The sequence below is a fragment of the Tahibacter aquaticus genome (assembly GCF_004363655.1).
Classification (GTDB): Bacteria; Pseudomonadota; Gammaproteobacteria; order Xanthomonadales; family Rhodanobacteraceae; genus Tahibacter; species Tahibacter aquaticus.
On sequence record NZ_SNZH01000026.1, the window covers coordinates 1 to 57525 of the forward strand.

48 protein-coding genes are annotated in these 57525 nt (G+C 63.0%); 24 read left to right on the plus strand and 24 right to left on the minus strand.

The window, feature by feature from the left end:
* Positions 1 to 318 precede the first annotated feature (318 nt).
* A complete protein-coding gene (locus DFR29_RS27155; protein WP_133821786.1) occupies positions 319 to 3036 on the plus strand; it encodes a class I SAM-dependent DNA methyltransferase in 2718 nt (905 codons plus the stop codon).
* A gap of 39 nt (positions 3037 to 3075) precedes the next feature.
* On the opposite strand, the gene DFR29_RS27160 is transcribed toward DFR29_RS27155, so the two are convergent.
* Together DFR29_RS27160 and DFR29_RS27165 are read right to left on the minus strand one after the other, a co-directional pair.
* Complete coding sequence (locus DFR29_RS27160; RefSeq protein WP_133821787.1) at positions 3076 to 4164, minus strand: hypothetical protein; 1089 nt, start codon at positions 4162 to 4164, stop codon at positions 3076 to 3078.
* A gap of 280 nt (positions 4165 to 4444) precedes the next feature.
* A complete protein-coding gene (locus DFR29_RS27165) occupies positions 4445 to 4777 on the minus strand; it encodes a hypothetical protein (protein WP_133821788.1) in 333 nt (110 codons plus the stop codon).
* A 576-nt stretch (positions 4778 to 5353) separates the two neighbouring features.
* Between DFR29_RS27165 and DFR29_RS27170 the strand changes: the two genes are divergently transcribed.
* Positions 5354 to 5632 (plus strand): hypothetical protein, encoded by a 279-nt coding sequence (locus DFR29_RS27170; protein WP_133821789.1) that lies wholly within the window; start codon positions 5354 to 5356, stop codon positions 5630 to 5632.
* Positions 5633 to 6447: 815 nt separating this feature from the next.
* Here the strand turns inward: DFR29_RS27170 and DFR29_RS27175 are convergent.
* From DFR29_RS27175 to DFR29_RS27190, 4 genes are all read right to left on the minus strand, one after another.
* Complete coding sequence (locus tag DFR29_RS27175) at positions 6448 to 7320, minus strand: right-handed parallel beta-helix repeat-containing protein (RefSeq protein WP_166654378.1); 873 nt, start codon at positions 7318 to 7320, stop codon at positions 6448 to 6450.
* A gap of 518 nt (positions 7321 to 7838) precedes the next feature.
* Positions 7839 to 8276, minus strand: coding sequence for a DUF3060 domain-containing protein (locus tag DFR29_RS27180; protein WP_133821791.1), 438 nt, complete (start codon positions 8274 to 8276; stop codon positions 7839 to 7841).
* Between the two features lie 241 nt (positions 8277 to 8517).
* The gene (locus tag DFR29_RS27185; RefSeq protein ID WP_133821792.1) at positions 8518 to 9282 is read right to left on the minus strand and encodes a choice-of-anchor D domain-containing protein; all 765 of its coding nucleotides are present in this window, start codon (positions 9280 to 9282) and stop codon (positions 8518 to 8520) included.
* A gap of 437 nt (positions 9283 to 9719) precedes the next feature.
* The gene (locus DFR29_RS27190; RefSeq protein ID WP_133821830.1) at positions 9720 to 11324 is read right to left on the minus strand and encodes an NAD(P)/FAD-dependent oxidoreductase; all 1605 of its coding nucleotides are present in this window, start codon (positions 11322 to 11324) and stop codon (positions 9720 to 9722) included.
* Between the two features lie 124 nt (positions 11325 to 11448).
* On the opposite strand from DFR29_RS27190, the gene DFR29_RS27195 reads away from it, so the two are divergent.
* From DFR29_RS27195 to DFR29_RS27210, 4 genes are all read left to right on the plus strand, one after another.
* Complete coding sequence (locus DFR29_RS27195) at positions 11449 to 12648, plus strand: BaiN/RdsA family NAD(P)/FAD-dependent oxidoreductase (protein ID WP_133821793.1); 1200 nt, start codon at positions 11449 to 11451, stop codon at positions 12646 to 12648.
* A 244-nt stretch (positions 12649 to 12892) separates the two neighbouring features.
* Positions 12893 to 13750, plus strand: coding sequence for a PA4780 family RIO1-like protein kinase (locus tag DFR29_RS27200; RefSeq protein ID WP_133821794.1), 858 nt, complete (start codon positions 12893 to 12895; stop codon positions 13748 to 13750).
* Positions 13751 to 13810: 60 nt separating this feature from the next.
* Positions 13811 to 14281: a YehS family protein gene (locus DFR29_RS27205; protein ID WP_133821795.1), complete on the plus strand. Its 471-nt coding sequence runs from the start codon at positions 13811 to 13813 to the stop codon at positions 14279 to 14281.
* Positions 14282 to 14831: 550 nt separating this feature from the next.
* Positions 14832 to 16370 carry an NHL repeat-containing protein gene (locus DFR29_RS27210; protein WP_166654379.1) on the plus strand — a complete coding sequence of 513 codons (1539 nt, stop codon included), beginning with the start codon at positions 14832 to 14834 and terminating at the stop codon, positions 16368 to 16370.
* A gap of 288 nt (positions 16371 to 16658) precedes the next feature.
* On the opposite strand, the gene DFR29_RS27215 is transcribed toward DFR29_RS27210, so the two are convergent.
* Entirely contained in the window at positions 16659 to 17081 is a 423-nt protein-coding gene (locus tag DFR29_RS27215; RefSeq protein ID WP_133821797.1) for a hypothetical protein, read from the minus strand.
* 307 nt (positions 17082 to 17388) lie between these two features.
* Entirely contained in the window at positions 17389 to 19737 is a 2349-nt protein-coding gene (locus DFR29_RS27220; protein ID WP_133821798.1) for an autotransporter outer membrane beta-barrel domain-containing protein, read from the minus strand.
* Positions 19738 to 20126: 389 nt separating this feature from the next.
* On the opposite strand from DFR29_RS27220, the gene DFR29_RS27225 reads away from it, so the two are divergent.
* The 4 genes from DFR29_RS27225 to DFR29_RS27240 all read left to right on the plus strand — a co-directional run bounded on the left by DFR29_RS27225 (position 20127) and on the right by DFR29_RS27240 (position 23479).
* Entirely contained in the window at positions 20127 to 20852 is a 726-nt protein-coding gene (locus tag DFR29_RS27225; protein WP_133821799.1) for a hypothetical protein, read from the plus strand.
* Between the two features lie 304 nt (positions 20853 to 21156).
* Positions 21157 to 21549 carry a nuclear transport factor 2 family protein gene (locus DFR29_RS27230; protein WP_133821800.1) on the plus strand — a complete coding sequence of 131 codons (393 nt, stop codon included), beginning with the start codon at positions 21157 to 21159 and terminating at the stop codon, positions 21547 to 21549.
* 158 nt (positions 21550 to 21707) lie between these two features.
* On the plus strand, positions 21708 to 22907 hold the full coding sequence (locus DFR29_RS27235; RefSeq protein ID WP_133821801.1) for a hypothetical protein: 1200 nt from the start codon (positions 21708 to 21710) through the stop codon (positions 22905 to 22907).
* Between the two features lie 185 nt (positions 22908 to 23092).
* Entirely contained in the window at positions 23093 to 23479 is a 387-nt protein-coding gene (locus DFR29_RS27240) for a hypothetical protein (protein WP_133821802.1), read from the plus strand.
* 76 nt (positions 23480 to 23555) lie between these two features.
* On the opposite strand, the gene DFR29_RS27245 is transcribed toward DFR29_RS27240, so the two are convergent.
* Together DFR29_RS27245 and DFR29_RS27250 are read right to left on the minus strand one after the other, a co-directional pair.
* Entirely contained in the window at positions 23556 to 24239 is a 684-nt protein-coding gene (locus DFR29_RS27245; RefSeq protein WP_133821803.1) for a response regulator, read from the minus strand.
* Positions 24236 to 25765, minus strand: a complete 1530-nt coding sequence (locus tag DFR29_RS27250; RefSeq protein ID WP_133821804.1) for an ATP-binding protein — start codon at positions 25763 to 25765, stop codon at positions 24236 to 24238. Before DFR29_RS27250 ends, DFR29_RS27245 begins: the two co-directional genes overlap by 4 nt.
* Positions 25766 to 25928: 163 nt before the next feature.
* On the opposite strand from DFR29_RS27250, the gene DFR29_RS27255 reads away from it, so the two are divergent.
* Positions 25929 to 28640 (plus strand): YncE family protein, encoded by a 2712-nt coding sequence (locus tag DFR29_RS27255; RefSeq protein ID WP_133821805.1) that lies wholly within the window; start codon positions 25929 to 25931, stop codon positions 28638 to 28640.
* 6 nt (positions 28641 to 28646) lie between these two features.
* On the opposite strand, the gene DFR29_RS27260 is transcribed toward DFR29_RS27255, so the two are convergent.
* The 3 genes from DFR29_RS27260 to DFR29_RS27270 form a co-directional block, all read right to left on the minus strand.
* On the minus strand, positions 28647 to 29162 hold the full coding sequence (locus DFR29_RS27260; protein ID WP_208113753.1) for an HIT family protein: 516 nt from the start codon (positions 29160 to 29162) through the stop codon (positions 28647 to 28649).
* A gap of 267 nt (positions 29163 to 29429) precedes the next feature.
* Entirely contained in the window at positions 29430 to 29705 is a 276-nt protein-coding gene (locus DFR29_RS27265; protein WP_133821806.1) for a hypothetical protein, read from the minus strand.
* Entirely contained in the window at positions 29702 to 30340 is a 639-nt protein-coding gene (locus tag DFR29_RS27270; protein WP_133821807.1) for a hypothetical protein, read from the minus strand. The genes DFR29_RS27265 and DFR29_RS27270 overlap by 4 nt, the downstream gene beginning before the upstream one ends.
* A gap of 322 nt (positions 30341 to 30662) precedes the next feature.
* Between DFR29_RS27270 and DFR29_RS27275 the strand changes: the two genes are divergently transcribed.
* From DFR29_RS27275 to DFR29_RS27305, 7 genes are all read left to right on the plus strand, one after another.
* A complete protein-coding gene (locus tag DFR29_RS27275) occupies positions 30663 to 30995 on the plus strand; it encodes a hypothetical protein (RefSeq protein ID WP_133821808.1) in 333 nt (110 codons plus the stop codon).
* Between the two features lie 175 nt (positions 30996 to 31170).
* The gene (locus tag DFR29_RS27280; RefSeq protein WP_133821809.1) at positions 31171 to 31503 is read left to right on the plus strand and encodes a hypothetical protein; all 333 of its coding nucleotides are present in this window, start codon (positions 31171 to 31173) and stop codon (positions 31501 to 31503) included.
* Positions 31504 to 32047: 544 nt separating this feature from the next.
* The gene (locus tag DFR29_RS27285; RefSeq protein WP_279571540.1) at positions 32048 to 33730 is read left to right on the plus strand and encodes a serine/threonine-protein kinase; all 1683 of its coding nucleotides are present in this window, start codon (positions 32048 to 32050) and stop codon (positions 33728 to 33730) included.
* The gene (locus DFR29_RS27290; RefSeq protein ID WP_133821811.1) at positions 33727 to 34947 is read left to right on the plus strand and encodes an OmpA family protein; all 1221 of its coding nucleotides are present in this window, start codon (positions 33727 to 33729) and stop codon (positions 34945 to 34947) included. The genes DFR29_RS27285 and DFR29_RS27290 overlap by 4 nt, the downstream gene beginning before the upstream one ends.
* Before the next feature lie 413 nt (positions 34948 to 35360).
* A complete protein-coding gene (locus tag DFR29_RS27295) occupies positions 35361 to 36662 on the plus strand; it encodes a hypothetical protein (protein ID WP_133821812.1) in 1302 nt (433 codons plus the stop codon).
* Positions 36663 to 36906: 244 nt separating this feature from the next.
* Positions 36907 to 37884 (plus strand): methylamine utilization protein MauJ, encoded by a 978-nt coding sequence (mauJ, locus tag DFR29_RS27300; protein WP_133821813.1) that lies wholly within the window; start codon positions 36907 to 36909, stop codon positions 37882 to 37884.
* Positions 37885 to 38368: 484 nt separating this feature from the next.
* Entirely contained in the window at positions 38369 to 38647 is a 279-nt protein-coding gene (locus DFR29_RS27305) for a hypothetical protein (protein WP_133821814.1), read from the plus strand.
* A gap of 326 nt (positions 38648 to 38973) precedes the next feature.
* Here DFR29_RS27305 and DFR29_RS27310 read toward each other — a convergent pair whose 3' ends face one another.
* From DFR29_RS27310 to DFR29_RS27325, 4 genes are all read right to left on the minus strand, one after another.
* On the minus strand, positions 38974 to 40038 hold the full coding sequence (locus tag DFR29_RS27310; RefSeq protein ID WP_133821815.1) for a hypothetical protein: 1065 nt from the start codon (positions 40036 to 40038) through the stop codon (positions 38974 to 38976).
* A 247-nt stretch (positions 40039 to 40285) separates the two neighbouring features.
* A complete protein-coding gene (locus DFR29_RS27315; RefSeq protein WP_133821816.1) occupies positions 40286 to 41272 on the minus strand; it encodes a hypothetical protein in 987 nt (328 codons plus the stop codon).
* 972 nt (positions 41273 to 42244) lie between these two features.
* A complete protein-coding gene (locus DFR29_RS27320) occupies positions 42245 to 42736 on the minus strand; it encodes a hypothetical protein (protein WP_133821817.1) in 492 nt (163 codons plus the stop codon).
* Between the two features lie 632 nt (positions 42737 to 43368).
* The gene (locus DFR29_RS27325; protein ID WP_133821818.1) at positions 43369 to 43824 is read right to left on the minus strand and encodes a DUF3592 domain-containing protein; all 456 of its coding nucleotides are present in this window, start codon (positions 43822 to 43824) and stop codon (positions 43369 to 43371) included.
* A gap of 522 nt (positions 43825 to 44346) precedes the next feature.
* Here DFR29_RS27325 and DFR29_RS27330 point away from each other — a divergent pair.
* From DFR29_RS27330 to DFR29_RS27340, 3 genes are all read left to right on the plus strand, one after another.
* Positions 44347 to 44532, plus strand: a complete 186-nt coding sequence (locus DFR29_RS27330) for a hypothetical protein (RefSeq protein WP_133821819.1) — start codon at positions 44347 to 44349, stop codon at positions 44530 to 44532.
* 378 nt (positions 44533 to 44910) lie between these two features.
* Entirely contained in the window at positions 44911 to 48477 is a 3567-nt protein-coding gene (locus tag DFR29_RS27335; protein WP_166654381.1) for a calcium-binding protein, read from the plus strand.
* 70 nt (positions 48478 to 48547) lie between these two features.
* Positions 48548 to 48952, plus strand: coding sequence for a hypothetical protein (locus DFR29_RS27340; protein WP_133821821.1), 405 nt, complete (start codon positions 48548 to 48550; stop codon positions 48950 to 48952).
* A gap of 4 nt (positions 48953 to 48956) precedes the next feature.
* Here the strand turns inward: DFR29_RS27340 and DFR29_RS30380 are convergent, their stop codons facing one another.
* Both DFR29_RS30380 and DFR29_RS27350 read right to left on the minus strand, forming a co-directional pair.
* A complete protein-coding gene (locus tag DFR29_RS30380) occupies positions 48957 to 50687 on the minus strand; it encodes a collagen-like domain-containing protein (RefSeq protein ID WP_208113754.1) in 1731 nt (576 codons plus the stop codon).
* Positions 50688 to 50689: 2 nt separating this feature from the next.
* Positions 50690 to 51007 (minus strand): hypothetical protein, encoded by a 318-nt coding sequence (locus DFR29_RS27350; RefSeq protein WP_133821822.1) that lies wholly within the window; start codon positions 51005 to 51007, stop codon positions 50690 to 50692.
* A 36-nt stretch (positions 51008 to 51043) separates the two neighbouring features.
* Between DFR29_RS27350 and DFR29_RS27355 the strand changes: the two genes are divergently transcribed.
* Complete coding sequence (locus DFR29_RS27355) at positions 51044 to 51397, plus strand: hypothetical protein (RefSeq protein WP_133821823.1); 354 nt, start codon at positions 51044 to 51046, stop codon at positions 51395 to 51397.
* 8 nt (positions 51398 to 51405) lie between these two features.
* On the opposite strand, the gene DFR29_RS27360 is transcribed toward DFR29_RS27355, so the two are convergent.
* The 5 genes from DFR29_RS27360 to DFR29_RS27375 all read right to left on the minus strand — a co-directional run bounded on the left by DFR29_RS27360 (position 51406) and on the right by DFR29_RS27375 (position 55707).
* Positions 51406 to 51825, minus strand: a complete 420-nt coding sequence (locus DFR29_RS27360) for an SRPBCC family protein (RefSeq protein WP_208113755.1) — start codon at positions 51823 to 51825, stop codon at positions 51406 to 51408.
* A 384-nt stretch (positions 51826 to 52209) separates the two neighbouring features.
* Positions 52210 to 52374, minus strand: a complete 165-nt coding sequence (locus tag DFR29_RS29485) for a hypothetical protein (RefSeq protein ID WP_166654383.1) — start codon at positions 52372 to 52374, stop codon at positions 52210 to 52212.
* Positions 52375 to 52507: 133 nt separating this feature from the next.
* Complete coding sequence (locus DFR29_RS27365; protein ID WP_133821825.1) at positions 52508 to 52849, minus strand: carboxypeptidase-like regulatory domain-containing protein; 342 nt, start codon at positions 52847 to 52849, stop codon at positions 52508 to 52510.
* A 244-nt stretch (positions 52850 to 53093) separates the two neighbouring features.
* Complete coding sequence (locus DFR29_RS27370) at positions 53094 to 54659, minus strand: NHL repeat-containing protein (protein WP_133821826.1); 1566 nt, start codon at positions 54657 to 54659, stop codon at positions 53094 to 53096.
* A 154-nt stretch (positions 54660 to 54813) separates the two neighbouring features.
* Positions 54814 to 55707 carry a LysR substrate-binding domain-containing protein gene (locus DFR29_RS27375; protein WP_133821827.1) on the minus strand — a complete coding sequence of 298 codons (894 nt, stop codon included), beginning with the start codon at positions 55705 to 55707 and terminating at the stop codon, positions 54814 to 54816.
* A gap of 98 nt (positions 55708 to 55805) precedes the next feature.
* Here DFR29_RS27375 and DFR29_RS27380 point away from each other — a divergent pair, with 98 nt between their 5' ends.
* Both DFR29_RS27380 and DFR29_RS27385 read left to right on the plus strand, forming a co-directional pair.
* On the plus strand, positions 55806 to 56675 hold the full coding sequence (locus DFR29_RS27380) for an SDR family oxidoreductase (protein ID WP_133821828.1): 870 nt from the start codon (positions 55806 to 55808) through the stop codon (positions 56673 to 56675).
* Between the two features lie 35 nt (positions 56676 to 56710).
* A complete protein-coding gene (locus DFR29_RS27385; protein ID WP_133821829.1) occupies positions 56711 to 57181 on the plus strand; it encodes an AtaL-like protein in 471 nt (156 codons plus the stop codon).
* Positions 57182 to 57525: the final 344 nt, after the last annotated feature.

Genomic DNA, 57525 nt, shown 5'->3' on the forward strand with positions numbered 1-57525 from the left:
CAGAAGCTGAGGCGGCCTACTACCAGCAAATCCGTGAGCTCGCCATGGCGGCGTGACTCACACCAACGAGTCTCCGGGGTTCCCGGGGCGGTTCAGTTGTCGGCGTCAGATGCCAGGAGCTTGAAGGCTTGCTCTCAACGCTCTTGAGGGAGCGGCCGCACAAGTATGTTCCGCCGACCCTAACAGTAACGGGGTCAGGTTAACTTCGAGAGCGATCCCACTAAGTTAACCTGACCCCGTTATCCAGCTACGCATCAGGGCGTCGCTTCCAATACGTTGACATTTACGTATCCTGTACCCTGGGACTGAGGATCATCAATGCCGCTGAGCTGGAACGAAATTAAGAGTCGTGCCACTGCCTTTGTCAAGGAGTGGGAGGGCGAAGCTTCCGAGAGCGCGGAAGCGAAGTCATTCTGGGATAACTTTTTTGAGGTTTTTGGTGTACACCGGCGTCGAATCGCCAGTTTCGAGGTACCCATTAAACGTCCCGACGGCAGTGACGGATTTATAGACTTGCTCTGGAAGGGCATCTTGCTTGTCGAGCATAAATCGAGAGGCAAAGATCTAGATCGCGCGTACGGCCAAGCAAAAGACTACTTCCCTGGCATCAAAGACCGAGATCTACCTCGTTACGTGCTTGTTTCGGATTTCGCACGCTTCCGCCTTTACGATTTGGAAGACAACACTCAACATGAGTTTACGCTGACCGCGCTGCCGCGGAACCTTCGACTATTTGGATTCATCGCGGGCTATCAAAGCAAAGCATTCAAAGACCAAGATCCTGTCAATATTCGAGCCGCAGAGCGCATGGGCAGGCTACATGACGCACTCAAGGACAGCGGCTATACAGGTCACAAGCTCGAAGTACTACTTGTGCGACTCTTGTTCTGCTTGTTCGCGGAAGACACAGGAATATTCGAGCCTCGGCGCCGTTTTCAAGATTTTATAGAGCGCACGAACGAAGATGGCAGCGACCTCGGCGGTCATCTCGCTACGCTATTCGACGCACTCGATACGCCCGTCGTTGCCAGGCAATGCACGCTCGACGCGCAGATTGCTGGATTTCCTTATGTCAACGGCAGGCTCTTTGCTGAACGACTTCCGCCACCTGCATTCAATAACACAATGCGTGACCGTCTGCTGGACGCAGCCGGCCTTGATTGGAGCGAAATTAGCCCTGCGATATTCGGCGCTCTTTTCCAATCAATCATGGACGAAAAGGCACGTCGCAATCTTGGCGCGCACTACACTAGCGAGAAAAATATTCTGAAGCTAATCGGGCCTCTATTCCTTGACAGCCTGAAGGTCGAACTCGAAAAAGCGAAGGGTGGGCGACGTAAACTCCACGAGCTTCACGAGAAGCTCGCTTCCTTACGCTTTCTCGACCCCGCTTGCGGTTGCGGAAATTTTCTCGTCATAGCGTATAGAGAACTCCGTCTTGTAGAACTGGAGTTGATTGAGGTGCTGTATCAGAAGGATCAAGAGGTTGGACAATTTACAGATCCAAGACTCCTTGTAAAATGCAACGTCGATCAGTTCTATGGTATCGAAATCGAAGAATTTCCCGCTCAAATCGCTCAACTTGCGCTTTGGCTTGTCGACCACCAGATCAACATGCGAGTAAGCGAGCGATTTGGCAACCCATTTGACCGTCTTCCACTCGTCGCATCCGCCACCATTGTTAACGATGACGCCCTCTTGGTGGACTGGGAGGAGGTCGTTCCGAAAAGCGATCTAAATTACATACTTGGCAACCCTCCATTCTCCGGCGCAATGGTAATGAGCGATGCCGCGCGAAAGAGTTTTAGCAATGCCGTTCCAGACCTTCATGGCTCTGGCGTACTAGATTATGTCGCCGCCTGGTATTGGCTGGCTGCAAAGTACATCCAGGGAACGGACATTACAGTTGGCTTTGTCTCAACAAACTCAATTTGTCAAGGTGAGCAAGTAGGGCTACTGTGGCGCCCGCTGTTTGATCAGTTCGGAATTCGAATAAACTTCGCTCATCGTACATTCAAGTGGGAGAACGAGGCTCGCGGCAAGGCGGCCGTACACTGCGTGATTGTGGGCTACGCAGCAAAAGATTTAGGCAAGAAAGTTATCTTTGACTACGACGCGATTGGTGGTGAGTCGCATTCCGCTCCAGCAAAGAACATCAATGCCTATCTGCTAGATTCTGTTGACGTCTTCCTAGAGAATCGTTCGACGCCTATCTGCGACGTCCCGCGAATGCGCTTCGGCAGCATGCCGCGAGATGGTGGAAACCTGCTTCTTAGCGACGAAGAAAAGAAAAGCCTGTTGGCAGAGGAACCTCAGTCAGACACATTTATTCAGCCATTTGTAGGTGCGCACGGCTTCCTAAACGGGGAGGCTCGGTGGTGCATTTGGTTTCATAAGCGAGACCCAGCGGCACTACGCCACTTGCCCATTCTTCGAAAACGAGTTGAAAACGTTAAAGCATTTAGGCTAGCAAGCAAGGCCCTGAGTACGCAGAAATTTGCGGCGACCCCGTACTTGTTTTGCCAAATCTCACAACCTGACACTGACTACATCCTGGTACCACGGCACTCGTCCGAGAATCGTCAACTAATACCTATGGGCTTCCTCAGTGCGAGGGACATCGCCGCCGATAGCTGTAATAGCATTCCAGGAGCAGGGAAGTATCATTTTGGGGTACTGCAAAGTTCTATGCACATGGCATGGGTACGGTTCACTTGTGGCCGCCTGAAGAGCGATTTCAGGTACTCCAAAGACGTCGTTTACAATAATTTCCCTTGGCCAGATATCGATGAGAGTAGGCATCGTGAAGCCATTGAAGAGCTTGCCGGAAAAGTCTTGAATGTGCGAGGCGATTTTCCAAACAGCACGCTTGCTGATCTTTACGACCCTATTGCAATGCCAGCGGAACTCGTAAGGGCGCACAACGCGCTCGATCGTGCCGTGGATGCAGCATACGGCAAGCGCGCCTTCAACTCTGACGCTGACAGAGTCGCGTTTTTGTTTGAACGCTATAAGCGGCTCAGTTCATCGCTCTGATGCGAGCCGCCGTTTTGATACTGTGGGCCTTAAATCTGACTAAAACACGCCCCAGACCCGCCCTCCACGCATTTCCCACGCCGCATCAACTCTCTTGCTTTCCCTCAACCAATCGCGCTTTTGCACCTCATCACCAATCACCATTTTATACTTTCCCGCACTTATTCTTTTAAAAAGCAGTGTCTTCTCATCATAGGCAGGAGGCCCTCCTGCTCCCGGCAGCGGCAGAGTGAGCTTGTCCATTGTGTTGTCACTGAAAGTAAGAGAGCAGTCACTCTTGGTATGAGATTGAAAAGTTATTTCGATCACAGTGAGTGGACTGTTAGGTGTGACATCTAGTACCGGAACTCCGAAGAATACTCGCGACAGGCGCTTCATCATCAGCTGATTGCCCGGCACAGCCTTTCCCAGATTCCGCGATATTTTTCCGGCTTCAATCCAGAGGCTAGAACAGACTCGAAGCTTTCGGAGTTGCCCCGGGGTCAAACCTGAGGGCTGTCGGCTGTGCTCAATCACATCATCATCTGTCGGCACTGGATCACTTCGATTCGGAACGCTGTCGAATATGCCTGAGTAACGATCCATAAGTGACGGATCGAGCTTATCAGCCTGTTGCCAGATGCTTTCGTACCACTTCTGGACAGCCTTGACATGCGCGAGTATGGAAGGATGCGGCTCTTGCGCTGTGACGCCAATCAGCAATCCAACCTCGTTACCAGTATTCAAACCCGAACGAGAAAGATTTCCTGAGCCGGCGAACACCGAATGGCCTCCCCCTCCATGTAAAAGGAATGCTTTGGGGTGAAACGGCGTTTTTGGCACGCCCAGTTGTGAAACGACTCGACTTCCGTCGTGTATTCGAACATGAGAAGCAGGAGCACTTTTTAGCATTTTGATCGCAAGAGGTTCGGAACGGCAGTAGTCGAATGAGACCACCCATCGCTTTCTGGCGGTAAGCCAGCGTGACCTCAGACTGTGTTCAAGCATCTGCAACATGTCGCGCGCGCCACCTAACGTAACGTATGCGGCAGCCACGTCCACATGATCATAGTCCACTGCCTCTAGTGTTCTGGCGAGCACTTGCAGATTGGAATCTCCGTACGGTTGCGTAACTGATCCGATAATCATGAAGTGGGCTTCCTCAGGCTGCCTACGGACTGCTAGAAAAGATGCGCTTACATAAGTTTTACATTGAAAATTAATTTCATTCTTACCATGATAAGAACCGTGAAAAATATCCGCGTCTTCCTGCGCACCTACTAGAGTAGAAGCCGCATATTTGGCGTGGCTCCTGCCAATCCAACCGGCCAGCCCCGAAACGACCGATTCTAGAATGTCATTCGTTTTTCATGACATATACGATTCTCGTCACGCCGGATGAGCAGACGAAGGATGCAGAAAGCATGAATTAGCTGGCCGATATCTGAGCGAATCCGGCTCGCCCCTCTATCGCGGCACGCGAAGATTCAGCCGCCCGTTTGGCGTTGTCCAGTATCTGGCGCACTTCAACGCAGAGAACTGTGGTTGCCTCCGTGGCGTCCGTTCCTGACGTGTTAAAAGGACGAGGATTGGCCAGCTCTCCAGTTAACCCATCGATTTTCTGCTGGAACCTACGCTCGGAGTCAGCAGAACTTCTTTTCGCCTCTTCCGCCGCCTTGGCCGCACGCCTGACATCAGCAATCCTGCTGAGTTGCATAATCACTAATGCGACAACTGAAATTGCTAGCAAAATCCAGGCCATGGCGCCCCTGCCCCCCAAAGATTGTCTTGTTGCCGATTCCTATCTGCTCCTGGGATCGAAGCGGGCCTCTCTCCGGCGCTTGGACCGAGGGAAGCCGAGCCACATCCGTTTCAGAAGCTTTCCTAGCCTGTCACCGCGGGCCGAGACCTCTCAGCGGCTAGCAGGGAATGTGCTCGACCAGTACCAGCGGGCATATCCGTACTCTTGACGCTGCCCACCTCCGGATAAACAATGCCTCCCGTTGCCGCCAATTCGGCAACCGGGTTTTGCAGCCCGAAAGCACGACGCACACAGCGTCGCTCCGTGAGTCGGCGTTTTTTTACGTCCGATTTTCGTGCGATGTCGTCTGCCGCTTTTTGGCGGCGGTGTGCGGGGAGCCGCGAGGCTCGCCGGTCTTCGTGCCCGGTCTGCAAACCCGCACACCGTTCGCCACCCTTTTCGCATCCGTCTCGGGTGGCGACTCCCTATCAAGGAGTTGTCCATGGAAGACCGGTACGCTTGTTCCCCAATCGCTAGCCAACACTCGATGCCTTCCGCCGCGCCTGCCGCGGGTTTTCGCCAGCGGAGGGCTGCGCCATGACTGATCACGGCTCGTTTCATCCCATTGAACGCTTTGTCGAAGGTGCAGACCCTGTGCTGTTCGTCTTCGCGACGGATACGCCGGCGCAGCGCCAGGCGCTGCATGACGAGATGGTGGCGCGGCTTTCGGCCATCGCCCAGCTCAGCGAAACGATGACGTACTCGGGTATCGAGTCGCCGGATGCGCGTTCGCACCAGGGCATTCTCGAATGCGTGGCGATCCTCTCGCGGGATGTGCGCGGGCTGCTGGAAGCCAGTTTCCGTGCCGGCCCATGAGTGACTGTGGCCGGGGCGGCATCGCGCCGCTCCGGCGATTGGCGGCAGGCTATGGATCCGGCGGCCGCCATCAGGAAATTTCACCGTTTCTTCCAGAATTGCGGCGGTTCCACTAGCTGCGGGGTCAGTCTGTCCGCCACACGAATGGCTCCCCGCGCTACGGCGCATACGGCGCCGCACAGAGAGCCGGCGTTTTTATGCTGGCTCGCCGGTCCATGGCTGGACTCGCAGTCCAGCACCCTACGGTTGGCGCCCTACCCCGGTCGCCCCCGCGGCGAGCAGCGGCTACCCGGTGGAAAGTTGCTCCGGGGTAGTGGAAACCGCTTCCGGAAGGGAAAAAAGTCGCAACGACCCGGTCGAACGTCGCTCCGGACCCGTAGAAACCGCTTCGGTTGAACAAAAAAGTCGCAACGCCCCCGTCGAAAGTCCTTCCGGGGTAGTAGAAACCGCTTCGGTTGGACAAAAAAGTCGCAACGACCCGGTCGAAAGTCTTTCCGGGGTAGTAGAAACCGCTTCCGTTGGACAAAAAAGTCGCAACGACCCAGTCAGAAGTCCTTCCGACCCAGTCGGGACGGGAGTGTAAATAACCTGGGGCCTGTCAATTTAACGGTGTAACTGCCGCGATTTACCCGCCGACCAAACGGGGCCAGGTTAACTTTCCAGCAGTCTCTGACGTTCTTGCCGGAAAGTTTAACTTGACCCCGTTTTCGGGCTTGCCTGGACGGTGCCGCGTTAACGTCCCGAGCACCATCATCCCGCCTATCGACAGCGATCCTCTGCCAGCTGGCAGCACCCCACGGCCGGACTGCACCGCCTCAATGCGGATTGGGCACGGTCCCACACCAGTTCTGCAGCGTGTTGCCGGTCCAGGTATTTCCGCTCGACGCCGCGTCCTGGTTCGCGTTGCAGGCGCCGTTGTTGTCTACCTGGTTGTACCGAATCGTGCCGCTGTCGCAGTTCTGCAGCCGCAACCCGTTCTGGATGCTGCCCTGGATCAGGTTGGCGCTGATGTAGACCGCCGAACTGTTGTCGAGGCTGACGCCATGCTGGCCGTTGTTCAGCACTTCGCTGTTGAGCACCCCGGCACCCGGGCTGTCATCGAACTCAATGCCGTTGACGCCATTGGCGAACACGAACGCATATTGGATCCGGACGTTGGTGGAGTCGTTGGTGTCGAAACCGTCACCGGTCGAATACACCGCATCCGTTGACGTGAACAGGATGTCGCTGCTGTCGCGGATCTCGAAGCCGGCGCCATTGGAAACCGCGGCACTGTTGAAGAATTGCAGATCCGACGCACTGTCCACGCGAACGCCCACACCGGCGTCGGTCACTGAGCTGTCGCGCACGCTGGATGTCGTGCTCGTCCCCTGGATCCAGATGCCGTAGTCGTAGGCACCGACCACGTCGCAATTGCGGATCGTGATGCCGGTGCGGTTCAGCGAACGGATGCCACAGGTCATCGTGCCACTGGTCCCGCAGCTCCCTGACGCCTGGCGCGGCGAAAAGCGGACCTCATAGCCGTCGCAATCCAGCGTGATGTTGCTGGCACCGAAGCGGATCTGCCCGGTGTGGTTCGCCGTCAGCGTGGTCGTCTGGGTGATAGTCATGATGCCGGTGGTCGCGCGAGCCGCGCCGGGCGCGACCGCGCCCAGCACCAGCGAGACCAGGAACGCACGGACGTACAACGAGGACTGCCATAAGAAGCGTGTCATGCCGGATTCTCCTCGGCGGAAGGCGGGGATTCGCCTCCGCACTTGCACCGCCGTGCTCGCCAGCGACAGCCGTCGCGCACGGACCTGAAGTGCCTCGGATGCTCCCGCTGGTTGCCGGCTCGCGGACTGGCTTGCTCCGCGCGGCCGCCTTGCCGAGGAAGACGAAAAAGATAAAAAGGCAGGAAAAACCAAAGCGACTTTTGTCGCAGCTTACGTGGCCTGCTCGTGCCGTCAAGTGACCGGCGCAGCGAGCGTTTCGCGGGGGCACCGCAAAGGGGTCAGGTCAACTTTCCGTGATCCAGGGGTACGGGGTCAGGTTAACTTTCTCACCTGCAGGCGACCAACCGAAGCACGTCAACCTGACCCCGTTTTCACTGTTCCGTGGCCGGCCGCGCTGCGACCGGCATGCGTTGGACCGTGCAGCGCCTCCGCTTTGCTCAACCGCCGCAGGGCGAAGCGCGCCTCAACAGAAAACGCGCCGTGCGCTGTGCTCAGCCCGCTGATGCGCGACTGACGCTGTTGCCGTCACCGCTGTCGGTCACCGCGGGTGCGTTGCCCGACGCGGCGCGCTTCCACTGGATGCGATTTTCGTCGCCAGCAAGGCTGGCCTCGCCAAGCACCTCGACCACGAGTTCGTTGCGGTCGCCCGAGACTTCGACCGACAGGCAGGTTCCTGTGAGCTTGAGCTTGTTGTCCTCGCCGGATACGGAAACATGCCTGCCCTTGCAGTCGAGCGTACCGGTCTGTTCGCTGTCGTGGATACTCAGCCAGGAGGCGCCACCGCGCGTTTCAACAACCACCTTGATGGTGCCGTCGCTGCGCACCTCGGCTTCCACGCCATCGGCCTTGGCGGCGATGCGCTCCTCGGCGGAAACCGTCAGCGCCGAGGCGGCGAGCGACAGCATCAAAACAGTGCGGCATGCGTTCATTGTTTGTCCTCATGACATGTGGAAATCGTATCCGTGATGCGGCAATGGCTTGTGCGTGCGCCACCAGATCCAGCACGCGATTCTGCGGATGTATGCGTTACTTGGCTGCGACGAAGCGCACAGACGCGCGCTGGCGCGTTCGCGCATCGCCCGAAGACCGGGTCAGGTTAACTTTGGTCTGATTAGCGCCAGTAAGTGAACCTGACCCCGAGGCCTGTCCCGGGACGATGGTGGCCGCGCGTCAGCTCCCTTCAAACCCGCTGGCAAAGATGGGCTCTTCCGGCAGTCCTAGCCCACTGAACGTCACGGATTCGGGACTCCCTGCCGTGTTGTGGAAGTTCACACTCAGCTGCGCCTCTCCGACGGCAACAGGTGTAAAGGTGTATCCCACCGTGCAGCTGAAGAACGCGTTGATGGTGAACGGGGGCTCGGGACAACCGCCGCCGGTACGCACGAAGGCGACCACGGGCGGCACCACGGCCGGTGCGATGCTCAGCACTTGCAGGCGAACCCGCCCTCTGTTGTGCAGCGTGACAAAATGCTCCTCACTGACCGTGCCGACCGGAAGTGGGGGCATGAAGCGGACTTGTCCCGTCGGGGGGTCGAGCTCCAGATCTGCCAGATCGCCTTCGCCGGCCAGCGTGAAATCCTCGTAGGTGCCATCGGCTGTGGTGGCACGCAGGTACTGGTAGATCGTTCCGACGGCCTGCGGGCGGGACGTGTAGCCGAGGGTGCAGCTGGCCTGCGCGGCAAGGGTAAACGGCACTGTGCCGCAACTTCCGCCGGCGTTTGCAAACCTGCCGCTCGCAGGCGTCACTACGACGACCGTCAGGGTCGCGTTGCCGGTATTGGTCAACTCCACATACTTCGGCTCAGAGGTGGCACCCACGGGGTCCAGGAACACGAGCTGGTTCGGGTTTGCGTCAAGCGCTGCTCGCCCACTGGCGGCCAAAAGGATGGCGCTGGCGACACCGAGACGGCCCACGCGCTTGATAAGTAGATTCATATTCCGCCCTTCGATTTGTTGTTTTGATGACGCACAGCCCGCGTGCGCGGGTGAGTCTGCGCACGAACGACGCTATCGACAGGCCCGTGGGCCGCCCGATGGTTGGCGCAGAGCGCCTATCGCACTTAAACGACGAAAGCACGGGAGTACTGCCATGGGCTAACGGAGTCAGGTTCACTTCGGCGGCGCTGGCCGGAAGTTTCTGACCTGGGAATCAGCGATCGACACGCGGCTAACGGGGTCCGGCTAACGGGGTCAGGTTGACTTCCTCAGTAGCGCCAGCACGCTGACTCGACCCCGTCTCCCGCGGCGGCGGCTCGCAAGTCCTCGCCTACACGATGTCCGCGTCGGCATGGCCGGGGAATAACGGGGTCAGGTTCAGATGCCCGAAGGCCGGATGAAGCGCCGTCTCAAGCGACCCGTTTCGTCGAGGGCTCTCAGCCTTCGCCGGTCATCGCCAATGCCAGCGCCTGCGCCACTTCGATGCCGTCGATGGCGGCAGAGTAGATGCCGCCGGCATAACTGGCGCCTTCGCCGGCCGGGTACAGGCCGCGGGTGTTGAGACTCTGATAGTCCGCCCCGCGAGTGATGCGGATCGGCGATGAGGTGCGCGTCTCCACGCCGGTAAGCACCGCGTCGTGCATGGCGAATCCCTTGAGCTGGCGATCGAGCGCCGGGATGGCTTCGCGGATGGCGGCGATGGCGTACTCGGGCAGGGCGGTGGAGAGGTCGCCCAGGCGCACGCCGGGCGTGTACGAGGGCTGCACGTCGCCGAAGTGCTTCGATGGCCGGCTGCGCACGAAATCGCCGACCAACTGACCTGGCGCCCAATAATCGCCGCCGCCCAGCGCGAATGCCTGACGCTCCCACTGGCGCTGGAACGCGATGCCGGCGAGCGGGCCGCCGGGGTAGTCGGCGGGGCTGATGCCCACCACCAGGCCGGCGTTGGCGTTGCGCTCGTTTCGCGAATACTGGCTCATGCCGTTGGTGACGACATTGCCGGGTTCGGAGGTGGCCGCGACCACCGTGCCGCCAGGGCACATGCAAAAGCTGTAGACGCCGCGCCCGTTCTTCGCATGATGGACGAGGCGATAGTCGGCGGCACCCAGCAACGGATGCCCGGCGGAGGCGCCAAAACGCGCGTTGTCGACCAGCGATTGCGGGTGCTCAATGCGGAAGCCGACCGAGAACGGCTTGGCTTCGACATACACGCCGCGTTTGTGGAGCATCTCGAAGGTGTCGCGTGCGCTGTGGCCGATCGCCAGCACCACATGCTCGCACGGCAGCTCTTCGCCATCTTTCAGCACCAGACCGCGCAGGTGTCCGTCGACGATGCGCATATCGTCCACCCGTGCACCGAAGCGAATCTCGCCGCCCAGCGACTCGATGGTGGCACGCATTTTCTCGATCATGCTCACCAGCCGGAACGTGCCGATGTGCGGCTTGCTCACGTACAGGATTTCTTCCGGCGCTCCGGCCCGCACGAACTCTTCCAGCACCTTGCGGCCGTAAAAGCGCGGGTCCTTGATCTGGCTCCAGAGCTTGCCGTCGGAGAACGTGCCGGCACCGCCTTCGCCGAACTGGACATTCGATTCGGGATCGAGCACCGCCTGGCGCCACAGGCCAAAGGTGTCGCGAGTGCGCTCGCGCACCGCCTTGCCGCGCTCCAGCACGATCGGCCGGAAGCCCATCTGCGCGAGGATCAACGCCGCAAAAAGGCCGCAGGGCCCGAAACCGATCACCACCGGCCGTGATTTCAGTGTGGACGGTGCGTGGGTCACGAAGCGATAGCGCATGTCTGGGCTGGGGGCCACGTGGGCGATGCCGCGCGAGGCAATATCCGCGTTGACCGGGTCGCGCAGTTCGACATCGACCGTGTAGATCAGCGTAATGGCGCTGCGTTTGCGCGCGTCGTAGCTGCGCTTGTGGACCGTGAATCCGATGAGGTCGCCATCGGCAATGCCCAGCCGCTGCACAATGGCCGCCCGCAGGTCGGTCTCGGGGTGGTCCAGCGGCAGTTTCAGTTCGGTCAGACGCAGCATGAGGCGGGTTCGAAGTGTATCGGGGCGGCGATGTTGCCATGCTCGAGCCCGCACCTGCACGCAAGCCGCGGGCTGCCTCGTCGCCTACAATGGCCGGCCGCACAACCGACCGGATACTCCTTAGATGACGCCAACCAGGACCGCCCCCGCGACGGCCGATGTTATCGTCATCGGCGGCGGCGCTGCCGGCCTCATGTGCGCGCGAGTTGCGGGCCTGCGTGGACGGCGCGTGCGTGTGATCGAGCACGCCAACCGCTGCGGCAAGAAAATCCTGATGTCAGGCGGCGGGCGCTGCAATTTCACCAACAGCGGCACCACGGCGGCCAATTTCATCTCCGGCAACCCGCATTTTTGCAAGTCTGCGTTGGCGCGTTACACCCCGCAGCACTTCATCGAGATGGTCGAGCGTCACGGCATCGCGTATCACGAAAAGGAACTTGGGCAACTGTTCTGCGACGACTCATCGAAGCAGATCGTGAAGATGTTGCTGGACGAATGCGCCGATGCCGGCGTGCGTATCGACACGCAGTGCAGCGTCGAAAGCATCGAGCGCATCGACGATGGTTTCCGGGTGCGGACCACGCTCGGTGAATTGCGTGCGCCCGCACTGGTCGTCGCGACCGGCGGCCTGTCGATTCCCAGTATGGGTGCGACCGGCTTCGGCTACGAACTCGCGCGCCAGTTCGGTCACACCGTGCTGCCGACCCGGGCCGGCCTGGTACCGCTGACGCTCAGCGGCAAACATCAGGAACGTCTGGCCGACCTCAGCGGCGTCGCACTGCCGATCACGGCGCACTGCAATGGCCGTGAATTCAGCAATTTCATGCTCATCACCCATCGCGGTGTCAGCGGTCCGTCAATCCTGCAGATTTCCTCGTACTGGAACCTCGGGGACGCCTTGCACCTGGACCTGCTGCCGCAGGGCGATGCCTTCGAGATTCTCAAGGAACAGCGCAGCCGACGCCCGGCAGCGGAATTGCGCACCACGCTTGGCGAACTGTTCCCCAAACGCTTCGCCGAACGCCTTTGCGACATCGGGTTCACCAGTCGCCCGATGCGTCAGTTCAACGATCCCGAACTGCGCGTCATCGCTGCGCAACTGCAACAGTGGCCACTGATCGCCAGCGGCACCGAAGGCTACCGCACCGCCGAAGTCACCCTCGGTGGTGTCGACACCGACGAACTGTCGTCATCCACGATGCAATCCAAACGCGTCCCCGGCCTGTATTTCATCGGCGAAGTCGTCGACGTCACCGGCTGGCTGGGCGGCTACAACTTCCAGTGGGCCTGGGCGTCGGGCCACGCCGCCGGATCGGCAGTGTAGGGCGGAAGATTAGGACACCCCCAATTCCACGAGCGATTCGGACACGTGAGACTCAAGGGCTCCGGCGAACAGGCAGATGAGCCGGGAGCCCGAATGATGCGGCACGGCGGGTGTTCCTCCTGACGTCCGGACGGGAAACGGCGGGCAGATTGCGCGCTTCAGGCGGGCCAGCTTCAGGCCCACGGCAGCGGGCCATATCGTGATGTTTCTGTTGAGATTGTCTCCGGTCCCTTAGAATAGCGCGATGAAAACCCCTACCGCGCTGCGAGCGCTGATCGACGACGGTGTCATAGACGAGGTGTTGCGTCCGCTCAAGAGCGGCAAGGAAGCGGCGGTGTACGTGGTCCGCAGCGGCGACGATGTCCGTTGCGCGAAGGTGTACAAGGACATGGCCCAGCGCAGCTTCCAGCAGCGTGTGCAGTATCAGGAAGGCCGTAAGGTGCGCGGCAGCCGCGAGGCCCGGGCGATCGGCAAGGCGACCTCGTACGGTCGCAAGCAGCAGGAAACCGCCTGGAAGAACGCCGAGGTCGATGCGTTGTACCTGCTGCGAGAAGCCGGCGTCCGCGTGCCTGTGCCCTATGGCTACTACCACGGTGTGCTGGTGATGGAGCTGGTGACCGACGCCGAAGGGTTTTCGGCGCCCCGGTTGGGCGAGGTCGAGTTGACGGCCGAGCAGGCGCGGGAATTCCATGCGGTGCTGGTGCGGCAGGTGGTGCGCATGCTCTGCTGTGGCCTGATCCACGGCGATCTGTCGCCGTACAACGTGCTGGTGGGGCCGGACGGCCCGATCGTGATCGATTTTCCCCAGGTGGTCAGTGCTGCCGGCAACAACGCCGCCCGCCAGATGTTACTACGCGACATGAACAATCTCACCGCCAGCCTGGGGCGGTGGGCGCCGGAACTGCTCGACACCTGGTACGGCGAGGAAATGTGGGCGCTGTTCGAGGCAGGTGATCTCCTGCCCGACACGGCACTGACCGGCAAATTCGTGCATGACGAGCGCACGGTCGACGTGGATAGCGTGCGAGAGGCCATCGAAAACGCCCGTCAGGAGGCGCTGATCCGCCAGCAGGGGCGCGAGGCGGCGGCGATGGATGATTGAACGCCTTCCCCTGCCTGGTCTGCAGCTACTGATGCACGTGTTTTCAACCACCGGTCCGCCATGATCAACAACGACATACTGCGCAGCATCCGCTACATGCTTGACCTGGGCGACCAGAAGGTCGTCGAAATCGCGAAACTGGTCGACCCGGCTTTCCCGCTCGAGAAGACCGACGTGCTGGCATTTCTGCGCAGGGAAGATGATCCCGAGTACGTCGTATGCAGTGATGGCGTACTCGCGCACTTTCTCGACGGACTGGTGATCCATTTCCGGGGCCGCAACGAAAGCCTGCCATCACGGCCGGTGGAAAAGCGCATCACCAACAATCTGGTACTGAAGAAATTGCGTGTGGCCTTCGAAATGAAGGATGTCGATGTGCAGGATACCTTCGCCGCAGCAGGGTTTCCGCTGTCGAAACCGGAGTTGACCGCGCTGTTCCGCCAGCCTGGCCACGACAACTACCGGGCCTGTGGTGACCAGCTGCTGCGCAATTTTCTCAAGGGCCTGACCCTGCGCGTACGCGGCGAGTGAGCAGGCTGCTCAAAACTTCTCGCTCACCGGCAGGCAGCGCCCTTCGCTGACCGGCATCTTGGCCAGCGAAGAAGATCAGGACACCCCCAATTTCGATTCTGCCGACACCTGAACCCGATCGTTGCGGCGGCGTTCGCGCGGTCCGTGGGAATTAGCGTCAACTTCCAGGCCAGCAGCCCTCTTGCGCGGCGAAGGGCCGGCGTCCCTATCGAACGGCGGCGCGCGATGCAGGAACTCAGCGAAACCATCGCAAAGGCGCAGCGGGAATGGCCGGGCTCGCGCACGCACGGTGTGATCCTCGACGCCGTGGCCATCCAGCGCGCGCGATGTGCGCGGGCTGCTGGAAATCGGTTCGGGTCGTCGGTGGGCGGGGGGCGATCCAGAAGGCATCCACAGACGCGGATACGTACATTCGTACAGGTCCGGAATCGTATACCGGCGCGGGAGCGCTGCGATGTCACCCGCGGTGGCGGGCGGGTGCGGAATGTCTCGATTGCCGCGCGGATTGCGTAATTCTCCCTGTAGCCACTGGCCGGGACGAGGGGGTTTTATGCTGAGCCGTCTGATACTGGGATTGGTCGCGTTGTGCGCGATGTCGTCCGCGTCGGCACTCGAGTACGTACCGGATGGAACCTTCAACGCCGGCACTCACTACCTCGAGACGTTTTCAGGTCCGCCCGAGCGCCACTACCTTGGCCAGCGCATCGTCCGGCTGCCCGACGGCAGCGTCATCGTCGGCGCGTTGGTGCCGCGCCAGGAGTTCGGTGCCTACGCGGTCGGACTCGTGCGCTACGACGCCGCTGGTGTCCGTCAGCCCTGGACGAATCCGGGCGTGTTTGGCGCGGCCGCCAACCGGTTCCTGATCTTCGATCCGCCGGGCTCGCCGCTGCGCAAGGTCCAGGGCGTCCACGATCTCGTCGTCTGGGGCGACCGGCTGTTCGTGCTCGTGAACGTGCAGATGGGCGACGCCGATGTTCCGCTACTGCCGCCGCCGATGATTTCGGTGGGCCACGTCGTCGAAATCCTCGTATTCGGCACCGACGGTGCGTTTCTCGGTTCGACCGTGGTCATGCCGCCGAACAGTCCGAAGTTATATTCTGCGGGCGGTATCGCGCTCTACGTGCCCGACCTGACCGCGCCGTCGCCGGCCCTGCATCTCGTCTACGCCGGCACCACGCACGGCACTGGCACCGACCGGCGCGCCGATTTCGTACGCTACGAGGTCGGCAGCGGCGCCAGGCTGACGCGCCTCGTCCGGAGGCAGCCGAACCCCGTCAGACTCTGCGACGGCGACCGAGGTTGCGACATCCGCGAGATCGCGCTCGGCGGCCGGTCTTCGCCGGCCGAGCCGCCCCGGATCTACCTCGCCGGATCGCACAATTTCGGGAGCGGTGCCAGGGACCATCTGGTCATGCGCGTCGACGTGAACGGCGCTCCCGTCGCCGGGTTCGGCAGCGGCGGTGCGGTGCGCATCGACTACCCCGCCTCGTCGTTCGACGACGATCGCGGCCAGGCGCTCGCCGTCACACACCGCGGCAGCAGCCTGAACCAGGACGCGATCTATGTCGCCGGTGAGATCACCGGCCAGTGCAGCAGCCGTGCGGGTCTTGCGAAGATCCGCGCCGACGGCACGCTTGATCCGGCGTTTGGCGCAAGCGGCACAGGCACGGTGACTTGGTCGATCCCCGGCGCGGCACCCGAACACACACCCTGCGGCCCGTGGATTGGCGGCCTGCGGCTGCGCGACACGAGCGGCATCGTCGCGAGCGACGGCAAGATCGCGCTCGTGTCGCAAGCGGAATACGCGACGCCACCGGGTGGTACCGAGTTCAAGACGGAAGCACTGCTTACCGTGTTCGACGCCGCGACCGGTGCGCGCGAGGCGAACAGCTTGGTGCCGTATCGCGAGAACGGCGTACGGGTGCGCCATTCCGGAACCGGCGCACTCGTCGCCGACGGCGCGGGGCGCTACACGATGACCGGGCACGTGCGGTATTTCGCGAGCGCTGCGCCGAACCTGGTCGGACGACATCACGTGGCGACCGTGCGGCTCGTTGTCGAAAGCTCGTTCGCCGAGGTGATGGACTGAGAGTGCCGTTCGACGGAGCGGGGCTGCCATCCTCCGGACGATTCCCGTTCACCGCGAGCGCACGACTGGTGGGGTGGTCATGCATCGACGCGCATCCCTGCCCTCGTGCCAGAAGTCAGGCATCGAGCGGAGCAGACAGATTCCAGGAACCTGCTTATGCGCATCATGAACTTTGTGGGTGTGCCGAATTTCGCCTCGCCTGAACGTTGTGGGCGTCCCGAAATTTCGCCGTCCCGAAGTTCGCCGGCATCGGACCGGCTAAGCCAACCTGATGCACTTGCCGCCGAATCAACGATTTCCGTTCGGACGGGATGGCAGCAGCGTCAACAGCGTGATGACCGTCGGAAAAATAAAGCCCTTCAGGTACGAGAACGGATCACGCCCTGCAGTAAAGGCGACGGGGATATCGCCAAAATGCGCCCAGTAGTGGGTTGCAACCAGTACGCCGATGCCAGCCCACATCACCCATAGAGCGCGGCGGAAGCCGCACACCACCAGCGCCAGTCCGATGATGATGCTGAGACGGAGCGCCGACTGGAGGTATTCGTAGGACTTTGGCGTTCCGTTCGCGGTCCTGTCGTAAAGCCCTTCATGGTTACCGACGCCCAGATAGAGGTCGTAGAGGACCGTCACGTGATAGAAGATCAGCAGGCCGGCAAGAACACCGACGATCACGCGGCGAAGCAGCAGGAAGCGGTTCGCGGCGAGCATTGCAGAAATTGGCATAAGTAGGGAAACCCGCTTTTTGCGGCAGTGTGGTAACGCCGCACTGGTCGCGCAAGTACCCGTGGGCATACCGCCCGGGCGCCGACCGGCTGCCGATGCCAGTCGCATGCCATGGAAAGCGCAGGATTACCGAGATCAGGACACCCGCAACGCCGATTCAACCAACGGGGTGTCCTGAGTTTCCCGGCACCCAGTGGTACAACGCCATGGGTGTCCCGATTTCCCCCCTCCCGAAAAAAACGAAGCTCGCGCATGACGCGAGCTTCGCTGGGCCAGCCCGATTGAATGGCTGTTACAGGTCGATGCTATTGGCAAAGATGACATCGCCGCCGATGACGGCAACGACGTTCGAGTATTCCGAGGTGTTGTTGGCGGTGCAGGCCGACAAGATGATGCCGTTGTTGCCGAGGAAACACTTCAGCTGTCCCTGCCAGCCGGAGCCGGAAGGCACATTGGTCAACGGCGTCACGTCGGTCGCGGTCATCACGACACTGCGCCCGGCAGAGACGGGCGGCAAGTTGACAGTGCAACGACCCGCAGAACACAAGCCGCTGTTGGCAGGCTTGCCGGTCGCGTCGGTGGTGATCGTCTGCTCACCCAGGAACACCATCGAGGTTGCCGCGGTGGTCGCGGCGGCATTGATCGAATAGAACTCCATGCGGAAGGTCGCCGGGCCATGGCTGGCCAGTATCCAGCGCAACGTGGTGTTCGCCGTGACGTTGGCGGGCCCTGCGGCACCGACACACAGTCCGCTGACGTCGGTGCCCGTGCAGATCCGCGGCGTGTTCTGATCGCGATTGGCGTAATTGGCGGGGAATTCGCTGTGGTCTGCGTCGGTGGCATTGGCGTTGTGCTCAAGATCGATATCCACACCGGCCAGCGTTCTGGCATTGCCGTAGACGCGGTTACGCTGGAACAGATTGGCCCAGCCGCTGGTGTCGCCGCCACCGTTGTAAAGCTTGATGCCATTGCGCTTGTTCGCCACGATAACGTTGCGGTCGGCGGAATTGGCACTACCCACCGCTGTCGAGGCGGCAGTTTCGATATGGATGCCATCCACGCCATTGCCCAGGGTCGTGACGTTGGCGAATTTCGGGCTGATGCCGACAAAGTTTTTCAGGATGCTGGTGCTGTTGGTACTGCTGCCACGAATGGTGATGCCGTGGCGTGCGTTTGCCGCGACGGTGTTTCCCGTGATGGAGTTACCCGTGGTGGTGACGATGATGCCGTCGCCTTTGTTGCCGAAGGCGGCGGAGTTGATCGCGGTGCCGGTGGGGAACTCGGCCAATCCGATCGTGTTGTAGATCACTTTCACGCCATTGCTCGCGCCCGTGATCATCACGCCGCCATAGTCGGCGCCCACATCCGGGAAGGCGTTGTTGTTCGCGCCCTTGTTGTCGGAAATCAGATTGGCTGGGCCGATCACGAGGGACGTAGAACTCGGATTGAAGCTCGCCGCCGACGTATCGGGCTTTGAATCGACATAGATGCCGCTCAAGGTGTTGCCGATATGCACCGCCTGATTGGCGGCGCTCAGGCCGATCCGGTTGCCCATAATGAAGTTCGGCAGGAACACGGAACCGGCGACGGCGTTGATGCCGTTGCCGTTATTGCCGCTGATGACGTTGCCCGGACCAATCATGTTGCCAAAGGTGGAACCGACCAGATTGACGCCGTTGCCGCCATTCGCAATCGCGATGTTGCCGGTCAGGTCGGTGCCGATCATGTTGCCGCTGATGAATACCCCGGCGAGGTTCTGACTGAAAACCTCGATACCATCGCCGCCGTTGCCGGAGATGACGTTGCCGCTGATCTGCACGGGCTGCAGCGAGGCAAGGGTCGTGGCCAGCTGGCTCTGGAACGCGTTGATGGTGGACGCATCCACCGGCTGCACCGGAAATTGCGCGTACAGGTTGGACAGAAACCCGGTGCTGGTATCGGGGTAGACCCGCGACGACGAGACCGAGATTCCATCGCCCGAATTGGGCAGCGCGACCGCACCGGTAACGTTCACGCCGATGTAGTTGCCAGTGAACGTATAGTCGTGGCCGTTGGCGCTGATGCCATTGCCATTGCAGTTGCCGATCACCAGATTGAAGATCTTCGAACCGGTGGCGCCATCGGCATGACCCAGCGCGGCGGTGCCCGAATCGGTGAGATCCAGGCAACTACGACCATTGCCGTTGATCGTCACCTTGTTGCCATTGATGGTGTACGGCGCGCGCAACTGCGGCAGCCCGCCATTGATCACGGTGATCGAGGTGACGCCAACAAAGTTGATGGTGTGCGAACCAGAGCGCGTATTGCCGAACATGATCGCGGCGCGCAGCGAGCATTTCGTGGTGTCGCCTTGGGTGGCGCACTTGGTGGTGGTGGCGGGATCCTGCACGGCATCGTTGGACACGTTCACGTTGTAGATTTCGGCGCCGGCTTGCACGCTCAGCCCTGCCAGCATCGCGCCCGCCAGCCACAGCGCGCCCAGGCGCCGCGCGCCGGAGGAAAATCTCTTGCCGCGCACGTGCGCGGATTGCATCGTGTACATGGTCCCACCCATTAGTTGACGTAAACGGAGTTGACTGGCCGACGTCTGCGTTATCAGCCGGATGCCGTACATAACGCCCAACGGAAAGAAACCGAACATCTGGCGATGGCAACGGGGCCTGGTGCGAATGGCACTGAGTTGACGCCAAGCCCCTGATCAAAAAAGTAAAGCCGGCTCGCAGTGGCAGGGTGGAGTTACCCGACGACAGCCGCAGCAAAGGAGCCGGCTTCATGCAGCCTGTACGCAGCACGCTGCGCCGAATTTTCACCGCGCGGCTCGTGACCGGAAAACTCTCGGCACATTCCCGACCGAGCCGGAGGGGCCCTCGCCCCGGCAAGCCCGGGCTGATCGCCCGAGGGCTGTCCCGAATCTACGCCGCCTCGCACGCACGAGAGGGAAATGTTGCTATTGTCGCAGGGTACACAATACTGCTGCGGCAACGCACCCACGAATCAGGGGCAACATTGGCGTAATAAAGGACACAACCCATGACACGCATCCTCTTGCTCGTTGTACTCGCGCTCGGCTGCAACACGGCCGCGATGGCGCAGCTGTGTCAGCTGCAATTGGTCGGCCCAATGTGCAGGCCCTGCGGTGGCTCGGGACAGGCCCACGTCAGATCCGGCGGACTCTGCACGGCCTGCACGTCGAACTGCCCACCCATCGTGCCGATTGCGCCGGATGGCCATGCGTCATCGCAGGCCAGTCCGCTCGAACGCACTTGCACACCCATCGTCGACCACGACGCGGCGCGACGCGCACAGTTCTACAAACTCAACGCATCGGCCGACGAACTGTCGCGCCTGGCGGCGGTGTCCCCTTCTGCTGCGCTGGCACTGAACGCGTTCGCTCGCTTTGGCGAGGTTATTCCGGCAGTCGATATGCGCTCCGGCAGCCTGTTCGCACCCGGCATACCGACCGGTGACGAGGCCAACGCAATCATCGCGCGCAGTTCGGACGAAGACGCGGAGCTGGCGGCTTCCGCGAAAGGGCTGGCACTGAAGGTGGAATACGCGACGCAAGTCGTTGCGGATGGCAGGGCCATTCTGACGATCACGCCCTGGGCAATCGACGCGGCGGGCCGATCAGAGCACCGGGCGGACGCAGCTGTCGCCGTCGACCTCGCGCTGCTGGACGGCAGAACCGCCGTCGTCGATGCCGTAGGTCGCGAAGCACCGGTTTATCGCATGACCGGCTACCGGATCCTCGACTGAGGGCCGCTTCCGGTGACGCCGCTTACGGCGTCACCGGACATTGCCCAGGCCTGCAACGAGCCACCGTCCCGCCGCGCCGGCCGAGGCCAGCGGACAGCGCCGCACTCGACGCTTAGGCCGCACACCGACGGCGCTGCCACCGCCAGTGGACCCGTCACCGCGCTGGCCGTGACCGCAGCGGCGTTTCCCTGCTACAAATGCGCATCGCTCACGCCTGTTGTGCGTGACCACCCCGCACGCTCCCTACGGGAATGCGAGCGAGCCGGCACAGAAACACCCAAGCAATGACAGGAGGCGACACCGCATGACCCCTGACCCGATTGCCCGCTGGCATCGCATTGTCAACGAGCGCGATGTCGCCGGACTCGATGCGTTGCTGGCCGACGACGCAGTATTCCATTCGCCGGTGGTGTACACGCCGCAGGTCGGCAAGCCGGTCACCCGGGCCTACCTCGCCGCTGCGCTCGCCGTGTTCGGCAACGACACGTTTCGCTATCGGCGCGAACTGCACGGCGACCACGACGCCGTGCTGGAGTTCGAACTCGAACTCGACGGCATCGTCATCAATGGCGTTGACATGATCCGCTGGAATGCCGAGGGGCGCATCACGGAGTTCAAGGTGATGCTGCGCCCGCTCAAGGCCGTCACGCTGATTCACGAGAAAATGGCGGCCATGCTGCAGGCGACACGGCGTTGAAGCGTTGCGCAGGAAACGTCGCGCCTGACCCGCCTGCCTCGTCTCGACACGCCCCACCTAGCCCAGAACCCGCCCGCGATTCCAGAAACCGACTGCCTGGCTGCGACCGCAAGACGCCGCACAGCATCCTGACTGGAAACCTCGCGAGTATCGTGCTTATGAGCTGTCGTTTTCTGCCTGGAATCCTGCTGTCCCTGCTGCTGTTGCCCAGCGCTGCCGTCGCGTCGGACACGACAGCAGCAGCGACGACGCGCGTGATCGTGCTCGGCGTCGATCACTCGACGCAGCTGGTCGCGCGCGGCGACCAGCCCGCCGCGCTGGAAGCCTTTCTCGATCGCGCCAAGCCCGACGCGATCTGCGTGGAGCGCACGCCGGAGGCGTTTGCGCGCAACGACTTCTACGAATTCACTTACGAAGTGCAGAGTGTCGTGCTGCCCTATGCGCGGCGCACCGGTATCGAACTGTGCCCGGTCGACTGGGAACCGCCCCGCGACGATCAGTTGCTGGGCTTCGGTATCGATCTGGAGGCGATACCGGAAGCGCGTCCGGCGCAGGGGTTCCACCAGTTCCTGTCGTTTCCGCAGAGCGCGACGCTGCAACGCGGCCTGCTGCACGCGGAGAATCCCGACAACGTCGCCAAGGTGACGCAATGGGCGGCGCAGCCTGCCGCAAAATCGGCCGACGATCTGCCGCGACGCCTCTATCTCTACCGGACTTTCATGCAGGCCAAGCGCCTGGTGCAGGCGGCCAAGGCGCGCCCCGGCGGCACGGTCGTACTCGTCGTCGGCGAATTCCACAAACGCGATATCGAGGCGATTCTCGCCAGCGACCCGGCGATCGTGCTTGTACCGCCCTCTGCCATCGGCGAACCCAGCGCGGATGAGGTGCGCAGGCATCAGCGGCGCGAATACCGGCTCGCCGTCGCCACGTTCAACCTGCTCGGCGTGCAGGCAAAAACCGGCACTGTGGATTTCGCCTGGCTGCGCGAAGAGATCACGCAGCTGCAAAAGGAAAACGACACGCCGGAAGTGCAGCTGCTGGCAACCCGCCTCGATCTCCTCGAAGGCCGCATCGATGCGCGGCAGGCCATTGCGCGCTACGAGCGCATCGCTCGCGTGGACGGCGACCCGCCATTCACCTGGAACGGCGTCAAGGACCGCGCGCGCGTCGACTCGTATTTCGATCCCTTCGGCAATCTCGACGTGCGCCGGCGCGCACTGGTCGAGTCGGCGCGCGAATGGTACCGCTCGGGCAAACCCGCCAAGGGCGATGCGCTGCTGGCGCCCGTCGTCGACGGCCTGACGGCGCGCCAGCGCGCACAGGTGGAGACTTACTGGCGGCGCGAGTTCGCGACCTGATGCAGCAAAAGCCACGTGTCATTGCCGGCTGCACCGCCCGGTCGCACAGGCACGCGCCCTCGGCAGCGACATCACAGCGCGAAAGACCAACTTCTCCTCAATTCCTCCACGCCGCGTGCAATCTGGCACGTCATCCTGCGTGCATGCCACCAGGCAATGCCGCGCAGTAGCGCGAGGAGAAGCACATGCAGCACCGCCATCTGGTTTTCATGCTGATGAATGCGATAGCCCTATCGAACGCGATGGGCCAGGAAGCGGAACGCGGCGGACGGCGGCCGCCCCCGCCCGCGGAAATGGCACGCCAGCTTGGCCTCGATGCCGCGCAGGCGGCGCAGTTCGTGCAGATCATGGAAGATCAACGCGAAAAACACCGTGCGCTGCGGGCACAGGCCGATGCCGACCATGCCGTGATGCGGCAGACCATGGACGCATTGCACGAGGAGACCCGCGCGCGCCTGCGCAGCGTGTTGAATGCCGACCAGCTGGCACGGTTCGAGCAGTTGCGGCCCGCACCACCGGGACCGCCGCCGCACGAACGCGAACGCCACGGCGCGTCACCGGACCAGCGCTGAAACCGCGCTGGCCATTCCACCACCGCGTCCACGCCGCCGCCCTGGGCGACGCAGATCGCGCAACCGTGGCGCAAGGTCAGGCCGTTTCGTCGAATTTGTATCCGATGCCATAAATCGACTGGATCGGATCATAGCCACCGGCGGCGTCGGCAATCTTGCGGCGCAGGTTCTTCACGTGGCTGTCGATGGTGCGGTCGCTGACCACGCGATGGTCGATATAGATCGCATCCAGCAACTGGTTGCGCGAGTGCACGCGGCCGGGATGCGCGATCAGCACCTGCAGCAGGCGGAACTCCACCGGCGTCAGCGGCAGCCGCGCGCCGCGCACGCGCGCCTCGAAGCGCTCGGGCTGCAGTTCGATTTCAGGCTTGGGCGCAACGCCGCCTTGCCACAGGTGTGCACGCCGCAGCTGCGCGCGGACACGGGCAACGACTTCGCGCGGGCTGAACGGCTTGCACACGTAGTCGTCGGCGCCGAGCTCCAGCCCCAGCAGGCGGTCGATCTCTTCGATCCGCGCCGTCAGCATGATCACCGGAATGGTCGAGAACGCGCGCAGTTCGCGGCAGACGCTGAATCCGTCGAGGCCGGGTAGCATCAGATCGAGCACCACCAGGTCGGGCGTGTTCTGCCGAATCCACGCGATCGCGGCATCGCCGCGCTCCAGGTGATCGACGCTGAATCCGTCGGCGACCAGATAGTCGCGCAGCAGCGCCGCGAGCTTGGGTTCGTCCTCGACGATCAGGATGCGCGCGCTGCTCATGCACAGGCCCTGCCGCTGGGTAGTTCCACGCTGATGCGCAATCCGCCCAGCGGCGACGGCGCGGCAACGATGCTGCCCGCATGCGCCGCTACGATACTTTTACAGATTGCCAGGCCCAGCCCGGCGCCGCCGCTGCTGCGGCTACGCGAGGTATCGCTGCGGAACAGCCGCTCGAACAGGTGCGGCAGATCGGCCTCGGCGACGCCCGGCGGCGTGTCGTCGACATGGATCAGCCAGGATGCCCGCAGGCGCTGGGCCTGCACGCGCACGCAGCCACCCGCATCGCTGTAGCGCGCGGCGTTGGCGAGCAGGTTGTCCCAGAGCTGCGACAGCCGCTGCGCGTCGCCTTCGATCGGCATCGCCTCGTCCGGCAGGTGCAGTTGCAGGTCCAGGCCGCGTTCGCGCAACAGCGCGGCATGGCCCGCCGCCGCGTCACGCAGCAGTTCGCCGAGGTCGAGCGGCTCAAGCCGATACGCCAGCGCGCCGACATCGGCCAGCGCCAGTTGATACAGGTCGTCGATCAGCGCGCCGAGGCGCTCGGTCTCCACGCGCAAGGAGGCAATCGCCGCCGGCGTATACGGGCGTATGCCGTCTTCCAGCGCGTGGATCTCGCCACGCAATATGGCCAGCGGCGTGCGCAGTTCGTGCGAGATATCGGCAATCCATTGCCGGCGTGCCTGACTCGCCTGGTCCAGTGCCAGCGCCAGGCGATTGAAATCGTGCGCGAGTGCGCCGATCTCGCCGTCGCCGGCCGCCACGCGCGCCGTGAAGTCGCCGGCGGCGAGTCGCCGCGCACCGTCGGTTACGTGCTGCAACGGGCGCAGCAGGCGTGCGCCGAGCGCGACCGACGCCAGCAGCGCGAGCACCAGCGCCACGCCGCCGGCAGCGGCGGCAATGCCGGTCTGGTGCCGCACGAAGGCGACATCCTCCTCGCCGCGCAGGCGCGGCAGCGGCGTCAGCTTGAGATGGCCGACGACACGTCCGTCGACATCGATCGGCACGTCGAAATCGGCGTGTTCGAGCACGCCGCCACCGCCCACGTGCGCGCCCTGGAGATCGAGCAGGATCAGGCGCGCCGGCAGATCCATGCCACCCGGGCGACGCGGTGGCGGGCGCTCCGCGGGCGGCGGTGGGCGGGCCGGGCGACGCGGCGGGAAATCGTCTTGTGGCGCAAGCCGTTCCGGCGCACGCGGCGGCGGATCGTCCGCCCGTGGTGGTGGTGGTTGTTCTTCGCCGGCCGGCGGGCCATCACCGCCCGGTGCAATGCCTTCGCGTTCCAGGCCGGCGCCGACCAGCGCCAGCCAGACGCGGGGACGCTGCCGCAGCGATTCCCAGTTGCCGACATCGCGGTAGTGCCGTGCAAGTACGCCCGCGACCGCGGTCGCGCGTTGCCGGTCCAGGGCATTCAGGTAGTCGACCAGGCCGCGGCGGAACGCCTGCTGCTGCACCAGCAGCACGCCCGCCAGCGCCGCGACGACAAGAAGGGCGTTGAGCAGGAACAGTTGATGCCAGAGTCGTAGGCGCACGCCGGCACAGTAGCGGCAGATACCGCAGCGCGAAACCCGGCCGGCCCGAATTCCGCGATTTCTTCACGATTGCGCAGGCCCCGGCAATCTCCACAGTGTCTGCGCATTCCCTTCTATTTCGCAGCCCAGTGTGCGCAGCGGACGAATCGGGCGGAGTAAAGACATGGGGATGCGCACGAAATACGGACTGGTGTTGCTGGCGCTGGCGGCGGGTACGGCGATGGCACAGAACCGGGTTGTCGCCTGGGAAAGCGCGCAGGTCCACCCGCTGGAACTGACGCCCGACGGCAGCCGCCTGCTCGCGGTCAACACGGCCGACCAGCGCCTGGAGGTATTCAGCGTGGCTGCCGCCGACGGAAGCCTCACCCCGTTGGCGTCGATCCCCGTCGGCATCGAGCCGGTCAGCGTGCGGGCGCGCGGCAATGCCGAGGCCTGGGTGGTCAACGCCCTGTCGGACAACATCAGCGTGGTCGACCTGGCGAGCCTGCGCGTGACCCGCACCCTCGATGTGGGCGATGAACCCGGCGATGTGGTTTTCGCCGGTAATCCACAACGCGCCTTTGTCAGCATCGCCGAAGCGAACCAGCTCAAGCGCTACGACCCGGCCGACCCCGGCGCCGCGCCGGCCGTGGTGGCCTTGCAGGGACGCCGCCCGCGTGCGCTGGCGCTGGCGCCGGACGGCAGCCAGGTCTATGTCGCGTTCTTCGAATCCGGCAATGCCAGCAGCATCGTGGATATTCCCACCGTGTCCAATCCGGCCGGGCCTTACGCCGGCCAGAACCCGCCGCCGAACAGCGGTACTGCCTTCGATCCACCACCACTCGGCGCCAATGGCACGGCGCCGCGCGTCGCCCAGGTCGTGCGCCGCAACGGGGCCGGCCAGTGGCTGGACGGCAACAACCGCAACTGGTCGAACCTGGTCGGCTGGAACGTGCTCGACCACGACATTGCCATCATCGCGACGAACACCCTCGCCGTGAGCTATGCCGACCGCCTGATGACGACCGTCATGGCGCTAGGCGTGAAACCCGACGGCCGCGTTGCCGCCGTCGGCACCGAGGCGCTCAACCAGATGCGCTTCGAACCCAAGGTACAAAGCATTTTCCTGCGCGTGCAGATCGGCTCGTTCGATCCGGCAAACCTGGCGCTGACCCAGGTCGCCGATCTCAACCCGCACCTGGACTACAGCCTGCGCAGCGTGCCACAGAACGTGCGCGAACAGTCGCTCGGCGACCCGCGCGGCATCGTCTGGCACCCGGCCGACGGGCGCGCCTTCGTCTCCGGCATGGGCTCGAACAACGTCATCGTGACCGATGCCTCGGGCGCGCGCACGGCGCGCATCGAGGTTGGCCAGGGCCCGACCGGCCTCGCCGTGAACGCCAGCGGTTCGCGCCTGTACGTGCTCAATCGCTTCGACGCGACCATCTCGCGCATCGACACGGCCGCGCAGGCCGAACTCGGCCGCACTGCCTTCTTCGACCCCACACCCGAGGCCATCAAGCAGGGCCGGCCGCTGCTGTACGACACGCACAGCAACAGCGGCCTGGGCCAGATCGCCTGCGCCAGTTGCCACGTCGACGCAAAAACCGATTTCCTCGCCTGGGACCTGGGCAATCCGCAGGGAACGCTGCAGGCCGTCACCCTGCCCTGCCTGCCGGGACAGAGCTGCGGCACCTGGCATCCGATGAAGGGGCCGATGCTGACCCAGAGCCTGCAAGGCATCGTCAACGCCGGTGCCATGCACTGGCGCGGCGACCGGCAAAACGTATCCGCGTTTGCGCCCGCGTTCGTCGGCCTGCAAGGGCGCGACAGCGAGCCCAGTGCTGCCGACATGAGCAAGCTGCAGAATTTCCTCGCCCTCGTCGCCTATCCGCCGAACCCCAATCACGCCGCGGACGGCAGCCTGCCGGCCAGCCTCGCCGTCACCGGCGGCAGCGGCAACCCTGCCAACGGCAGGAACATTTTCCAGAACCAGCCTACCCTCGGCGGCGGCCCCTGCACGGTCTGCCATGCGTTGCCGCTGGGCACGCGGAATATTGTCGATAATCCACAATTGCCTTTGGCACCGCAGCCGATGAAACCGGTGCAGCTGCGGGGGCTGTGGGACAAGCTCGGCTGGTCCAAGACCAGCCAGGCCAATCTGCGCGGCTTCGGTTTCAACAGCGATTCCGAGTTCGACTCGCTCGGCGCGTTGTTGCAGGTCGGCTTCAACTTCGGCCCGCCGGCAACGGCAGCCCAGGCACGCCGCGACGTCGAGGCATTCCTGCTGACGTTCGATACCGAAACGTTCGCCACGGTCGGCCGGCAGATCGCGTTCAACGGCGCGAACAACGCCGATGCCACGCTGATCGCGCGCCTGAATGTCTATCTCGCCCAGGCCGACGCCGGCTCGGTCGGGCTGGTGGCGCACCGTGCGACCCGCGGCTACGTGTATGCGACCCAGGCCGTGATGCTGAGCGACCGCGAGAACGCGCCGACAACACCGACTGCGCTGCGCACAACAGCCACCGCCGCCGAGCCCGTGACCTTCACCGTAGTGCCCAGCGGCGCGCAGTACCGCATGGGCGTGGATCGCGACGGCGACAGCTACTTCGATGGCGACGAACGCGACCACGCGGCGCGGCCCGACGATGCCAATTCGACACCCGGCGGCTTGTGCCGCGCCGACTTCAACGCCGATCAGCTGCTCGACGCGAACGATCTCGCCGCCTTCACCGCGGCGTACAACGCGAACAATGTGCGCGCCAACTACGATCATTCCCTGTCGGCAAACGGACTGCCGACGATCACGTCTGCCGATCTGGCGAACTACCAGGGCGACTACACCGCAGGCTGCCCGTTTATCGACAGCGTGTTCGTCAGCACCTTCGAGTAGGCCCGGCTACGCCCGCAGATTCGAACGAATCAGCTCGGCAGTTTCAACAAGTTGCCTGGCAGAAACCCGAACCCGCTCCCGGCGCTGCGCATCTGCGCTGGGATCGTGCGATGTACCCCGCTGACGACCGGCGCCCTCGAACGTGGCGAGTTGCGGCGGGCCTATGCCCCAATCGCTGCCTTTTTGCCGGGGCACTACGTGGAAATGGAAGTGTGGCGTTTCCTGACCACTGAAGACGCCATTGTTCTGAAACGTCAGTATCCCGAGGGGTTGGTAAGTCTCGACGAGCGCCTCGGCGACTCTCTGAGCCGAGACCAAAATGGCGCCGCATTCCTCGGCAGAAAGATCGAGCAGCGTCGCGACATGCCGGCGCGTGATGACGCAGCACTGGCCAACTTCGAATTGCCACGGATTGATCACGGTGAGCGTATGTTCGCTTTGGTCGATGATGGCCCACCGTTCTTCGCGACCTGCCATCCCTTCGCACAGGTTGCAGGGGTCTCTCAGGGGAAGTTCGATCAATTGCCTTCTCCGATTCGGCCGGCGGGTCGATGCAACAGCTGACGGGGTCAGGCAACCTTCCAGCAGCCGCCGATCAGACGTTTCCGATGGGCGCACCAGCGTTCGCCTCTGCGATTCGGCCTGACGTGCAATGACACTTCGCGCATGGCCCGCCTACCTCGTGTCGACTTGCCCTGCATGCCCCGGCACATCGTACAGCGCGGCAACAGCCGACTCGCAAGGCTAGGCAGGCAACTCGGGCGCCAAGCTGATCTTCGGCGGCGCTTGCTACTGCTTTTCGCAGGCGGCCTTCCAGGCTTCGAGCATTTTCTTGCAGTCGGCGGCCGACTCTCCCGTACCGCAAGCTGGCGGGACTATGCAGCTCCATGGCGAAGAAGGCTTTGGCCACTCGGATACATACTTGTAGGAATCCAGAAAATCGGCATTCGGCTGCTTGATAACCGGCGGTAGCGCCAGGTCAACGGCATCGGCACGCAGTGTAGTGGCGGCGGCAATGAACACCACGATAAGTGCCGCATGGCTTGCAAACCTGAGTGCGCTCATTTTCCTTCCTCCTTCTTCAACCCCAGCCGGCCTGTGGCAAACGCGTAGAGATCAATGTCGGTCCAGGCGGGTTGTCCTTCGCGTCCGAAATACACTTCGCTGCGAATGCTCCCGACCACCTGAGGAATGAAATAGGAAAACTCCACGGTGTCCTGACCACCGGGCTCTATCGTTCGCTCCGTGGAAACGATTCGTTGGGCCGCTATCGGCCAGTCTCCCGTAGCCCCGGCTATGGGCGGACTCGTTCCGGCATCCAGCGCGTCGAGAACCATCCGCTCTGCCGGCTCAAGCACCTGTATTCGCGAATGCATTTTTGTCAGACGTATGGCAACCGACCCCTCGTTCTTCAGTTTCACCCGCACCAGCAAGAGATTGTTCGACGCATTCAGCGGAACGTGCGTGATCGACTGTTCCATCGCCAGTCGTGAAGCCCGCCACGAACCCTGCGCAACGAACCAGAAACCGCCCGCGACCAGCGCCACTATCGTTACGGCCGACTGGACAACTTCGAGCGTTGTTTTCTGCGATTCGAGCCACTGCGGCCACCGCCAACGCGTTTTTGCTGGGGCCGCCGGAGTGGCCGGCGCCGGCGGAGGGTTCGCTGCATCAGGCGGAGTCGGCTGCGGCGAGTTCATAGCGTCCCTGGGAGTTTTGGCGTCGGGTGTCCGACTTCGGGTAACGGCATTCGCCTGTCGATCATGGATCAGGCAAGGTGCGTTCGGTGCACCGGTATCTGTGTTGCTCCGCTGCGAAACCTCTCACTCGTCCGGGCAGGTGTCGTCGCCCTTCCGCCGCAATCTCACACCCCACTGAGGGCCATCCCCCCGTTCTTGCGCTAGGGTTAACCAACACGCCGCCAGGGGGCACGGCGTGGGTGATCCGCGGCCGGAAGGCTGGCGGCGTCGCGCGTGATGGGCGCCCCCACCTCGACCCGTTGTCATCCGCAGGAGTACGACCGTGACCTTCGTCATCACACAGAACCAGACTGGCCCGCTGCCGCTGAAAATTCCGTTCACCGCGCCGATCAGCGGCGACGTGACCATCGCCTTCTCCGGCACCTGCTGGAGCAGCACCGTCAACAACCCGGGTGGCGTGGAGGTCTTTCTCGACGGCAAGTCCCTCGGCAAAGCCCTGCTGTTCTTCAACAACACCACCCAGCACCAGGCGCTGCCGACGCAGTTCTTCGCGGTCAACCTGGGCGAAGGCCAGCACACCATCACGCTGCAGGCCATTTCGTCGACCGTCCTGTCCGACAGGAACGATTTCTTCTCCCTGTGGATCGTCGATTGATCCACGGTGCCGGGTTCGCCCGCCGGCTCGCGCCGTTCGGCTGGCCCCGTCTTCCTATCGCCCACGGCCGGAGCAGCCCGCCTGCGCCATCCCGCGCAAACGGCATTCCGCCAGAGATCGCCCCGCGACCGGGCGCACCACCGTGGCTTTGCGGTCCCTCCACAGGAGCATTTCCGTGACGTATCCCATCGCGCAGAACCAGGGCGGCGTTCTGCCGCTGACATTCCCCTTCAACCTGCCGGTCAGCGGCGACCTGACCCTCGGCTTCTCCGGCAGCTGCTCGGCCAGCCTCCCCGGCGCCATCTGCGGCGTTGGCGTGTTCCTCGATGACAAGCACCTCGGCGACGTACCACTGTGTTTCAACAATGTCCGCCAGCACCTGGCGCTGCCCACCTTCTTCTTCCCCATCAACCTCGATTTCGGCGCGCACACCATCACGCTGCACAGAATCACCGACACCACGATCACCGATCAGACCGACGCCTTCTCGTTGTGGATCATCGACTGACACGGTAGGCCGTACGGCGCGTGACCCCAGTCGGTGGCGGGTTCGATGCGAACCTGCCCCGACAGGCCGAACCCCAAGGCAGCGAAGACGCCTCGACCACGCCACGCCCTGCCCCATCTTCTGTCGCCGCCCTGTGTGGAAAAGGCATCAATTGTTGCTAGTCTTCGGAAGGCCCAGCGATTCGCCTGCTGCGTCGCACAACGCAGCCCCATGAGAGGTCGCGCGCCGTGGCAGCAGATGTCGGGAAGCCGGGAAACGACATGGATTGTGGCGCAAGCAGCCAGCATCGCTTGCCGCGCGGGCAAACCCTGCAAGCGACTGCGCCATACGCCACCGCTTCCAGCGTCTTCGCGCGGCGCAGCCCATGAACCTGGCTTCGTTGCCCGGCAGCGACCGCAACAGCAGTACCGAACACAGCATGGACGGAATGCGCTTCGACGTCCCGCCCCTTTGCACCAACGCCAATGCGGGCTTGGCGGGCGCTAGCGAAGGGACGGCAGCAACACGGTGGGGCGCGGCATAACTTGGCGGGGTGCGGGAGGTGATGCTGGACGCTGCAGTGGCTGACCCTTGCATCCCGGGCTACCGCATCGTGAGCCCCCTGGGCGATGGGGGCATGGCGACGGTCTACCTGGCCGTGCAGGAATCGCTGGACCGCGACGTTGCGCTCAAGGTGCTGGCGCCTGCGATGGCGGCCAACCAGGAGTTCGCCAGCCGCTTTCTGAAAGAAGGCCGCATCACCGCGCGATTGAATCATCCGCACCTGGTCACGGTGTTCGACATCGGCCAGCATGGCGCCATCTACTATCTCGCCGCCGAATACCTGCCCGGCGGCACCCTGCGCGAGAAGCTCGACCGCGGCATCAGCATTGCCGAATCGCTGGATGCGATATGCGACGTCGCCAAGGGTTTGCACTTTGCCCACAACGCGGGCTTTGTGCATCGCGACGTGAAGCCGAGCAATGTGATGTTCCGGGCCAATGGCGCCGCCGTGCTGGCCGACTTCGGCATTGCCAAGTCGATGGACGGCAAGACCATGGTCACCCAGGTCGGCAGCTGGATCGGTACCCCTCGCTACATGAGCCCGGAGCAAGTCAACGCCCAGGCCGTGGACGGGCGCTCCGATCTGTACAGCCTTGGCGTGGTGCTGTTCGAGTTGCTGACCGGCCAGCCGCCGTATGTGGCCGGCGATCCGCTCACCGTCGCGCTGATGCACGTAAGCCACCCACTGCCGCAACTGCCGCCGGCGCTGGCCTGGCTGCAGCCGCTGATCGATGGGCTGATGGCCAAGGACGCCAGCGAGCGCTTCGCCACGGGCGAGGCGTTTGTCGCCGCCGTGGAGCAACTGTGGGACCACGCGCCCGACGCGATGGCCTTGCAGAATGCGGCAGATACCAGCAAACGCGCAGCACCCCGATTCTCCCCCGCCGACAGGCAACAGCCCGGCGCGCGAACGCAAACAACCTCCGACGCACTGCCCGCGTCGCAACACGCGAGCAGCGAACCGACAACGTCAACGCCGCCGGCACGTCGGCAACGAATCGTCATGATCACGATCATCGCCGCGCTGGCCGTCCTGGGCGGCGGCGCGGCGGCATGGAAGGCTTTCGTATCCCGTGAAAACGCGGCGCGCGCGCAAATCGACGACCTGTGCCGCGCGGCGATGGCATCGGTTACCACGGCCATCGGCCAGGCAGACTTGACGCAAGCGCAGGCGAAATTCGCCGCCCTGCCAAACCCGTGCGGCGCACACCCGCAAGCCAGCCAAACCCGCGACACCGTGAACGCCGCCGCCGAGCGTGCCGCAGCGGCAAGAAAGCTGTTAGTTGCCGCGCTGGACCGCGGCGATGTACCGGGCGCCCGCCATGCGCTCGGCAGCCTGGAGGGCATCGATCGTTCCGCGAACGACCTGCCCGACCTGCGCAATCGGCTGGATCAGGCACACGCCAAAACCACAGGCGACCAAAAAGTCGCCGCCATTCCTGCACCAGAAATCACACCCCCCGCACCTGTGCGCCAAGCCATTCCGCCGAACGCTACCGAGCCGGCACCGCCAGAACCAACGCCGTTGCGGCGGCCGCCTGCCGATGGCTCCGCAACCGTCCGACGGCCCACCGCGAACCCCTCCGGCCAACAATCCCAAAAGTGCAGGGAAATCAGCCTGCGCGCCGGATTGGGCGAGGAAACCGCAGAAGAACGACGCTACATTTCGGAGAACTGCCGATGAGCTACCGCAATCGCTTCAGATCACTGCTTGCCGCCACCTGCATCGCGGCACTGACGGGCGGCGGCTTGACCGCCTGCAGCACGGCGCCGCCGCGGGCCACTTCCGCCGACATGTCGTTCGATGAAGCCATCACCGCCTCGACAGATGACCTGATCGCGCAGATCCAGACCTTGCCCAGCGTGCTGGCCAAGCTTCAGGGTTTCATCGACAAGAAGTCACTGATCATCGACCCGATGATCGACGCCGACACCGGCCAGCAGACCATGGCGACAGCACAGCTTGAACGCAGAGTGTCCGCGCGCATCGCGCAGGCCTATGCCCAGCTGAAAATCGTCTCGTTCCAGCCAGCAGAACTCGCCAAATCCGATTTGCTGCTGATCGGCACCGTGGAACGGGACCGCAGCACGGACGGCCAGCCGCTGGTGAAAGTGAACCTGGCACTCATCGACATAAAAACCAGTACCACCGTCGCCAGCGCCAGCGCACGCGCGCGCGACCGCGACATCGACATGAGCCCGACGGCCTACTACCGCGACAGCCCGGTGCTGATAAAAGATCGCACCACACAAGGCTATATCCGCTCGGCCGCCACATCGATCGGCCAGCAGGCCGACCCGGACTACACACGCAAACTGGGCAACGCCGCCATCGTCAACGAGGCGACCAAAGCCTACGACGAGCAGCGCTACACCGCGGCACTCGACAAATTCCGCACGGCCAACCACGACAAATCAGACCCTCGCCTCAAGGCGCTCAATGGCGAGTACATGTCATACGTGAAACTCGGCCAGATTCCACAATCGGAAATTGCCTTCGGCAAGATGATGGCCTACGCCATCCCCAACGACGTGCTGCAGATCCGCTTCCTGTTTGCACCAGGGACGACCGAATTCTGGCGAGATGCAGTGACCAACCCCTACCTGCAGTACTACCCGATGTGGTTGCGGCAGATCGCCAAGGAACTCGCCTTGACCCGCGTTTGCATGGCCATCATCGGGCATACCAGCAGGACAGGATCGGAAGCACTGAACACCCGCCTTTCCCTGCAGCGCGCTACGGCGATTCAGCAGGTGCTGGGGAAAGAGTCGTCGCAGTTGCTGAGCCGCACGGAGGCACTCGGCATGGGCTATCGGCAGAACCTGATTGGCTCGGGGACGGATGATGCGGGGGATGCGCTTGATCGGCGGGTGGAGTTTAAGGTTATGCAGTGTCGGTAGGGGTGCGAAACTAACGTGTGACTAACAGGGCTATTTGACTTCCAGCAGCTACCGATCAGACGTTTCGGATGTGAGAACAAGCGTTCGCTTCTATGGTTAGGTTGGAGGTGCGATGAAATTTCGTGCATGGCCTGGCCTACCTCGCCCCGACTTTCCCTGCATACCACAGAGCATCGCATAGCACGGCAACAGTCGCTTACTCTTGTTTCCTCGATGATTGCGATCGCAACTGCTAGCTGCAGAATCCGCATGAAACCGTTCGACACAAACGCTGAAGAAAATCTAGCCACACCATAGAGGACTGGCAACAACGCTGAAGATCGGCAAGATAATAGATATCACCAATTGCCACGCCGCGAAGCGACCAACTAACGAGGAAGTGGCTGCACGGCGTTTACTCAGGACAGAAAAATATGGCACTTCTAGAAGACGTCTTTGGTGTTACCTCAAAACCGGTACTCTCTTACGTCGAAAGAGAGCAGGTTGACGATAGCTTTCGAGAAGCACTCAACTCGCATAAGCAAATCATCGTGTACGGGTCGTCGAAGCAAGGAAAGACCGCTCTTGTATCGAAGCATCTTCCCTACACCGACAATCTCTTAGTCAGTTTGACGCCAAAGACTCAACTATTAGATGTATACCAAACAATCTTGACAAAATCAGGGGTCAGATTGAGTGTCAGCACTACTGAGAATACCTCTACCGAATCCAGCCTATCTATCACTGCAAAGTTCAAAGCAATTATCCCTCTTTTTGGCGGCGCTGAAGCAGAAACTGCTGGAAATACCAAGGCGGGATCTGGCCAGGAAACAATATACGAAGAAATACCAATTAATATTGAGCTTCCTCAATCTGTTGCAGATTTATTGAAGCGCGTTCGCTGCGAAAAATGGGTAATTCTTGAGAATTTTCACTACCTTACAGATGAGGTACAGCGTCAGTTTGCCTTTGACTTAAGAGCTTTTCAGGAGCTCGGAGTCCGCTTCGTAGTACTCGGTGTCTGGCGAGAAAAGAATCGCATGGCACAATTTAATGGGGATCTTCTCGATCGTACAATTGAGGTTCCTGTGGAGCCATGGCGTGACGAAGATTTCAGGAAAGTAGCGGCTCGCGGGGGAGAATTGCTCAATTTTCGGCTTGCAGCTGATCTGCTCCAGAGCACCATTGATGCTTCATTCTCCAGCATCGGTGTCTTCCAAGAATTGCTTAAACATATTTGCCTCACCGCTGGAATTCGTGAAACCCGAGGTCGGCAGGACGATATCGCGGATCAAGCATTCTTAGCTGCAGCAATCCGAACGAAAACATCAGACTACGGAGCCAGGCACGAGCGCGCACTGGAAGCCATCGCTGCGGGCCACAACTCTGGAGGCGCAAAGGGGGACCAGACACCTCTTTTTCTACCTTACTATCTCGTTCGTGAAATTCTGCAGCACGGCTTTGATGGCATCTCGAATGGGGCTCGCAAGCAAACACTCTGGGACTGGATTCGAGCGAGGCACCACCGCGGACAAGATGTTCGAAACAGCGATATGACAAACTTACTTGGAGGCATAGCAAACCTACAGTCAGCAAAGGCAATTTCTCCACCGATATTTGCCTACGACTTTCAGCAAAGAATGCTTCAGGTCGTTGACTCTACATTCTACTTCTTCATCAAAAATGCAGATGCGCTGGAAGTTATTGAGTCGATTCAAAATCCTCTAGAGCAATAAAGCCATTTTCTGGCCACACCGCGAGAAACAACGGGCTAATTTCACGTCCGTCAGCCCAATACCCAAGTGAGCACTTGGTTCCGCAAGACATAATTCGATATAAACGCAATTCAATACAGCAACAACTGCATACCCCACTATTTATCGACGATGCAAACTGGCGTCACTTCCTGCACGCGCCCTAATCTTCGCCAATTTCTGCTGCTAGCCACACACAGCCACTGATTTCACGAGCCCTAGTGTCATGAATACAACCACTTTACCGTCGACCATTATTCCTTTTGAGCAACTCGGTCCAGCCGGCATCCGGGGAGAATTGGATGTTCTTGCCATGGTGCCCAACGAAACACGAACGGACAGTCAACGACTAAATGACGCTACTCGACGGTCTTTCAAGGTAACTGCCCGCTTATCGAAAGCCCCGATTCCTGCAAACGATATAAAGGGCGACTTCAATGAGAACGACGGCACCTCATACATATACCTTCCAGAGGGTAGCCGGCTAGGTCGCGTTAGATGCCCAGATGGCGTATTCGAGATCCAGAAGAATGAACTAGGGCAGCAATCACTGATTGAATTCAGCTGCGAGGCTTGCAGTGCCACCGAGGCGCGCGCGCTATTCCACAAGACGGCGCTTCCCTTTCTCGATCACCTCGCCTATGTCGCCAACTGCCCAATGTTTGTTGTGGGCCTCCGAATTGATGATCCTAACAACCTTAGGACAACAGTTGACTACATTTCGCCACACAGGGAAGTAACTCTTAACGCGCACGCCTTTAGCGCAAACCCCGATCTGACGCCGATCTACGCCCTCTATCGTGACGCCAAGAACTCCCACAGCGATTTCTATACGTTTCTTTGCTATCACAAAATTCTCGATGGCCTTCTAGGCACGAGGCGAATAGCTCTTAGAGAAAAAGCAAGACAAAGAAATGCCATTCTTTCACGACTTCGCGATCTTGTACCGGCCGACAAATATATAGCCGATTCATTTAGAGCATGGATCGGAATGCCGATTAAGAAATTTTTCGATGAGGTAATGACACCTCAATTTCGCAACGCGGTCGCACACTTCATTCTCAAGGACGGTTCAGTGCTGAATCTGAGCGATCCTAATGAAATCCAGCGCTACTCAGACATTCTCTATATCTCCGAACTATGCGTTCGAGAAGTTATAGATAATCATGCGATATGGCTTGCCGAACTTAAAAATGCCAGCTAACTGTAGTCACTGCGGCGGACGGGCATGAGCCCCCATGCACCGGTCGATAGCTTGGTCTGCGGGCTATCGACCGGCGCAGGGACTTTGATCGGCTGACGCAGGGGACAAATTCACACCCTTGACGTTGCCACCAAGCAGGTAAACAATCCGTCCGTTGCCGCCCATTCGGCAACCGGGTTTAGCAGCCCGCACCGTAGGCGCACACAGCGCCGCACCGAAGTCGGCGTTTTTTTACGCCCAGCTTTTGTGCAGCGCCGCATGCCGATTTCTGGCGGCGGTGTGCGGGGAGCCGCAAGGCTCGCCGGTCCTACGCCGGTCTGCTAACCCGCACACCGTTCGCCACCCTTTTCGCCGTTCCGGGTGGCGACTCCACGCAAAGGGAGTTGTCCATGGAAGATCGGTCTGCAATTGGCGGCACTGAGCCGCGCCCTTGTTGCTTTATCCGCGTTGGCGGCGTTGTTCCCTTCGCTGGGAGGCACGCGCCATGACCCGTCACGGTTCGTTCTATCCCCTGCGCCGCGATGTCGCGTCGGCCGAGCCGGTGATGTTTGCCTATGTGCTCGATTCGCCCGCCCAGCGCGAGGCCTTGCAGGAAGAAATGCTGGATCGCATCGCGGCCATTCAAGGGCTCAGCGAAACGGTGGCGTTGGCGCAGCTGGAGGCGCCGGATGCGCGCTCGCATGGCGCCATTCTCGATGCGCTGGCGATTCTGTCGCGCGATGTGCGCGGGCTGATGGAGGCCAGTTTCCATCAGGGGCCGTAAGCCCCCTGGCTGCCGGGGCGGCGCCCTGCCGCCTCGGTTCCCCCCTCGCGCTGCGGCCCGTGAACCCGCCCTCTCTGTCGCGGTTCTGCGAGAATCGGCCCCGAGACGGCTCTCCCTTTTTTCGGCAGCGCGCTGCACGGTCAGCAGGCGCACCGGCCACCCTGGATTGGAACCTCTCACGTCTTGCACTCTTGGCGGTGCGTCGCACGGCGCCGAGCTACATACCTATGTCGACGAGCAAATCGCGTTCATTTGCTTGCTACACCTTCTGCGCTCTGCGAAGTGAAACGCCGCCTGCTTGGCATGCGGCGTGGTCGCACTCCCGACTACTGGAATCCGTCGCCGAAGATTTCGTCAGCAGCGCCGCCGATGCTCACGGGCAGCGATTGCTGCGGCGCCGCGGTGTGGTTGGCGTTGCCGTCCTGGTTGGCGAATACGGTGCAGGTGCCGGCCGCGAGGATCGTGATGGTCGTGCCATGGGTGCCGCCGGCCGTGCACACGGCGGCGCTGCCCGAACTGACCGAGAACACCACGGGGTTGCCCGAGGGGCCGCCGGTAGCGGAAACGGTGAAGCTGCCGTCGCTGACGACCGGGGTTGCCGGCGTGGCGACGAAGTTCGCGATGCTCTGAACGGTGACGGGGTCAGTGGTCGCGTAGAGCTGGAGCGCCGTTGCCTCGTTCGACTGGTTGAACGTCCGGGAATCGGACTGCGGATGATTGAACGTGGTTTGACCGCCGACGTTCCGGTAACCGTAGCTCTGGGGTGCTGGATTCGCGCCCACGGCAATGGGATTGCTGCCGTAGCGCAGCAGCGACGTCAGGTCGTTGGAGGTTTCGAGCCCCGAGCCCGTGTCACCCTGAAAGTTGATGGCAATGCCATGCGAGGTTAGCCCGGTGAAGGGCATCGGTGAGGGAAGATCCAGATTGATGGCCACGAACGTGTTGGGCTGCATCAGGATGGACTGGTCCACATCCGCCACGTACACCGCTTCCACGGGAATGGAAAACACGGGATCGTTCTCCGACCACCAGCTATCCCACATCTGCAATCGCACGCGCAGGCGGCTGTAGGACCGCGCCGTCGTCCCGTTGTAGGCCATGTAGACGACGATCCTGCTGATCATCGGCGTGCTGCCTGCCGCACTGTCGAGATTGAACTGGAATCCCATGTAGGTTCTGGGAAGACTGCCCGTCGTCGTGAGGTTCGTGGCGTTCGAGAACGAATCGAACACGAGGATGTTGGCAGCTGGCGTTGTGGATGAGCGCTCCACGCCAATCGCGTGGGCGGTCAGGGCGGGTTGTACCCAGCGGATGGGCTGCGGACTATCCCAGTCCGCGGCACCGACCGCCGGTGCGGCCAACAGCAACAGCGATGACAACAGCGTGTTCATGGATATTTCTCCCGTGGCGAGTCTGAGTCTTAGGGAGGTGCCGACCGCGTCGGGGCAGAGGGCGCCTTTCTGAAGATCAAACGACGAACACGGGGGATTGCTGCCATCGGCAACGAGGTCAGGTTAACGTCCAGCCGCCGCCGATCCGATATTTCCGACCCGGGAACCGGCGTTCGCCGCTGTAGTGGGCCGGTTGTCGCTATGCAACTTCGACAATGGGGCCAGGGCGCTAGGGCTAAGTCCGCCGCTACGGGCAGTAGACCTTGCAGATGAACGAGGTCCCGGTCTCGATACAGGCCATCGTGACGCGGTTGCAGGTCATGCCGGCTTCTACCGAATAGGTGCCGCCCATGCGGTTGGCGATGAAGCGGGCCATGCTGCGCGCGTTCTCGATACCGCCACCGCTCCATTGACGGCGTATCGGAAGCGTTGACTGCAAGCTGGGGAATGACACGTCGAGTTTGTCGAAAGCGCCGAGGTAGTCGGAACGTAGGCCGTTGGTGGTGAGGGTCATCCGCACGATTACGCAGGAGTCGTCGCTGCTGCAGAAATCCACCGTGAACTCAGAGCCGATGCTGCCCAGTTGCACCCCGGCCATCGCTCCGTCCGTGCCCCCTTCGATGGAGATACCTGTCGCGGGCCGGAGGATGCCGTGGATTAATCGGGAGAGGCGCCCGTCAACGCTGGCTGAGCTGTTGATTCCTCCCAACAGGTCGCTGACCCGGTCCATGAAACGGAATCCTTCGCCATCGGGATAGTCCCAGCCGATGCGCTGCGGATCGAAATGCACCACGCCGGTATCGCCGTTGGTCAGCCCCAGGTTATTGATGTCGATGCGGAACTGCCCGGACCAGGCATCGGCATAGGCCGCATTGAACGCATCCATCTCGCGAAACAGCACCACCATGTCCGAATCGACAGTCATCTCGTACAGCGTGCGGACGGCTGTCCCCGACCGTGTCTGCACCCGCGCACCGTCGACGGGCTGCGGCTCGACCGGCACGCCATCGGTGACGAAACTGCCGCTGGGCAGGCCGCTATCGACGTACACCTTGAACTTGCGGATCGAATGATGGCGAAAGTTGTATACAAAACGAATTCCCTGCCCCGGGATGCCGAGTGCAAGCGCTTCCTCGTGCGCCTCGGTCGTGCAGTTGCGGCATTCCACGGCGGGCACCGCGGCGGCGGCGGCTTGCGCACCCAACAGGCCGGCAACCACCCAGGCTGCGGCCAATATATCCCTACGCATCAGTAACTCCCTTTGATGGTGCTCCCCTGAACAAATGCACAGCAGTGCACGGGGTGCGTCCGTTTCTACATTCTTGTAGGTACTGACGCGTCGGCTTATCGGGGGCTCCCGCGGAAACCGCGCAGGGTTGCAGCGACCGGTGGTTAGGTCCAGCTGACCTTGCGTTGGGTCCTGGCGAGCCTCGCTTGGGTCCGGCCGACCTTGCGTCGGGTCCCGGCGATCCTCGCTTGGGTCCGGCCGACCTTGCGTTGGGTCCCGGCGACCTTCGCTTGGGTCAAGGCGACATTGCATCGGGTCCCGGCGACTCGCGCTTGGGCCCAGCCGACCTTGCGTTGGGCCCCGGCGTCCTTCGCTTGGGTCAAGCCGACCTTGCGTCGGGTCCCGGCGACCCTCGCTTAGGCCCAGCCGACCTTGCGTTGGGCCCCGCCGTCCTTGCGTCGGGCCCCGCCGTCCTTGCGTTGGGCCCAGCCGACCTTGCGTCGGGTCCCGGCGACCCTCGCTTGGGCCCAGCCGACCTTGCGTCGGGTCCCGGCGACCCTCCGCAGGGTCCAGCTGAGCGTGCATTGGGTCTCGGCGAGTCTTGCTCGGGCCCAGCCGATCCTTCGTGAGGTCTCGGCGCCCCTCTGCCGGGTCCGGCCGCCACTCCACCGCAACGCGCCGAGGGATCGCCGGCCTGGGATTCGGATCAACCGCCCGGCCCGGTGCCTGCGGCGGGTTCGGCTGAGCGACGCACGAAGCCGTGCGGAACAGCGAGAATCGACGGTTGCCTGTCTGAATTTTTGTGTTCGAGGTGTTGTTGTTAGGGTCTCGACGGTTGCTGCCGGCGGCCTTTTTCTTGGCAGCGCCCGTCGGCTCGCCTTCGGGCGCTGGTTCTGCGGCCTTGCGCCCGCTTGTAGCCCAGGCGGCAGACCGAATCGAGGTCGCTGCCGATGGCTATCATCGTGACGCCAGCCTCCGCTAGATCTTGGGTTTGATGACAACCCCGTGCAACCCCAGCGTGAACCCCGTGTACTCGACCACGACGGCACCATCGTCGAATCGCTGCTCAGAACTCACCGCTGCTGCTTTGAGTATCCGGTTGACGGTTGCCGCGGAAATTCCAATTTTTTCGAGATAGCTGGTTACCGTGCGTTCGTTCTGATCGCCGTACCAGAGAACCTCGATCGCTTTTACGGCCCTTTTTTGCGGGCTGCCGGCATCGACATACCATTCAATTTTGTTTCTGCCTTTCACCTGCACGCAGCGGCGAAGACTGTGTTCGTCTCTGCAGGCGTCGGGAACCGGCGTAAGCATCTGCTTTGCCCGTTCCACCTCGTTTTGCCAGGAGCCTATCCCTGCCGTGGCAGTGGCGGTGGCCGCGGCAGTGGGAGCAGAAGTGGGAGTGGAACAGGCCACCAATGCCTGTAACACCACGGGGAACACGAACGCTGCTGCGCGGGGCGATTTCATAGGTAATTCTCCCTGGTGTGCACTTTGCGAGAGTGGGGTCGGTGCCATCGGTTTCGTGCTTCTGCCATCGGCCGGGCCAGCGAAAGACGCGCGCGTTCCCACAGCCATGCTGGGTCGTGCGACGCGTGTTCGATGGCCTTATCGCTCGGCCCGAACCCAGGGCTGGATCCGATCGACCCCGGGGTATCGTCCTGGCGGGATACGCTGAAAGGCGACGCCCCGCTTCGGCACACCGCAGAACTGAAGCACTGAACACCGTAGTGTTCTGACCGCGACTATCGTCTCACTCCGATCCCGGCCACTCGCTCGGGGCAGCACAACCCTCGCTGCAAGGGCCGGCCCGCCGCCTCGTGCAGGAGGCCAGCGCGGAATCGCACCGGCAGTTTTGCGTCAGCTGCCGTGGCGGTACGTCGACGTGTGTTGCCCGTGCAGGCGCACAGGCGCGCTTGCGCTTTCTTGCACGAAGGGACAAATACCCTGTGCGAATTCCGATGCGGCCGTGATCGAGTGGAACATGGCGGCAGAGCCATCCCAGACGATTGGCGAATACGAAAGCGTCTGACGAATACAAGGAGGCCGGGGGAACAACGGTGAACGCCCTTTGAGCCGGCTCAGCCCGAGATTTCCCCCAGCTACAGCAATCCGTTGATGACGCCGGCACCGACGCCAAGCAGAAACAGCGATCCCAGGAACAACAGGAGCAGCGCGGACATCTCGGGCAGCACCAGAAACGCCCGCTGCGGGTTGTTGGGATCGACGTAGATTTCTACGCTTTCTCCCCGCGGAAAGCGCTCCATGTGGGACCGCGCCGCGTTCTCGGTGGCGAAGCCCAGTCGCGTCGGGGAATCACAGTGCACCCGCCATTTCCGGCCGGCGGAAGTGCACTCCACGGTCACGATGGGGCGATGGTGGCCGGCCCCGTGACGGTTGCGCTGCGAATGAACCCGGTGTTCGCGCACGATTCCACGCATGCGCGGCCAGCGCCGCATGGCGATGCGCAGCAGCAGGCGCCGTACAAAAAGCACAAACAGAAAAACGCCGCCGCCGCACAGGACCAGGGCCATCGTCAGCGCGGCTAGGTTCGGCATGGAGCGACTGTTCCCGATTCGATGAACGACGGTAGCACACGCGCAGCCACCGGGAGGCCGGCTACAGGCGCTTCCCCCGCATGCCCGCCCTACCGCGAGCGCACGCGGTCGGCATCAATCCGGCGCGTCGCGCCGAGTTCCGCCTGATCAGTGAGTTACGAGCGTGCAAGGGCGGTAACGAAACGTTACCCCTTTTCTGCTTTCACTCTTGTTCCGGCCTATCGAATTCATCAGCGAAGATGCCTTCGTTCTGATGAAAATGAAATTCCCAGGTGGGTTCCATAACCCCGCTGCCCATGCCGTTGGGTTGCGCGCTCATAAAAACTCCCCGAGGGCGCAAATAAAAGGTCTGGTGTAGGGAGTCGCGCAGAAGTGCGCAGTCGACAATCACGAAACACCGGTGAATTGTTGTGGAGTCCCGACGACCCCAAGGAGGGGGCGATTCGACGCAAGCATTCAGCGATTCCGCTACCGATCTGTGGCAGCAGCGTGCCGGCATTGCCCGCGGTCACGACGGAGCGAGTGTCGATTCTCGACAACTTCTACTACGACTCCGCGTCGACGCCGAGCTTGCTGCATGCATTGATCAGCAGCGCCTCGGTACCGGTTGTGGTGGCAGGCAACACCTATGCGCCGCTGATCGGCGCGGACGACACCTTCAGCTACGGCATCGGCAGCGTCAAAACCGACAACGAAGCGCAACCCTGAAAAAAGCCCGGACGGCGCGGACGCCCCAGCGTCCGCGCCGCTGCGGCCATGGTCCAGAACGGCAAGATTGCTTTCTTGTCCGATGCATACAACGCCGTCAGCGGACTGGGAAGCGGTTCGGCCACCGGACGCCAATGCCTGACGCACGGCCCCTGAGCGCGAATGTTTTCGCGCTCCACATTTGCACGTGTAAAAACAACCAGATATCCCTCATTTGTACCTGCCTCGTTCCGGCAGCGACCCCACTTGGCCCGGTTTACTGCTCGCCCGCTGACCTCGCCGGGCGCTGTAGTGGTCCCGCCGCAGCGCTCTGCCTGGCTTCCCTGAATGCCTCAGCGTCGCGGCGTGTCGCCCACCGTCATCAGGAGAGGTCACGTCATGCCCAGTACCTGTCACGCCCCTGCTCGCCCACGCAGCGGACCGTCGTTTGCACCGAATGGCTGGCTGCAGCGCGCCGGCTTGCGCCGCTGCCTGCTCGCCGCCGCCGTCACCCTTGCCACGCTGATGTGCGCTGCCGGCGTGCACGGCGCTGCGAACGTACCGGCCAGCAGTATCGACGCTGCGTCGATGCCGTCCACGGCCGAGAACCCGGCGCCGTCGACGCCCGATGTCGCTGTCACGATCACCGGTACCGGCGCGGTCTACCTCATCCGCGATAGCAACCAGATGCATTTCTGGGTCGTCAACGCTGCAGACGCCACCATCGTGCGCAAGGCATCGGTGGCGATCGATCCGGCTTCCACGCAACTGGTCGCCATCCAGCTTGGCGACGGCATCACCGGCGTGCTCTACGCCGACAACCTGCGCAACGACGGCGACAAGTACCGCATCGCGTTCCGTGGCGAACTCGCCGAAGGCGGCATCGCGATTCCGCTGAAGGCCGGTGCGCTGGCGCCGCTCGCGGCGATCACCGTGCCCGAAGAGGCCGTTGTCGTCGCTCCGGCGCAAACCGATCTGCTGGCACTGATCGATACGCAGCGGGCGATCTTCCAGCGTGTCGGCCAGGTGGTGCAGCAGCAGTCGGACCAAATCGAGCTGTTCCGCGTCGAGGCCGAGCAGGAACTCGTCGATTTCTACGAACTGCAGATCCACGAAGGCCCCAATGGCCAGGCGCTGCTCGACGACGCCGCGGCGGGCATACAGGCGCAGCACGACAGTTTCATGAACCAGGTGAATGCCGATCTGGCCGAGCTGCAGGCCAAGGCGCAGCAGATCGCGCAGACCGCGACGGAACAGTCGGCGCACTACGCCGGCCCGGTGATGCAGTGTGTCAACGGCCAGGTCGCCAAGATCAGCGAGCGGCTGCGCGGGCTTGAAGCGAAACTCACGACGACCTCGGACGACGAGTCATACAACGCCGGTGCCGAAGCGGAAATCGCCGCGGCCGAAGCCGAGTTCCAGCGCTACGAGAACACGCTGCTGGCCTGTGCCGACAGCGCCGGCTTCGAGAACTACGCGCCGACCGTCGGCGTCGACGAAAACGGTGCCGGCTACCAGCCCATCGCCACGGCGGCGCAGGCCCTGCTCGACGATATCGAGCCGCGGGTGGAAGCCTGGCGCCTGGCGCTGGAAAACGCCGGCATGGTCAAGGCTGCACGCATCGAGAACACCACGCTGGCCGCCAACGCGCTGGCCTTCGAAACCGATTTCGACGAATGGGCCAGTTCCGCGTATACGGCCGATATCGACGACAGCAGCGTGCCGGTGCTGCCGGGTTCGCGTGCCAAGCCCAAGCACGACCTCGCCAGCGCCAAGGCCACGGCCGTTGCCGACGGCGCCAAGGGCGGCGAAGTGCTGTGCGACGACGAAACCTGGAACTTCGAGTTCAATCTCGGCGCCGCCAGCGTGGTGATCGGCACGCCCTGGGACGACAACATCGTCACTGGCGACAACATCAATGTGATTCTTGCCCTGCGCGGCGACGACTGCATCGAAAGCCATGGCAATCCGGATCTGGTGATCGCCGGCCCCGGCGACGACACGGTCTACGCCGGTGACCACCACGACATCGTGCTCGGCGGCCGCGGCAACGACGAAATCCACGGCGGCGCCGGCCGCTCGTATACGGTGACGGCAGGCCCTGTCGTGCTGGAATTCGACCTGGGCAACCTGCTGATCGGCCAGGCCGGCGACGACACCATTTTCGGCGGCGAAGTCGCGGCCGACCTGGGCGACAACGGCGCTGTCGACGAGCACGGCTATACCGACATCGTCTTCGGCGACGCGCTGCTGTTCGGCCACCCGCCGGGCAACGACATCATCGACGGCGAGATGGGCATCGACTTCCTGTTCGGCCAGCAGGGCGATGACCAGATCCGGAACATCGACCCCGGCGTGTTCCGCATCGAAGGCATCGACGTACCGTTCGGCACCTTTTTCTTCGGCGGCATCGGCAACGACATCATCATCGGCAGCAACACCACGGTAGCCGGCGTGATGCCGCTGCTGGGCGACTTCATCTTCGGCAACGAGGGCAACGACACCATTGCCGCCAACGCGGGCGTCGATTTCGTGTTCGGCGCGGACGGCGACGACCGCATCGACGGCGGCACCGGCATGGACTTCGCGTTCGGCTCGGGCGGTAACGACTCGGTCGTCGGCAACGACGGCAACGATCTCGTCACCGGCAACGACGGCAACGACACCGTGCGCGGCAGCGCCGGGCTGATCGACCTGGTGTTCGGCGGCGACGGCAACGACACGCTCTACGGCGACGACGGCATGGACCTGGTGTTCGGCCGCAACGGCGTGGATCGTATCTTCGGCGGCAACGGCATCGACCTGATCTTCGGCGCGAACGATGCCGACATCATCGACGGCAACGACGGCGTCGACTTGGTGTTCGGCGGCAGCAGCGAAGACCAGATCAACGGCGGCGACGGCATCGATTTGCTGTTCGGCAATAGCGAGTCGGACATCGTGCGCGGCGGCGCGTCGACCGATGTGATCTTCGGCAACGACAACAGCGAGAAGAAAGACGAATTCCTCTACGGCGAATCGGGCATCGACCTGGTGTTCGGCAACTCGGGCAATGACGTCATCGAAGGCGGTGCCGACATCGATCTGCTGTTCGGCAACCGCGGCAACGACAAGATCAGCGGCAACGATGGCACCGACCTGGTATTCGGCAACGACGGGCTGGACCTGATCAACGGCGACAGCGGCCTGGATGTGCTGTTCGGCGGCAACGGCTGGGACGTGATCAAGGGCGGTGCCGACAGCGACCTGGTATTCGGTGGCGACGACTGCGACACCATCGACGGCGGCGACGGCTTCGACCTGCTGTTCGGTGGCGGCAGCGGCGATTTCATCGACGGCGGCAACGGCTTCGATGTGGCCTTCGGCGGCGCCGGCGTGGACACCCTCAAGGGCGGCAACGACAGCGACATCCTGTTCGGTGGCGACGACAACGACTACGTTGCCGGCGACAGCGGCCTGGATCTCGCCTTCGGCGGTGGCGGCAACGACCACCTGCTCGGCGGTGCCGGCATCGACCTGCTGTTCGGCGGCAACGGCGACGACTATGCCCGCGGCGACAGCGAATCGGACCTGCTGTTCGGCGGCGACAACAACGACACCATCGACGGTGCCGATGGCAACGATCTGCTGTTTGCCGGCTCGGGCGATGACCGTCTGAACTCGGGCAGCGGCACCGATTTCAGCTTCGGCAGTGCCGGCGCCGACCGCCTGCGCGCCGTCGAAGGCACCAACTTCGCGTTCGGCAACAGCGGCAACGACACGCTCGACGGTTACTCCACCAGCACGCCGGACAACCGCGACTTCCTGTTCGGCAACAGCGACAACGATTCGATCACGGGCAACCAGTCGAATTCGAAAGACCTGCGCCTGGCCGGCTCGGGCAGCGACAACAAGGCGTGGAACACCACCTACGTTCCCGCCAGCCTGTTCAGCGTGACCTGGGGTGGCAGCGCGGTCTGCCAGTAAGCCATCGCCGCTGCGCCCGCTCGCCAGTCATCGCGAACGGGCGCAGCGCGATTCCGGCCGGATGTCGTCGATGACGGCGTCCGGCTTTTTTCCTGGTGGTGTCTGGGTGATGCCGCGTCGCGTCGCGACAGGGTCGCGTTCGCTGCATGGCGCCACCGATCTGCAGCATTCCGATGACGGCGCATTGATGCACGCCGTGCACGGGCTGCCGACTTCGCGCGACGACGGTCAGCGCGGCCATGCCCTTTCAGGGGTTGCGGGTTTCCCGGTTTTCCCGCGCACCGGCGAGCCCGGCACCTGTCCGGACTCGCCGTTGCCGATCAGGCGTCATCACGCCCGACCGGTGCCGCGTACTCGCAAAGAGCGTCTGACAAAATGCCGAAATCCTGGCTTTAAAGCCCTCCCCTCCAAGGGTGAAGAGAAGGACGTTAAGCCGCTGCCAGCAGAGCGGATTGCGTTTCGTCAGACGCGCTAAGGCTTCAGCGACTCACCGGCGCAACGAACAGCGTCGACGGATCGCTGGTGATCTTCTGGAAGGAAAGACCGGTGCTGCCGGCAGTCGCACCCGTGGATCCGTTGCCGCTGTTGCCGCCGGCACCACCGGAACCGCCGCCACCGCCGCCCCAGCCGGTGTTCGCGCTGGTATTCGTGCCGCTGCCTGCCGCGCCGCCGGCAACGATGACCGAGCCCGCGGTGATCGCGGGCGCCAGCAGGTTGACGACACCGCCGCCACCGCCGCCGGATGCCGCGCTGCCGGTCGCGATGTTCAGCGCGTCGGCACCCTTGCCGCCAGCCGCGCGGATCGTGCCGCTGTTCACGATCGACGTTTTCGAGGCCAGGACGATGACGCCACCGCCGCCACCGCCGCCGCCGTTGCTCGCCGACGCAATCACCGCAGGGCCAACTGCGCCGTCGGCGATGATCGAGCCGCTACCTGCGATGGTGATCGACCCGGCCGCGACGATGACGACGGTGCCGCCACCGCCGGCCGGTGTCGACACGTTGTTGGCCCTGAACGGCCCTACGCCGCCGCCGACCGGACCCGGCGTGACCACGAGGCGGGCGAACAGCGGATTCGTCGCGCCGCCGCCGGTACCGATGCTGTTGTTGCCGGGCACCGCGTCGGAGCCGGCGATGCCGATGCCGGCCAGCGCATTCTTCGCCACGGCGATCTGGCCATTGATGACGACGTTGCCGGTCGCCCGGATGACCAGGCCGCTCGGCACGGTCAGCGTGCCGTTGACGGTCAGATTGGTGAATTGCAGCGTGCTCGCCGGCGGCGCGCTGGTCCAGTCGGCGGTGGCGAAAGTGCCGGTGCCGTCGGAACCATCGCCGTAGAGATTCGCCACGCCGGCCGCGCCCTGCGCTCCGGTCGCACCCGCTGTCCCCTGCGGACCGGTGGGGCCGAGCTGCCCCGCCACGCCTTGCACACCCTGCGGGCCCTGGGCACCTTGCGCGCCGGTCGGGCCGATGGGCCCCTGCGGACCGGTGGGGCCCTGCACGCCGGCCGCGCCTTGCACGCCCTGCGCGCCTTGCGGCCCGGTCGCGCCGGTGGCACCCGTGGTTCCGGTGGCGCCCGTGGCGCCGGCTGCGCCGGTGTTACCGGTCGCGCCTATGGCACCGGCGGGTCCTGTGTTTCCGGTCGCTCCCGCGGCTCCCGCGGGGCCGGTTGCCCCCTGCGGGCCTTGCGCGCCGGTCACGCCGATGGGCCCTTGCAGTCCTGTCGGACCGATAGCGCCCTGCGTACCCGTCGCGCCCGTGACACCCTGCGGACCGGCCGCGCCCGTCGCGCCGGTGGCGCCGGCAGGCCCGGGATTCAGCGAATACTGCGCGACCGGTGTCGCCGCAATCGGCTGGCGGCCGGCGAGGATTTCCTGGTTGCCGGCCGTGGTGCCGACCTTGATCTCCAGCCAGTACTGCGTGCCGTTGAACACCGCGCCGAAATCGAGATCGGTGGTGAACAGGCCGTCGACCACTTCGATCGACTGCTGGATCGGCGTGCTGCCGACCACCTGCGCGCCGCCGCTGGCGGCGTTGTAGAGCGTGAACGTGAATACGTAGCTGCCATTGGCAAGGCCACTGCTCGCATTGAGCCGGCCCTGGTAGGTGAACGCAGACGACTGCGGCGCAAACGGCGCGGCGAACGCGTCGTGCGACGCGCAACAGAACAGCGCTGCGGCGAGCAGCGCGGACAGATGACGCTTTTTCATGATCAGCACCCTTCGAGGCCGCTAAAGAACAACTGGTCGGGACGTTCCACGGCAACGGCAGGCCAGAGGCCGGCATTGACCGAATACGTCGTCCCGCTTGAATAGCCTGGTGCCGGCTGGCCGATACTGCCGTTCAACCGATAACAGGCATTGCGCAGCGAACCGCCGCCGGCGCTGATGCGGTGAATGTCGATGCTGTAGGTGGGTGAGCCGGCACGGCTGTCCGACGATGGCGAGACAAGCAGCGCCGTTGCGAGCGCGAGGAGCACAAACGCCCCTGAGCGCGATCGGGATCGATCGCGCGGATTCTGGATATTCATCGAATTCCCCTGTGGATTCGCCGACGGAGCATATAGGTGCGGCATGAATTTGGACACCGGCTTTTGGGCTATTCCGAATGCCGCTGCGGCGAACCGTTGCAGGCGTGTGGTGCGGCGTCGATTACCGTGGCCTGGGTGTTGATCGGTGCAGGTTTCCGCCCATTAGCGCAAGACAGCGGCGGCGGCTATCACTGCGCTTGGCGATGTGCGCGACAGGCCAATTCCCTGTCGCGTCTGCTGGCATTCAAGCGCACGAGCCACGCCTTCGGCGGCGACGAAGCCTACAGTCGCCAACCCTATGCGATCGCGAGCCGGCTTTGCTTTCAGGTCAGTGGGTTGGCGCTAAGCCAGTGCCATTCGAACCGGATCCGGAGGGTTCTCCACCGTTGAGCGACTGGCTAGGCAGAAACCGTACCAGTCTCTGCCAACCGTTTGAGCGCCGCCAGCGTGACAGGAAGCCCCGTGCGCAATGGGTTGCCGACGATAGGCCCCAGCACAAAAGACAGCGCCCCGGAAAACGTCACTCTGTGCACAACTTCGGTTCCAGCCGCGGTTTCGTTGAGTTCGTGCTCGAACAGCATTCGGAAAAGCGGAATCCTGGACTCGACAGTGAACGATTTGTCAGGAACCACCGAAATGAAATTCATCGGAACAGCCATTCCTTTGGCTGGAGTAATCCGACCCTGGCTCCCTGTCTGGAATGGCCCGTCAATCGACGATGCCTTGGTGTCCGGATCCCAAATTTTCCAGTTGCTGACATCCGCGTATATTTCAAATATTTTTTTGGGTGGCACAGAAATCATGATGCGGCTTTCCACTTGCACTCGCGCACTCCAAGGTCGACTGAAATTTGCTCGGCGTAATCTACCACTTCAACGTGGCGCTGAATTTTTATTGTTGAGCCTCGCGAAGGTGTCGACCGTCACCGGCGGGACTCGCTTGAAATCCTGCCAGCCCGTGAGCGTTGAGATGACGTGCAGGCCCGAGGTTGCTGGCGGGGTGGCAGGATCCGCGCTGCTTGCAATAGCTCAAGCATTGCGGGGTGGGCCAATCCCGGCACAAATTGGGGGGCCTGTTCAGAACTTCCCTGACTCGAACGCCGACACGGCGACCGCGTGAATTGGAGCGCGTCGAGGGGAATCGTTTTGTCGCTCCCGGGCCAGCCACCGACTCGATAGCGACCGGCCCAGGAATTGGCTGACCTACTCGGCCAACGCATGCCCCGTCGCTTCGATCAACCCTTTCGCATCCCGCGACAGAACGGCAATCGCCTCCATCATTCGCGCATGCGAGCGCCGTCCCGGGTCTTCGACCTGCATGCTCAGCAACGCATCGCTGAGCGAACTGACAGCAGCCAGGCGGGCCATGGCTTCGTCGTGGAGGGCGCATCGCTCCGCATCAACAGCGTTGCCGCCTCACCTGCGCGATGGCGTGTGTTTCGCGATACGCGGGAACACTGCGCCATCCCTGCCGCTTGGCCGCCGTTCCGCGCCCACACCATCAATCGATCTTGACCGGCGTCATCTTCACATGCAGCGACGTGGTCTGGCCGGCCTGGATGGTCACGCTGGTGTTCGCGGTGACGAAGCTCTCCTGCGTGACCTGCACGCCGTAGGTCACGGCAGCCAGGTTCTGGAAGGTGGCGATGCCGGTGGGGCCGGCAAGCTGGTAGACCGAGTAGTTGCCGCGTACGCCCAGGGCCACGGTGGCGCCGGGCAGGATATCGCCTTCGCGGTTGGTGACTTTGATGGCTGCGCTGCCCGGCGCGTCTTGGGCAGCGGCGGGCAGTGCGGGGGCGAGAACGGCCAGGGTGAATAGCAGTCGCGTGAGGTAGGCAAGCATGGGACGCCGGGCTCCGTGGGGGATCACGGGTTAGCTAGCGCGCGGGCGCAGCGGCAGCTATCGCGCCGCGTGCCGGTGCGGTGCCCCGGCATCGCGCGAGCTGCCGTCACAGGGACGGCAGGCGGTCGCCAGGTGCTGCGCTGGTGCGCGCTGCCAGCACGGAGCCATGCCTGCGCAGGACAGTTCTGGCTGGCGGTTCGGCCGGCCGCCGGGCGTCGAGATTGCACGGCCGCAGGCCGGCCGCTCACTGCTGCCCGTCAACCCCATTGGCAAAGATGCGGTCGCCCTCCAGCCGCATCCGCATCAGCGATCCGTAGCGGGCATTGCCGTCGTTGCTGGCATAGGCATAGCCCGCGGCCAGCAGCTTGCCGTCGGGGGTCAGGGCAATGGCGTTGATGCGGTTGTCGCGATCGGTGCCGCCTATCGCATAGCCGTAGATCTGCCGTCCCGGCAGGCTGGCGGAAAGGTTGCCGAACGAGGGGTCGGGCGTGAGGTCGGCGTTGAGCCGCATCAGCAGCGAATCGCCGAATGTCCAGGACGAGAGCGCCATGCCGCCACCGAGGATCAGCTTGCCATCCGGCTGCACCAGCAGCGCGTCGGCGTAGGCGCCGGGGCTCAGCCAGGAGTCGCCCGGCGGATCGGCATCGTAGGTCTGTGCGGAAAACGTGGTGCGGTTCAGGCGGGCCACCATCATCAAAGGCTGGCTGCCGTTGGACAGCGCGCGCGCGCCGGCAATCACCAGCGATTCGCTGCCGAGCGGCAGGCTAGCGTCGGGCGCATGCACGATGGCGTTGCCGTCCACGCGGAAGCCGGCGCCGAAGGTCACCAGCGAACGGCCGGTGTTGGCGTAGGCGGAGTTGGTCGTCCAGCGCCAGCTGCCACCGTTGTTGCCCATCACGGTGTGCTTGACCACGGCGGTGTCGCCGCAGCCGCGGATCAGCACGGGAATGGCCTCGGCAACGCCGGCATCAAACTTGGTCAGGTCGGCCACGTCGATGTCTGCGCCGTTCGGGCAAAGGCCCGTGCCGATGCGCAGCATGCCCCATTCGGTGGACAGGCCGACGTCGCCCGCCACCACGTTGCCGCAGCCCGCGACGGATGACGGACAAAGGGTTCCCGTCAGATCCATGAGCGTCAGGCCCAGGCCATGCGGGCCACTGAGGCCATCACGCACGTTGCCGGCAACGATGAGCAGGTTCGGCACCGGAAACCCCACGCCGGTGACATCGAGGTCGGCGAGGTGCAGCGCCTTGCCGGCGTCCGAGGGCAAGCCGTCGCGGCGCAGGCGGCGCAGGCCGCCGTTGCCGAAGCTGCTATCGGCCTGCCCCGCGGCGGTAAATTTCCACACGGCCATGTCGCTGCTGCCATCGGGATTGTCGATGGTGCCGACGACAGCCGAGCCGCCGTCGGGTGTGGATACCGCATCGTTCGCCCGCCACGAATAGTCTTCGCCGACGTAGATCACCGTGCGCCCGCCGCCGCTGGCGCCCCAGGACGTATCCCACACGCCGTTGGCGAGGATGCGCACCGCCACCGGCACGGACGAGGTGCTGATCGGCAGGTCGTACGGCGTTGCCGCGTTCGACCAGACGATGGCCGATCCATCGCCCCGCGGCAGCACCTTGAACGGGGCGACCTGCGCCCAGTTCAGCGCCCCTGGGGTTTCCGCCGGGTCGCGCGAGACGATGGCGAAGGCGCTGCGGCCCGCATCGCCGAAGCTGGGATCGAGACTGCTGTCGAGCTGGGCGAAGGCCAGCGAGGGCAGGCAAAGGAAAGCACAACAGACAACACCGCGCAGGACGCAGGACATAGGTACGAACCCGGTTGGGCGCAGGGCTTCTGCGCGTTCGTCGGGGCATACGTTGCCGCTGCAGAAAGCTGACACCGGCGGTGCGCGCTACCCCTGTGGGGATGGCGCGAAAGCACTGGCCCAATGCGGGACAGCACGCGGCAATGGCGCGCCGCTAGGCGTTCATGTAAGCGGCCAGTTCTTCGGGGGTTCCCGACGGAAAGGCCTCGCGGAAGAAGTCCACGAAAGCAGTGACGCGTGCGCTCAGAAGACGCCGCGAGGGGTAGAGCAACCACAGTTCGATATCGGGGCCGTCAACCTCGCCCCAGAGCACCAGGCTTCCCCGTGCCAGGTCATGGCTCACCAGGGACAGGGGCAGCCGTGCGATGCCAATGCCCGCGCGGACGGCATCGCGGACCATGATCATCGAAGACATGCACAGCCTGGGCTCGACCTCCAGGACGATGTCGCCCGACGAAGTACGCAGGGCCCAGCGGGTCGAGGACGCGCGTGTCCCGCGCATGACCGCGGGAATTTTTTCGGCATCGCGGCGCGCGTCGATTCCTGCGCGGCCAACCACGACCAGGCGATCGCGCAGGAACACGCGGCCGACCAGCGTTTCATCAGGATCGGGGTTGATGCGGATGACGAGGTCGTAGCCCTCTTCCACCATGTCGACCGCCCGGTCCTCTGTGGTGACTTCCAGCCGGATATCGGGATAACGCAGCGCGAATCGCGCAGCCAGTGTTCCCATCGCGATCTGCGAGAACAGCAGCGGAACGCTGATCCGCAGCGTGCCCCGGGGGCAGGCACCGCCGGAAGCAATGTCGCTAGCGGTCTCGTCGAGTTCGGTGAGCAAGGCCGCCGTTCTCTCGTGCAGCGCCCGGCCTTCCTCGGTGAGGGCGAGCCGGTGAGCACCGCGCTCGAACAGGCGCAGGCCAAGGCTGCTTTCCAGCTCGGCAACACGCCGCGACAGCGTGGCCTTGGGCCGGCCGGCCGCACGCGCTGCCCGGCCGAAACCGCCGTGTTTCGCAACCAGGTTGAAGTCTGCAAGGGCGAGCAGGTCCAAACGTTCCACCAGAGAGACAGGCAGTCCAGATTATGAGGCTATCGGCCCGCACATGGATCATGAAAGATGGCTACACCCCAACCCACTGGAGTTCTGCCATGACCATCCTCGTAACCGGCGCCACCGGCACTGTCGGCCGCCAAGTCGTCGAACACCTGAGCACGCGTGGCGCCGACGTGCGCGCCCTGGTGCGCGATCCGGCCAAGGCCAGTTTTCCCTCGGGCGTTTCCGTGGTGCAGGGCGACCTGCTCGACGTTGACGCCCTGCGAAAGGCGTTCGACGGTGTCTCGACCCTGTTCCTGCTAAATGCAGTAGTGCCCGACGAGTTCACCCAAGCGCTGGTCACCCTGAACCTGGCGCGCGCTGCCGGCGTCGAGCGCATCGTCTACCTGTCGGTCATCCATAGCGATGTGTATGTCAACGTGCCGCACTTTGCCGGCAAGTTCGGCGTCGAGCGGATGATCCAGACGCTGGGCTTCGGCGCCACCATCCTGCGGCCGGCCTATTTCATGGACAACGACCGCACGGTGAAGGATGTGATCCTCCAGTACGGCGTCTATCCGATGCCGGTCGGCAGCCTTGGCCTGGCCATGGTCGACACACGCGACATTGCCGAAGTCGCCGCGCTGGAACTGATCCGCCGCGAGTCGGCCGCTACCGCGCTGCCGACCGAGGTCATCAACCTGGTCGGCCCCGATACGCTGACCAGCAGCGATATCGCGTCGATCTGGTCCGACGTGCTCGGCCGCGCCATCGCCTACGGCGGCGACAACCCGGCGGGCTTCGAGCAGAACCTGCGTCAGTTCATGCCGTCATGGATGGCCTACGACATGCGTCTGATGAGCGAGCGTTTCCTGACTGACGGCATGCGTCCCGAAGCCGGCGACCGGGAGCGGCTTGTGCAGCTGCTGGGCCGTCCGCTGCGCTCCTACCGCGCATTTGCCACCGAACTGGCTGCGTCGGCGTAAGCGCCAGCGCAGCGCCCCTGACCGAGGATTCCGACATGATCTATTCCACCGCCACCGTCCGCGTGAACCCTGCAGGCGAGGTTCCGCTAAACCGCGACCAGCTGTGGCAAGGGCTGGTTCTGAAAGCCCGCGACGCGCGTCTCTTCCTGCCGCCCGGCCTGTGCAGTCGCTGCGACATCGTCGAGGAAGGTGCCAGCCATTTCATCCGTGAAGCGACGATTGCCGGCGATGACCTGCGCGAGATCATTGCCTTCGAGCCGGGCCGGAAGGTGACGTTCTTCCAGGCTAGCGGTCCGCGCGAGGGTGCGATCGTCAACGAGATCATCGAGGACGAGCAGGGAGATCTGCACCTGCGCTTTTACTGTTACCTCGGCCTGCGCGACAAGCCGCCCGGTGGCGCGGAAGAGCAGGCCGAGCAGGCCATGATGGACAGCGAACGTGGTTACAAGAGCGCCTTGCTGTCCACGCTCCGGCGCACGCGCGAACTGCTGGCGAATGGCACCTAGTAGGCGGGCGTGGCCGACAGCCAACGACCGCCCAAGGGTTGACTCTCCATACGGTCACCATTGGATAGTAGCCCGCGCCGGGGCGGATCTGCCGCCCCGGCGCAGACACGTTCCTCGCGACAGAGTTGCCAGACCTGAGCGGTAGACTGCGTGGCTGCTCGCTCGCCATTGCTGTAGTAGTCATAGCAGATCTGATACCTGCCATGGATTCCGCCCGTGCCGGCTGGCCGGAACTGCTGCATGTAGACACTAGCAGGCTGTTGAGAAACCAGTTTCCGCAGGCACAATGATAGGCGCCATCAATAACGGGTTAGCGAACAGCAATGCGCACAGCAGACGTCCAG

Bases quoted from the DNA above. Each gene is read 5' to 3' on its own strand.
- DFR29_RS27165 (WP_133821788.1), bottom strand. From the start codon at position 4,777: ATGGCCTGGATTTTGCTAGCAATTTCAGTTGTCGCATTAGTGATTATG.
- DFR29_RS27290 (WP_133821811.1), top strand. From the start codon at position 33,727: ATGAGCTACCGCAATCGCTTCAGATCACTGCTTGCCGCCACCTGCATC.
- DFR29_RS27225 (WP_133821799.1), top strand. From the start codon at position 20,127: ATGACACGCATCCTCTTGCTCGTTGTACTCGCGCTCGGCTGCAACACG.
- DFR29_RS27220 (WP_133821798.1), bottom strand. From the start codon at position 19,737: ATGTTCGGTTTCTTTCCGTTGGGCGTTATGTACGGCATCCGGCTGATA.
- DFR29_RS27205 (WP_133821795.1), top strand. From the start codon at position 13,811: ATGATCAACAACGACATACTGCGCAGCATCCGCTACATGCTTGACCTG.
- mauJ (WP_133821813.1), top strand. From the start codon at position 36,907: ATGAATACAACCACTTTACCGTCGACCATTATTCCTTTTGAGCAACTC.
- DFR29_RS27320 (WP_133821817.1), bottom strand. From the start codon at position 42,736: ATGAAATCGCCCCGCGCAGCAGCGTTCGTGTTCCCCGTGGTGTTACAG.
- DFR29_RS27325 (WP_133821818.1), bottom strand. From the start codon at position 43,824: ATGCCGAACCTAGCCGCGCTGACGATGGCCCTGGTCCTGTGCGGCGGC.
- DFR29_RS27235 (WP_133821801.1), top strand. From the start codon at position 21,708: ATGAGCTGTCGTTTTCTGCCTGGAATCCTGCTGTCCCTGCTGCTGTTG.
- DFR29_RS27365 (WP_133821825.1), bottom strand. From the start codon at position 52,849: ATGCTTGCCTACCTCACGCGACTGCTATTCACCCTGGCCGTTCTCGCC.
- DFR29_RS27195 (WP_133821793.1), top strand. From the start codon at position 11,449: ATGACGCCAACCAGGACCGCCCCCGCGACGGCCGATGTTATCGTCATC.
- DFR29_RS27240 (WP_133821802.1), top strand. From the start codon at position 23,093: ATGCAGCACCGCCATCTGGTTTTCATGCTGATGAATGCGATAGCCCTA.
- DFR29_RS27215 (WP_133821797.1), bottom strand. From the start codon at position 17,081: ATGCTCGCCGCGAACCGCTTCCTGCTGCTTCGCCGCGTGATCGTCGGT.
- DFR29_RS27340 (WP_133821821.1), top strand. From the start codon at position 48,548: ATGACGGCGTCCGGCTTTTTTCCTGGTGGTGTCTGGGTGATGCCGCGT.
- DFR29_RS27155 (WP_133821786.1), top strand. From the start codon at position 319: ATGCCGCTGAGCTGGAACGAAATTAAGAGTCGTGCCACTGCCTTTGTC.
- DFR29_RS27380 (WP_133821828.1), top strand. From the start codon at position 55,806: ATGACCATCCTCGTAACCGGCGCCACCGGCACTGTCGGCCGCCAAGTC.
- DFR29_RS27335 (WP_166654381.1), top strand. From the start codon at position 44,911: ATGCCCAGTACCTGTCACGCCCCTGCTCGCCCACGCAGCGGACCGTCG.
- DFR29_RS27245 (WP_133821803.1), bottom strand. From the start codon at position 24,239: ATGAGCAGCGCGCGCATCCTGATCGTCGAGGACGAACCCAAGCTCGCG.
- DFR29_RS27305 (WP_133821814.1), top strand. From the start codon at position 38,369: ATGACCCGTCACGGTTCGTTCTATCCCCTGCGCCGCGATGTCGCGTCG.
- DFR29_RS30380 (WP_208113754.1), bottom strand. From the start codon at position 50,687: ATGAAAAAGCGTCATCTGTCCGCGCTGCTCGCCGCAGCGCTGTTCTGT.
- DFR29_RS27370 (WP_133821826.1), bottom strand. From the start codon at position 54,659: ATGTCCTGCGTCCTGCGCGGTGTTGTCTGTTGTGCTTTCCTTTGCCTG.
- DFR29_RS27350 (WP_133821822.1), bottom strand. From the start codon at position 51,007: ATGAATATCCAGAATCCGCGCGATCGATCCCGATCGCGCTCAGGGGCG.
- DFR29_RS27270 (WP_133821807.1), bottom strand. From the start codon at position 30,340: ATGAACTCGCCGCAGCCGACTCCGCCTGATGCAGCGAACCCTCCGCCG.
- DFR29_RS27180 (WP_133821791.1), bottom strand. From the start codon at position 8,276: ATGAACGCATGCCGCACTGTTTTGATGCTGTCGCTCGCCGCCTCGGCG.
- DFR29_RS27190 (WP_133821830.1), bottom strand. From the start codon at position 11,324: ATGCTGCGTCTGACCGAACTGAAACTGCCGCTGGACCACCCCGAGACC.
- DFR29_RS27185 (WP_133821792.1), bottom strand. From the start codon at position 9,282: ATGAATCTACTTATCAAGCGCGTGGGCCGTCTCGGTGTCGCCAGCGCC.
- DFR29_RS27265 (WP_133821806.1), bottom strand. From the start codon at position 29,705: ATGAGCGCACTCAGGTTTGCAAGCCATGCGGCACTTATCGTGGTGTTC.
- DFR29_RS27160 (WP_133821787.1), bottom strand. From the start codon at position 4,164: ATGATTATCGGATCAGTTACGCAACCGTACGGAGATTCCAATCTGCAA.
- DFR29_RS27255 (WP_133821805.1), top strand. From the start codon at position 25,929: ATGGGGATGCGCACGAAATACGGACTGGTGTTGCTGGCGCTGGCGGCG.
- DFR29_RS27310 (WP_133821815.1), bottom strand. From the start codon at position 40,038: ATGAACACGCTGTTGTCATCGCTGTTGCTGTTGGCCGCACCGGCGGTC.
- DFR29_RS27385 (WP_133821829.1), top strand. From the start codon at position 56,711: ATGATCTATTCCACCGCCACCGTCCGCGTGAACCCTGCAGGCGAGGTT.
- DFR29_RS27295 (WP_133821812.1), top strand. From the start codon at position 35,361: ATGGCACTTCTAGAAGACGTCTTTGGTGTTACCTCAAAACCGGTACTC.
- DFR29_RS27200 (WP_133821794.1), top strand. From the start codon at position 12,893: ATGAAAACCCCTACCGCGCTGCGAGCGCTGATCGACGACGGTGTCATA.
- DFR29_RS27230 (WP_133821800.1), top strand. From the start codon at position 21,157: ATGACCCCTGACCCGATTGCCCGCTGGCATCGCATTGTCAACGAGCGC.
- DFR29_RS29485 (WP_166654383.1), bottom strand. From the start codon at position 52,374: ATGGCCCGCCTGGCTGCTGTCAGTTCGCTCAGCGATGCGTTGCTGAGC.
- DFR29_RS27210 (WP_166654379.1), top strand. From the start codon at position 14,832: ATGCTGAGCCGTCTGATACTGGGATTGGTCGCGTTGTGCGCGATGTCG.
- DFR29_RS27285 (WP_279571540.1), top strand. From the start codon at position 32,048: ATGCTGGACGCTGCAGTGGCTGACCCTTGCATCCCGGGCTACCGCATC.
- DFR29_RS27170 (WP_133821789.1), top strand. From the start codon at position 5,354: ATGACTGATCACGGCTCGTTTCATCCCATTGAACGCTTTGTCGAAGGT.